A 57671-nucleotide genomic window follows, 5' to 3' on the forward strand; every position below is an offset into this window, starting at 1 on the left:
TGCAACTCAGAGGAGTAAAGGATAAATCTTTCTTTCTATTTAGATTATCAAAACTTTTTGCTTAGTCCCCAACTTTTGAGACTGAGCCCAGGTTTTGATACTGTTCCCTGATCCCTCAAAATATCTTTTAAATTTTAAACACAAAAAAACCACAATCAATGATTGCGGTTTAAAATTGTAGCGAAGACGGGAATTGAACCCGTGACCTCAGGGTTATGAATCCTGCGCTCTAACCAACTGAGCTACCTCGCCTTTTTGGTGGTGCAAATATAGAAAATATTTACTTACTACCAAAATTATTTTAACTTAAAATATTCTAAAACATCACCAACATGGCTGGGCTTACTGATAATCTTATTGTTAGCATCTAAAATAAAATACGTTGGTGTTGCATGAATATTATAAATTTCAGCAAAAGAACTGTTCCATCCTCTTAATTCAGAATCGTTGATCCAAGGAAATGCGGCAATCTTGGTTGTATAAGCATTTTTATCTGTATCTAAAGACATCCCGATTATCTGAATATTTTTCGCCTGCATCTCTTTATATTTAGTTAAAAGTTGCGGCAATTCGCTTTCACAATGTGAGCATGTTGAAGACCAAAAAACAATCACCTTTTTATCCGCTTTTACATCAGCTATCGACTTCGCATTAGTATTTACTGCCGAATGGAACTTATAGGCCGGAAAAACAGCCCCAATGTCTGTAGCAGCATTAGATTTCAAAGTAGAAGCCAAACGGTCATTAATGGTACATTTTAAATCTTTCGCTAGCGTAAGGTATTTCGTTTTAAATTCATTCATATCATACACATCAAAAATATCAATCAATTCCGAGAGTACGGTTTGTCCACGAGGTGTTTCAACATTTAATTTATTGATTAAAGTATCTACAGAAGTATTGACATTAGTATTACCTCCTACGTTAAGATAGGATACCAGAATTGGACGTAGAAGAGACGAGCTCTCCAACATATCATTTGATTTGTCTATAAAATTTACAATTTCCTCTTGTGTTACCTTTTTCTCAGGGTTATTTGAAAGGAATTTATTATAATTGGTATTATAATAATACACAAATGGGTGCTTTGACTGATCTATACTGCTTGTTCCAGACAACCTGCCCATCTCACTGTTTAGTGCTTTTCCAAAGTCTGTATTGTCTTTATAATATTCTTTAATTTGCACCAATGCAGGAAGAATCATTTCTTTTTTCTGAGAAGATTCCTGAATACTATTCATCAACTCATTTGATTCATCCTGATAAATTATATTCTGAATTTTATTTGCTTTTGTATCAAGCTTAATACTTATATTTTTATTTTCAGAAATAAAACTTACAGAATTGTTGGTATTAGGAAAGTACACTTTCATCATCCCAGAATAGTTCTTAGGATACTTAAAAGTCCAGACATTTCCTTTACTTTTTTCTTTGGTAACAATAATATCTTTTGAGCCGTTCAATGTATATAGAATAGCTTCTTGTTCATTAAAATCCGGTTGCGACTGGATATTCACAGAAAACTGTGCGTTTATTGAAAATGCCAGCAGCATTCCTGACAATACAAATATCTTTTTCATAATGTAAAAATAAAAAAACTCTCCGACTAATCAGAGAGTTTCAAATATTTTAATGTTATTTTTATATTTTTTGAGTTTTGTATCTTTTAGCGAAATAGGCAATCACCAGAATTGCTACTATCGCTAATACATAAACGTACATATCGATGGGAGAAGTAGCGACTGAACCAGGACCATCAGCTTCAGTTTGCGGATCAGGAGGAGCACCTGGACCTCCTGATATTGTCCCAGAATTCCCTTGAGCAAACAAAGATAGTTGAGATACAAACAATGCGAATAGAATAATTAATTTGTTTTTCATAAATACTTTTTATCTCATTATTTTTGTGTTATATACTTGTCCGTTATCAGCCTTTATTGTAACCAAATAACCATTATTTATTTGTTTAGGAATATTTAACGTATGATTAGATTTTGTATTAACTCCTTTTTCAGAATTAATTAGTTTACCACTCATATCAAAAATTGTAATATCAGCATTTTTCCAATTCTTGTCAAATATAGCTACAAAATTATCTGAAGATTTTTCATAAGTTACAATTGTAGCACTTTTTTTAGTTAAATCTGAAGTTCCTAAAACAGTTTCTGGCTGTGGCTCTCCATAATAAAGACCTGCCTGAGTAACTGACCCTGCACTTATAACCTGATTTTGAGATAACATAACGTTGGCTCCATTAATCTTTATCCAAAAACTTTCACCTGCGCTTAATGCAGATTGGTTTGCAGGAATTAAAGCAGCATCTTCTCTAATTTCAAATTTCAGCTTACTTATCGCAGGAGAGTTAAGTGTTAATGGTATTTTTTTATGTAAAAAGTTCACCTCATTAGCTTCATTAATATATAAATTATATTGAGAAGCATACGTAGGATCTATTCCACCGGTCATATACTCTTCATTGGTATAAATAGGTCCGTTTGTAGGTGTATTATCGCTATTATATCCTATATTAGCTTGTAAAGTTGCCACTGAGCTATATCCAGTCGTTGCATTATCACGAACTACATAATATGTTCTAGAAATTTCATTATCCTGACTATCTAAGGCAATAACACCTAATTGCTTCAAGGTTGATGAAGGGCTATTTTTTGCAGCAGTAACAGAATAAGATCCAGCAGCTCTTGCGGCTGTCGCAAAGCGTCTTGTCGTATTAAAATTTAACAATCTGTTTAAACTAGCAGCAGAATATGTAGTTATTAAAGTAGGATCAAGTTTAATATAAACAACTCCCAAAGGCTTGATTACTAAACTATTCACATCACCTGCAGGAATAGTACCACCTGTAGAAGTATTACGGCTAAATGTTACGGTTCTATTTGTAGTTGTTGTTGTCCCCCCTGAAGTAGAATAATTTACTCCTTCTTGTGAGAATCTTATCCCTTTAATCGGAAGTCGATTGCCATCTGTTGTTCCTGGCTCATCCACATCTGCACCAATCCAGCTTAAATCAACATTAGTTAAAAAAGGATTACCATACTGATAAAGTTCTTTTCCATAATTGGTAGTCCAGCTTGTATCAAACGGATCATTAATATAAGAGTAATATCTTTCACCAAAAACATTCAGATTTCCCCCTGTACTTCCATAGTTAACTCCTAAACCTCCATTTGCAAGATTAATGCTATTTGTAGCAGCTACAGCATCTGAATAAGGAACTCCTTTTAAAGTAAGTACATCTGAATTTGCAGGAGTAGGATTCCATCCACTAGTTCCTACTGCAAAATAAGTAGTTGGACCATACAATACAGTTGAATTTCCGGAATCTGTAGAGCTAGCAGGATTAACAATTCTCATTACCGTCTTGGTATTATCCCAATATGCTAAAGACGAAGTTGATCTATTACCTGTAAAATTAACTGCTTTTCCTAAATCAGTAGCAATACTTTGTACTGTTTTATTAGCAAAAGGGAAAGCCATTTGTTGAAAACTTCCTTGGTTAAGAGCTTTATACTCCTTATCTACAATACCTGTAATTTTATCTTGCGCTAAATTCGTTATGTACAATTGTCCATAGGTAGAAGTTGCATAAGTTGCTAGCGAAGGGGAATTTAATCGTAAAATAATATTGGTCCCAGTCGTTTTAGGGTTAGAACTTGCATCAATTGTCCTGAAAACGTCCGTCGCATTACTTCCTACAACCATCATATTACCATGAAGATCAATGTTACCATTACCTCTGGTCTGTACTCCTCCCCCATTGTAAACGAGGGCGCCATTACTTACATACATTTTAGCGGTGTCGTCTACGTGAAGTAGAATAGTCTGCGCCTGAACAGATAAACCGGTTGCTAAAATTCCGATAGTTAATAAACTTTTTTTCATTGTATACTGTTTTTCTTGTGTCAAAAAAAATATTCAGTGTAAAGGTATAACTTTTTTTTAAAAAAAAAACAAAATCACTTAACAATCAAAATATTATCTTTTGTAAGAATAATCTCATCATGCTCTCCCACGGTAAACATATAGTCTTCTAAGACTTTTTCAGTAGTTCCTCGTAAGCCTCTAGCACCCAAACCTTTCTCCATCGTCTCATCCACAATAATTTCAATAGCCTCATCTGTAAACACTAATTTTGTACCGTCCATTTTAAAAAGCTCCACAAACTGATTGACAATAGAGTTTTTAGGCTCTTTCATAATTCTAATCATCGTCTCTTTGGTCAACTTTTCTAGATAAGTAATGATTGGAAACCTTCCCAAAAGCTCAGGAATTAATCCAAATGAACGAAGGTCTATAGCATTAATATTTGTTAAAACATACTCATCTTCTTCTACTTTATTAATCTTTTCAGCACTGAAACCGATGGCTTGTTTATTCATCCTTCTTTCGATAATTTCTTTAATACCATCAAAAGCACCTCCCGCAATAAATAAAATATTCTGAGTATTTACCTGAATATATTTTTGGTCAGGATGCTTTCTGCCCCCTTGTGGCGGAACATTCACAATGCTTCCTTCCAAAAGTTTCAACAAACCCTGCTGTACACCTTCTCCTGAAACATCTCTTGTAAGACTCGGATTATCAGATTTTCTGGCAATTTTATCAATTTCGTCAATAAAAACAATCCCTTTTTCTGCTTTTTCTACATCGTAGTCGGCAACCATTAAAAGTCTTGAAAGAATACTTTCAACATCTTCCCCCACATAACCAGCTTCTGTTAAAATAGTAGCATCAACAATACAGAAAGGAACATTAAGTTCTTTAGCAATGGTTTTAGCTAAAAGCGTTTTTCCCGTTCCTGTTTCACCAATCATGATAATATTAGATTTCTCTAGCTCAACTTCACGGTTTTCATCCTTCGCATGCAGTAATCTTTTATAATGATTGTATACCGCAATTGAAAGTTGTTTTTTTGCCTGGTCTTGCCCGATGACATAATGATTAAGAAATTCTTTTATTTCCTTAGGCTTTTTAAGCTCGTCCATAGATTCAGCTGGTGAAAATCCTGCCGGCGAAACGGTATCCTTTACAATAGAATGTGCCTGCTCGATGCAGTTTTCACAAATAAAGCCATTTTGTCCTGAAATCAGCATTTGCACTTCATTTCTTTTCTTACCACAGAAAGAACATTGGTTTGAATTCATCTTGATTATTGATATATGATTAAAGAAAATCGTAAAAAATTTCTTTTTTACGATTTTCTGTATTGTTAAGAATTAATTATTAAATTTTGAATTTCTGAATATTCTTCCGCAGAAAGTTTCAGTCTTTCGTTTTTAAAGTTCATTTCTTCCACTTTATTTAGCGGAATCAGATGAATATGAGCGTGAGGAACCTCTAGCCCTACCACAGCTACTCCTACTCTTACACAAGGTATTGCATTTTTCACTTTTCGAGCAACTTCCTGAGCAAAAGCCCAAAGATTTTTGTACTCTTCGGTTTCCAAATCAAAAATAAGGTCTACTTCTTTTTTGGGAACAACAAGTGTATGACCTTTTACCAAAGGCATAGCATCTAAGAATGCTACAAAATTTTCGTTTTCCGCAATTTTATAAGCAGGAATTTCTCCATTGATTATTTTTGTGAAAATTGAGCTCATTTTTATAAAAGTTTAAAAATTTTATTTTTTTTAAAGTGTAATTTCTAAAACTTCAAATGATAATTTGTTACCGTTTGGAAGGACAATCTCAGCAGTCTCGCCCACTACTTTTCCTAATAATCCTTTTGCAATAGGAGTATTTACCGAAATCTTCCCTGTTTTCAAGTCACTTTCGTTATCCGGCACCAATTTAAAAGTCTGTTCTTTCTTTGTATCATTATTCATTAATCTTACTGTAGTAAGAATCGAAACTTTTGAAGTATCAAGTAGCGTTTCATCAATCACTTTTGAAGTAGTAACAACATCTTTTAGTTTAGAGATTCTCATTTCCAACATTCCTTGCGCCTCTTTTGCTGCATCATATTCTGCATTTTCCGACAAATCTCCTTTATCTCTTGCCTCAGCAATCTGTTGAGTAATTTTTGGTCTTTCTATTTTTTCCAATTGCTCCAGCTCAGCTTTCATTTTATCTAATCCGACCTTAGTTACATAGCTCGCCATAATTTTAAAATTTAGTTTTGGTATAAAAAAAATTATCCGACATTTGCCGGACAATGTTTTTGTTTGTTAATCGTTATTGTTTTACAAATATATAAAAATTTATATAGTAATGAAAAAAACTTTCTCAATCATATCAATCTTCACCGTACTGACATTCAGTTTTTTAAATATCAACTCATGCAGTAACCGTGATGATACTGTGAGCTGTTTTCCTAACTCAACAATTAATGTAATTCTTCCTTTAAATTCAATGCCACTCCAAAATTCGAATCTACAAAATCAACAATGGACATATATTGACATGGATGGAGCTGGAACAAGAGGTTTAATAATTTTTAAAGTAAGTAATAATGGGTATGCTGCATACGACAGAAACGCACCACATATTTGCCCAGATAACAATACTACTTTAACAGTAGATTTTCCAAAAGTAATTTGTCCAAAAGACAATGCTAAATGGTTTATAACAACTGGAGAACCGATTGAAGTATCATCTCTTCCTCTTAAAAGATATTTTTGCAATTTTGATCAATCCACAAACACAATTACAGTTTATAATAATTAATGAAAGCAGTTATTCAAAGAGTTTCTGAAGCTTCTGTAAAAGTAGATGGAAAAATAGTTGGTGAAATAAACACAGGCTTTATGCTCCTGGTTGGGATTGATGAAAACGATGAAAAGACAGATGCCGACTGGCTAGTACAGAAAATTTTAAACCTGAGAGTTTTTAGTGATGAAAATGACAAACTCAATTTATCTATTAAAGATATTAATGGAGAGATTTTGTGCATCAGTCAATTTACTTTGATTGCAGATTACAAAAAAGGCAATCGACCATCTTTTATAAAAGCAGCAAAACCCGACAAAGCGATTCCTCTTTTTGAATATTTTAAAGAAGAGCTTTTAAAATCATGTTTAAAAGTTGAAAGTGGTATTTTTGGAGCAAATATGAAAGTATCACTCACAAATGACGGACCTGTCACTATCGTAATGGACACGATTACAAAACAATAGCAATCCCTAACTATACAATAATTGTCTCTTTCTAATGAATTACTTCCACTCAATAGCTTAAATCTATATCATTCGTAATAAAACCTATTAAAAAACATAGAAAACACCGTATAAATACGGCAAAACAACAAAATTCACATTAAATGTTGTTTATTTTTGGAATTATAATATATTTTTTATATATCTTTATAACACCAAAAACTAAATAACCATGAAAAACTACTACCTTATTGTAGTCCTATTTATAATGGGTTACAACGTCAATGCACAAGTGGGTATCAACACCAATAATCCTAAATCTACTCTGCATGTTCAAAAGAGACCAGAACTTACTTTTGCAGACGGAATTATTCCTCCAAGAATTTCTGGAGATTCACTTAGATTAAAGGCACCGGCTTATAATCTTGCTCAAAACGGAGCTATTGTTTATGTAACAAGCCCTGTAACCAGCCCTCTAATAAATGAGCTCAAAACCCAGGATGTAGCAAGCACAGGTTTCTTTATGTTTGATGCTTATTACACCCATCCTAATTCCACTCAGGGAATATGGAATAAAATTGCCGTTAATGATTTAGGAATGGATACCGGAACTTACGCAGCAAATTTTAAGGGAAATCTTTCATTGCTGAATATCAGTCTTGGTCTATTTACCAGCAGTTTTAATTATCTCCCATTGAGTACATCAGGCGGGACAGTTACTACTGAAATAGCATCTTCTCAAATTGTAAGCAACGAATATATCGTACCCTCTACGGGCCTTTATCATATTGATTATAGTTTTAGAACCGGACAGGGAGTTTCTGCTCAGCTTTTAGCCAGCAACCCTCCAGGAATTGCTATTGTGAAAACGGTGGGAGTTGGAGTAGCAACTGTACATACACTTTTAGATTACAGAGTGTTCGGAGGCGTTAATTTATTAGATTTATCTAGTATACTTGGGCTAAATCTTGTTGTAATTAATATAACCCTTACTCAGGGGCAGATAAGCCACATTTACAAACTCACTGCAGGAGATAGGTTGCGGTTTGGTTTAGTACAAGGTGGACTTAATTTGGGAGTGATTACAGATAAGTCTGCAGAACTTTCGATTTACAAAATTAGATAACCAAAATTTTTTATACAACAAAAGCTTTCTTACAAAATAAGAAAGCTTTTGATGTTTATGTTAAAAACTTTTATCTTACCGGAACGCTGCTAAAGTTTAGCGCAACTTTAATATTCATATCAGAGGTTGTTTGATTTTTAAGTTCGTAAACCGTTCTTACTGTTAAACCCGAGCTTTTCACTACAGAATCCAGAAAACCAGTGTCATTGTTTAAATCTAAATTTAAACTTGAGAAATTGGTATCAATCGCAGACCTCGATGCTACTAGCTTTTCGCCAGTTCCGTTTGATGAAATATAGATTTTTACCGATTTTAAAGCACTTAAATTACCTCCGCTTGGTGAAACTACAGAAATTTTAGCATCTGAAATTCTAACATCTTTTATCTGCGCATTATTGTTTCCCCCTACCCAAGTCTGCACGTTTGATGCTGTGGCAGTAGAAGAAACTTCTTTATCTGCAGGTACTCCCGTAGAGATTAAAACATTGGTTGTGTACGGAAATGTATTTTGTACAATCGACTGTACCGCTCCACAACTCGTTAAAATCATTGTAGAAGCTATTGCTAATGAAAATATATTTTTCATATTATTAAAATTTGAAAATTACATTTGCACAAACTATACCAAATTACTCTATTCTTACAGAAAAATGTCCTGAATTTTCACCTTCAGCCATTAGATTTTTCCCAATGATAAGCCATACTTCTCCTTTACTCGAAATCTTATAAGAAATATCTCTTCCAAAGGGACCGTCATATTTTCCGTCGGGTGTTTTAATTTGGTTGAAACGAATATTCATCTTATTGTTTTCAGGGATAATTGTCGCTTTTAATTCACCTTTATTATAGTTTGTTATTCTAATTACAAGTTTTTGAATTTTATCGGTAAATTCACATTCTAGTGTACTTGGAAATTTTTCTCCATCAATTAATTTGGTAATTTCTCCATCTTTCACTTCACTTTTACTATTGATAGGAGCTTTTAAAGTATCCTTATTAATTTTAATATTTTGAGAATCTACTTGAGAAGTGTTTGCAGACTGTTCAGAAACAATAATTGAATCTGTCTTTTTATCCGTTGCCAGCGTCTCTTTTTTACAGGAAATTATTAACAACGGAATAATTATAAGAGCATATTTTTTCATATTATTTAGTTTTAATAGTTTCATAATAAAGGATTTTCGATAAAGCTGTTGATGATTTTTTAACTTTTATCCTTTCTAAAACCTCTTTTTCCAGTTTTGAATTTTTCTTTTCTTCAGCATATTTTAAAAGATATTTTTCGCTGAAACTAATTGTATTTAAATGATAATTTATGGCAAAATCTGAACGTTTCATATTTTGAGAGGTAATGATCCCACCCCAATTGATAAAACTGCATACTAAAACCATTCCATAAAAACACCAGCTCATTGAGTTGAAAAGAAATGCATTCTTCTTTTTAAACTGAATTTTGTAAAAGGTAAGGATCAAACCGATCAATGATAAAAGCAGAAAAGCGTAAACACCAAGTCTTTTGTACGTAAAACCGTAGCTTGTAATATATTCTGTATTTTTTAACATTGCGGAAAAGACTAAAACAGCATTCAGAAAGATCCAGATCTTTGCGAAGATTTTAAGCCAACCAGCCTTAGGATCGAAATTAAAATTAGATTTAAAATAAAACATGATCACCAAAATTGCCATTGCAATCGACATAATGACGGCATTTACTCTTTCATGAGTTTCTTCAGAAAGTTGATTTGGAGATTTGACCGCTTCATAAAACTGCTCATAATTATAGGTTACAATAAAGAAAATCAATAATATATTTAACGAGATCAATGAAATGACACCACTTGTTCTTTCAGAATCCAAATCAAGAAAAGAATAAGTAGGTTTCTGAATTTTATCTTTTTCTTTAAAATCATTATCTAAAAAATGATTCTGCTTGTAAAACTGTTTCTCAACTACAAAATTGAAGAAATTGAAAGCAATGAAAAAGCCTAAAGCTCCGAGACCAAAAACCTGAAAAAGATTAATGTCTAATTCGTAATTGGTAAAAAGATTTGCAAAATGATCGCTTCCCATTGCATAAATTCCGAAAAATGTAGCCACGAAAACAAAAGGAATAAAAACAAAAGCAAATATTTTCTTCCAAAAACCAGATTTTTCGCTTTTCGGAAACCATTCATTAAAGCTAAAAACTCTGCAGATAAATGTAAAAAAATTGACCACAAAGACCGGAACGAGAAAAAGACTCTTCAGCCTCTTGTTTTTAGACCGGAAAGAAAGCAGCAAAAGTGAAACTACCAATGCCAGAAACGAACTAAAATCGCCAAACCAAGCAAAAGCCATGCTTGACAGAATACTTGTTGTAAAAAGCATAAAAAACGTTTTGCTGCGGTTTCTTACCGGGGGTTTAATAAGCGTTAAAAGTGAATATAGAACGCCTAAAATACCAAGATTTAAGCCTACATTTTCGTTATAAAATAAAACGATGAATGCGATGGTGCTGAAAAATATATAGTGATGTGTTTTCATGAGGTTAAGGTTGAAGTTGAGATTAAGGTTAATAAAAAACAGGGGTTTCTTTTTGTCGGAAAAAATCTTGGATATTTTCAAAATTCTGCCACAATAAAGATTCAAAATCGATGTGGTGAAATGATCTCATATTTCTTCCTTTCTGATAAGCATTACGATACATTTAATAATATTCCGGAAGGATAATGCTTCCTAAAACCACCGCTGCCAAAAGATGAGCATTAAGCTTTCCGTTTCCAAGAAGCAAAAACTGCATTGCGATTTCGTCTTCGAAATTGGTTCCGCAACCAGTTAATAAATGATGTACGTCGTGGTTTTCCATTTTAGGAATCATTGTAAAACCGTGTTTTTTATAAAATTCACCGAGCTTTCTGCCTAAAGAATCTTTGTGAAATTCCAGCAATTGTTTTTCATTAAACTGCCATTGTCTTTTTTTCTTTTTGAAATATTTTCTGTAGAGTTTTTGTGTTTTGTCGTACACGAAAAGGAGGAATTTGACGCGTATTTTTTTCATAGTTTATTTTTTTTTAATTTGAAATTAAAAATCCATAGAGAAGTAAAATGGGTAAGTTTAAAAGAATAATGAATGATGATTTTAGGCAAATTTTAAACTGAGCATTATTAAATGAGCCATATATAAGCAATACCAAAAAGATTGTTATATTAATCATAGTTCCAAGAAAAATAAAATAGCTTCCAAATATTGCAAACCCAATTATATTTGTTAAAAAGAAACCCCAAAAGCAAATATTACCTAATAAGAATGTAATTGCAAAAGTTAGTTTTCCTATATTAATAATCGTTGAATCTTTCATAGGTTATATATTAAAAGTATGTAAAGTACAATCAGTATAGGGAAGTTGAAAAACAGCATAACTGCTGAATTTTTAAATTCCGTTTTATTCTCTGGAAATACATAATATAAAACGAAGAGTAGCAGTATTGAAAAGAGATTGATAATTAAATTGAATGCCGACAAAAACAATAAACCAAGCGCAAGTTCGTCCTGTGTTTCAAGAATCATCAATAAAATAATTATAATTCCAATCAACCAACTAATGCCGAAATAAACTAATGCGACATTATTTAGTTTAAACTTCTTCATCACGTTCAAGCTTAAAAACCGTTATTTCCGGACGCACCATAAAACGTACCTGATAAGAATGTCCTAAAGCCCGGTTGATATACAACATTCTTCCGTCTTTCAAATCAATTTCTCCGGAAACATACTTTCTGTTTTCTACCGGAAGAATTGGCGTAATCACTCCCGGAATTCGGCATTGTCCACCGTGAGTATGACCACTTAAAATCCAGCCTTGATAACCATTCCAGACATCTTTGTCGCAAACATCAGGATTATGACAAAGTACAAGATTTGCTTTTTCAGGATCATAATCTTTCATCACTTTCATCGGATCAAAATTGGGTGACCACAAATCATCGAAACCGATAATATTTAAGCCATGAGATCCTGTTTGCTCGTTTTTAAGCATGGTAACGCCATTATTTTGAAGAATGCGATAGATCTCTTCTGAAGAACCCAAATCTTTCCAGTTTTTACCGTAGTCGTGATTTCCGAGAATTCCGAAAGTTCCCAGTTTCCCATAAACCGCTTTTGCCATAACTTTTTCTAAGTTTTCATGATCTTCTTCCGTACCGTGATTCACATAATCTCCGGTGTACACAACAAAATCAGGGTTGAAATCTTGTGCTTTTTCGAAAGATTCAATCAGAAAATTCCAGTCGAATCTGTTTCCGACATGTAGATCTGAAATTTGCATCAAAATCTTTCCTTCTAATTCTTCAGGTAAATTTTTAATAGGAAGCTTTCGCTCTACAAACTCTACCCAAAACGGCTCAATTTGCCAAGAGTAGAGAAATGGCAAAGCTCCAACTGCTGAAAGCTGCAAAAGTCTTTTTAGAAATTTTTTCCTAGTCATTATTTCAAAAAATCAAAATTAGCTTCCGGCAAAAGGTGTCCCGAAAAGTCCCACCGCAAGTTCAACCCAAGTAAGGATGAGAACAAACAAAACCACGACGCACAAAAGAATTTTGTAAGTTTTGTTTTTTACGATCCGACAAATCAAATCGATAATAAGAGCTGTACCGAATAAAAGAATTCCTGCAATAAGAAAATCGGAGGAAGACCAATTGAACTCTTTAGAAAATAGATTTCCAAGTACCGCAACTCCCATTATTAGAGCAGGTACAGAATAAATCATTGCTGTTTTTTGTTTTTGTATCATCATATTATTTTAATTTTTAAAATTAAAAGTACTTTGTATTTCAAAGTTAATTTTCAAAAAAATATAGACTTTATCTGCCTATTAATTTTTCTAATGCATCAAGATGTTCGGTAAATGCAATTCTTCCCGACTGTGTTACACGGTATGAAGTTTTAGGTTTTTTACCAACAAATTCTTTTTTTACTTCAATATAATTAGCCTTTTCTAAGGCATTGCTGTGACTTGCCATATTTCCATCTGTGATTTCAAGAAGGTTTTTCATTTCAGAAAAATCAACCCAGTCGTTCACCATAAGAACGGACATAATGCCCAATCTTACACGGCTTTCGAATTCTTTGTTGAGTTGACTGATGTTAATCATAATTTTTTAATTCTTATCTGGAAAACACTGAGCTCCTATTGCTCCCCCTCCGTATTGAAGAGCTAAATATCTATTAACTAAAATATATTCACATTGGTTATTATATTCAGTTCTATCGGTTTGAATGCTTTGAAAAATATTAAACGAATACATTCCTAAACCACTTCTTTTAAATCCGATTTTTATTGGCTCTCCATCTTCTACAGATATACAGTTTGCTTTATCTAGTTTAACTTTTAATTCTGTAACAACATCTACTTCCCAATTCAGAATATTTTTCAGACTATCATTCTGTAAATCAGCAACCCTAACATCCCACCCTTGATAAATTACATTAAAAGCAGAGTCTTTACTAGTAGTGATTTCTAATCTCTCTAATATTTCGTCATCTTTAAACTCGATATCTATAGAGTAATTTTTAGGTTTTATTTTATTATAATAACTTACTAACTCTTTGATTTCAATTTCTTTTGAAAAGTATTCTTCTTTTAGCTCAGAGGTTGAATAAATTTTGTCAAAACTCCCAAATGCATAGCCAATCATTAAAGCCATTGCAAGAAAATATATTAAACATATTCCTCCTGTAACACCTAGAATAATGAGTAAATATTTAAGAAGTTTTTCCATTCTATTTATACTTCTTATGCATAATCAAACCATACACAATATGCAAAACGCCAAAGCCAAATGTCCATGCAATCAATCCCCACCCTAAAAAAAACAAAGAAATAAGTCCTAAACCAATTTGGCAAAATCCTAAATATTTCACATCAGTTAAAGTATATCGCTCTGCATTTACCAACGCCAATCCATAAAAGATCAAAGTGGCGGGAGCAACTAAGGTAAAAAGGTGATGGTACAATAAACCCAAACATACAAATCCACCCGTCACTAAAGGGATTGCAAAGGTAAATAAAAGTCTTTTGGTGGTCGCATCCCAGATTTTCAAACCTTTCTTTTTACTTTTGTTGGCTGTAAAAAAATATCCACTTAAAACGGCAACTACCAAAATCACAGTTCCTGTAATGACCAATTCATTAACAATTTTCGAACTGGAAATTCCTCTTTCTCCATCAAAATAATTAAGACCTTCCCTATCAAAAACATAAAATACATATCCCGCACCGATAATTGCTGCTAAACCTGCAACTACTCCGGATAATCCGCTTAATGAGATAAATCTTGAAGATCGTTCCATCATAGAACGAATGTGCGATAAGTCTTCGTGATAGTTTTTTGACTCCATATAAAAGAACTTTGAATTACAAAGTTATATTTAATTTTCAAATAACAAAACTTTTATTGAAATATTTTGTTCAAATTCTTAACTTTAAAAAAATGTATTGTATGGACAAAGAAACTTTGCGCTCAGAAATATTCAGACATTTGGATGGCGTCGTTACAGCCCCCATCGTTGCTTCGTTGATGAAAAAAGAGATTATTGCTTTCATTATCGAGCGACAAAAAATGTCTTTGAGCGAACTTTCTGAAGAGTTTAAAGCCAATGAAGGGTACTTGAATGTTGCAATTCGGGCTTTGGCATCGCAAGGCTTTTTAGATCATGAGGTCGATAACCAGACTGATCAAATATCATTTTCAGCTAATAGCAAAACTCAGTTTCTGCAAAAATACAGTTTGCTTTACCTTAAAGTCATTTCTTTTTTAAAACATTCTACTGATATTAAAGATCAGATCAACGAAAATTCATTTATTGAAGAATTTACACGATTGAGTGATTCTGTGAAAGATCATTTTGGAATTCAGCTTTCTGATGATAACGAAGAAAAAGAAATTCAGAAACAGATCTTAAAACATATTGAAGGATGCATCATCGGGCCTGTGATCGTCTATCTCGGAATGACAGGAATGTTTCATAAATATTTTATGGAGACTTCATTTCAGGCGGCAGAATTTCATAAAAATTCAGAAAATTTTGAAGTGATTCTAGACTTCCTGGCTTATTTAGGTTGGTTTAAAAAAACTGGTGGCAATTATAAATTTACCGAAACCGGAATTTATTTTGCCAAAAGAGCGCCATCTTATGGGGTTACGGTTTCTTATCTTCCGTTGCTGAATAAAATGGATAATCTTTTGTTTGGTGATGCGTCAAAAATAAGAGAAATTGCAGATGGTGAAGACGAAATTCATGTTGACCGAGCAATGAATGTTTGGGGAAGTGGCGGTTCGCATTCCAATTATTTTAAGGTCGCCAATGATTTTATTATTCAAATTTTTAATCAGCCTATTCATCTCCAGCCGAAAGGTGTTTTAGACATGGGTTGCGGAAACGGCGCTTTTATTCAACATATATTTGAAACCATAGAAAGGTATACCATTCGTGGGAAAATGCTCGAAGAACATCCTTTGTTTTTGGTCGGTGCAGATTACAACCAAGCTGCATTGAAAGTAACCAGGGCCAACCTCATCAACAACGATATTTGGGCAAAAGTAATTTGGGGCGACATTGGAGATCCGAAACAATTAGCCGATGATTTAAAAGAAAATTATGAGATCGACCTTTCAGACTTATTGAATATCAGAACTTTTCTGGATCATAACAGAGTTTGGAAAACTCCGGAAAACGATCATCCTACAAGGGTCAGCACGTCAACCGGAGCGTTTGCTTACCGAGGAAAAAGGCTTCCGAATAATTTGGTAGAAGAAAGCCTGAAAGAACATTTAGAACTTTGGCTTCCGTACATCAGAAAAAACGGACTTTTAATTATTGAACTTCATGCTTTAGACTCTAAACTGACCAGCGAGAATTTAGGAAAAACTCCGGCTACAGCGTATGAAGCGACGCATGGTTTTTCTGATCAATATATCTTGGAAGTTGATGTTTTTAAGAAGATTTGTCTGGAAACAGGCTTGCAAATTGATAAAGAATTATTCAGAAAATTCCCTAATTCTGAGTTGGCAACGGTGTCGATTAATTTATTGAAAAACTAAATTTCAATATATCTCACGCAGATTTATATTATCTAATTTTTTTTTTTGCTAAATCTGTTTAATCAGCGAGAATTAAAAAATTATATAAATCAATATCAAGAATTTAAATTGGTAAAATTAGACGGGAAAAAATGACATTTGAAACAATAGAAACAGAACGTCTCCTGATTCAAAAACTAGATTCAGAAACGATGAATCAAATTTTTGAATTGAATAATGATGACGAAATCACGAAAATATTAGGTCTTACTGATGAGGAGTTTATTCGACAGAAAAAAATCTATCAACAAGGTTATGAGTCCTACAATCGAAAAATGTTGAACTTTCAGATTGTAGAAAAGCAAAGCTCAGTAATTATCGGAAACTGCGGTTTTCATACCTGGAACCCTCAACATCATCGAGCAGAAATTGGTTACGCTTTGAATGCTGATGAATTTAAAAACAAGGGTTATATGAAAGAAGCTGTTGAAAAAGTGCTTGAGTTTGGCTTTGAAGAAATGCAACTCAATAGAATTGAAGCTTTGATCGATGAAAACAATACCCCTTCAAAAAAATTGTTAGAGCATTTTGGTTTTAGCCGAGAAGGAAATCTTCGTGGGCATTATTTGGTGGATGGAATTTTTGAAGATTCAGTATTATATTCTTTACTGCAATCTGAATATAAAAAATAAAGCGTTGAAAATCTCAACGCTTATTTTTTTATTTTGCTCTTAATCTTTCTTTAATTACCTCAATATTTTTCTTCGCAGAATCTTCGAGAATTAAACTTGCACTCATGTGAATTCTTGCGGGCATTAATTCATTGAAATGTTCTGTTCCTTCCCATGAAACTTTTTTAATTAAAGCTAAAGCGTCTTCGCTTCTTGTTGCCAGTGTATTTAAGAATTTTTCTAGTTTAGCATCCATTTCTGCAATATTTTCTGAAACTGAATGATAAATATTGTGTTGCTCTGCCCAATCTGCCGATCTGAAATCTGCATCAATTGCCATTGCCGAAAACTGAGATTTTCCGATTTTTCTTTCTACATAAGGTCCGATAACGAAAGGTCCGATCCCCAAATTGATTTCGGTTAAAGCTAAAGCAGAATCTTTGGTTGCAAAACAGTAATCTGCACCACAAGCCAATCCTACTCCACCACCGGTAGTTTTCCCCTGAACTCTTACCACTACGATTTTTCCGCAATTTCTCATTGCATTTAAAACTTTGGCAAAACCTCCGAAAAATTTGGTAGATGCTTCCAGTTCTTCAATTGCCAAAAGCTCATCAAAACTTGCACCAGCGCAGAAAGCTTTTTCGCCTTCACTTTTTACAAGAATTGCTTTTACTTCTTTTTTAGCTCCTTCTTCTAAAATTGTTTCTGCTAATTTTTCAAGAATCGCTCCGGGAAGAGCATTACTTTTTGCTGTTCCGAAAGTAATTTCGGCAATATTATTTTTAATTTCTGATGTTACAAAATCACTCATTTCTAGTCTATATTCGATTTATACAAAAGTACTAAATAAAGGACTTTTGAGAAAACTAATATCTTAGTTTTTAGCTTTAAAAACAGAAAAATTAAAACTACATCAGTATAAATACTGATTTTTAAAATACGGTATTTGTACTCTATTCTACTCTATTTGAAATCTGTTAATTTGTGATACGAAAAAACTATAAAACTAATGACCATGAAAGCTTTTACTCAATGCTAAAAGTTTTCGATCAACGATTCTAGGCATAAATGAAAAATTCTCCGTTCCTCGGAGAATTTATTTTTTTTATTGGAAAACATTTATTTTCTTCCGTACAGTAATATTCTTTTAAATGCATAGATAGCAGGAAACGAATCAAAATTTTCCTCAATACGCTTTTTATATTCATTAATAAATTTCGCTTCGTTCACTTCATCCAATCTTTCCAAATAGGGAATCAGAGCCGAGCCAGAAATAAACTTAAAGAGTTTTTCAGCATCTTCAGCAATGATTGGATAGACTTTTACAGAAATATTGAGGTCTTTCAAACCTGAGTCAAACATTATTTTAGCATATTCATCCAAACTTAAGACCGGAGAAACCCTGTTCCAATCCTCAAGCTGAGTTTTAAAAGGTTCTTCCGAAGCGAGTTGAAAAAGGATTTGGTTGAGCCTATTTTCAGATTGCACAGGCATTTGAACTGCAAATTGTCCTTTTTCACTTAATAAAGAAAGCAATTTGGGAAACAGTTTTTCATGATCATCCGACCATTGCAAAGCCGCATTGCTAAAAATAAAATCCCATTTTTCGTCGGAATCATATAACTCTTCAACTGTTTTTTGTTTAAAATGTAAACGGTCATTCTGAAATAAATTAGATCCTGCAAGCATTTCAGCAGAAGAATCAATTCCTAAAAACTCTGTATTTGAAAATTTTTCTGAAAGAATTTTCGTTTGCTCGCCCGTTCCGCAACCTATATCGATGGCTTTTTTTAGATTTTCCTGTGAAATTAAATTCATCAAATCGAAAAAAGGTTGATAACGGATATCTTTAAATTGGTTGTAAACTTCAGGATCCCAAGGCATATTTATATTTTTTAGGTTGAGTAAAGGAGGGATTCCGTAGGAACCTTATCTGTGTAGAAAATAGATGGTCTGATGAGGGCGCGTTCCGTAGGAACGCTATCTCTAATTCTAATCGTAAAATTCAAACAAATACTGTTCCTGAAATTCAATTTCAAAAGCATTTAAAAATTCTATATATTCTTCTTTAAAAGTTTTCTTTTTATGATGTAATTCTTGATTTAAAATATAATTTACAACTTGCTCTTTCTGACTTTTTGCGTAAGAAAATGCGCCATAACCTTGTTGCCATCCAAAGTGATTTAAACATAACTTTTTTTCATTGATAAAATTTGTTGATTCTGTTTTGACAGTTTTTACCAAATCTGAGATGGTAATTTGCAAATTTTTATAACTAAAAAAAATGTGAATATGATCAGGATTCGCATAAATAGCCAAAACTTTTTGACCTTTATTATTGAAAATACCACAAATATATTTTTCAATTTCATCACGAACAGAGTTTATAATTTTATTGTCTCTACATTTTGTGGCAAAGACGAGTTGAATATAAAGTTGTGTGTATGTGTTTGGCATTTTACATTTTTTTAGATAGCGTTCCTACGGAACGCCGAATTACTAATCATTATCTTTTCTACACAGATTGCATTCCTACGGAATGCACCATTCTACGATAAATTTCATAGAGAACAATACTCACTTCAAAGAAAATTTCAGAATTTTTAAATCCAATAATTTATTTGTCCTTTAAAGCTAAAATATACTTATCAATATACAGATCTTTTTCTTTGGATTTATATTGCTGAATATATCTCGGATGTTCCAAAACAGTCATTTTTTTAAACAAATCAGCTTCCTGATTTAGTTTTGAAATAAAATCGGCATTCTTTTTTCCTAAAATAAAAACTTCTGAAATATCGAGATTCAAACTGATATGCTTTTTTAAAGTATCAATCATAAAATCTTTCACCTCATTGAAAAGTGCTTTATCATCATAATAATTCGCATTAACCCAGTTCCCTTTTGATTTCCTTACAATCGCCAACGGAAACGGAGAGTTGATATAAATATCTCTGTAAAATTCATCCGCTCCGCCATAAGCTGCAATCATATCATAAATAAAAACCGAAGAAACTTCATGCGTATAAGGAGATTCCATTTTAATTCTGCAAACACTTTCCAATCGTTTTGTATCGGTGAATGGAACTCCGGTAACTCCCGCTCCATGACGACTCGGATTAATTCCAATCAAAAATTTTCTTTGGTTTGAGTCATCATAATATTTATGATAAAACTTTTTCATGACAACCATTGTTTCAATATTATCTAAATACGGATTCAGAACCTGAAAATCTTTCGGTAACTTTCCGGAATACTGTAAATTCCGATTAAATTCTATGACTTTATCCGCAAAAGTTGCATTCATTAGTTCAGAGAAACAAAATTTTGTGGCTGATCATTTTCGCCTTCCTCATCGTCATCATCACTTAAAGCCAATTCGATATCAATAAACTGAATGTACAAGCCACAGATTTCTCCATTTGCATCGTAAGCAAAATACACAGGATAAGATCCGTCACCAAAACCGCTTGCAAACATAGGAATTTGAAATACTGTATTTGGAATCGTCCAGTTAATCCAATCTCCTGCATCTCTTTGATTGGTGGGGTTTTCTTTATAACTCTGAGCAAACAATTCTGCAAAATAATCGTCATAAATGTTATCCACATTCAAGTCAGCTATAAATTTATCAAATTCAGGAAGCGCTTCTGCATCTGCAATGCAACCTAATCCGGCATCAACATGAAAACCAAAAAAATCATCTTCTTTTACTCCATCCAAATTTTCATTTCCAATTAAAGCTTCCTGATAAAGGATTGGTTTTTCATTAGTAAATTTCACCTTTACTGCAGCGTATCTATCACCCCAATCTTCAGATTTTACAACAGCAATTGTAACAGGAAAATTTCCTTTGGGGGTTTCAATAAAATACGGTTTTTGTTTTGAATTCAGAAAAACCAAAGGATCTCTCACCACAACTTTTCCGGAAAGCAAAGAAACATTTCCTATTTCCATAACTTCCATTTTTTCACCTGCAATTTCTTCTGAAGTGAAGTATGATTCCAAATCTGTAGGGCAAGTAAGAATATGTTTTACTTCTGCATATTTCTGCATCCAGTTTTCTTCCATGATAAAATATTTTTTGAATTGATTTTAAGTTTGAAAATAATGAATAAAAATTAAGGCATGAAATCTGGAATGTGTTTTAACAAAAGATTATAAAAAAACAGTGTAACAAAAATTGCTACACTGTTAAATTGTTTTATTGTTAAATTTAAAATATTAAATCAATCCAAACTGCTCAAAATGATGTGTAAAATGTTTCTTATGCATTAGCTCCCACATTTCTTTATTCAATTTTCCGAACACAAAATTCATATGTTCAGCCTGTGGATTTTCTTTGTAGTAAATAGAAAATCTCTTTAAATTATCTAAGAAAGACTGTTTTGCAGCATCAAGATTTTTATGTTTTAATTCTAATAAAGTTCCATCTTCAGCCAAGAAAGGTGCAGGGAAATCTTTTGGCATTTTTCTGTGATTATACAGAGAATCTTGCCATTTTTCTAGCTGTTCTTCAGGAGTGAAACATTTGTCAGCTTCCGGTTCACCTAAACTTACCAAAACGCCATGTTCCAAATGCTCGATCATTTGCTGAGGAGACATTTTCCCCCAAGCTGGCTGAGTATTTTCAGATAATCCGTTTACAATTTTCTGAACATTTTTAAGGTCGATAAAAGGTGAATGTTTAGCCACTAAAGTTAAAATTGTCGCTACGCAAACTACCTCTTCTCTTTGGTTCACTACTTCAACCAACCATTTTACAACACCAGAAGGAATATTTCTTCCTTTTACTCCACGGTTGATCTTTTCTTTTGCCGTTAAATAAACCGTAATCGTATCTCCTGCATAAACAGGTTTAAAGAACGAACAGTTTTCTAATCCGTAATTCGCAATAACCGGTCCTTTTTTCCCTGAAACAAATAGTCCTGCTGCTGCAGAAAGGATGAAATATCCATGAGCAACGGTTTTATCGAAAATAGTTCCCGTTAAGCTTGTAGCATCCGTGTGTGCATAAAAATGATCCCAAGAAACATTAGAGAAATTAACAATATCCGCATCAGTAACTGTTCTTCCTGCAGTTTCCAAAGAATCTCCAACCTCAACATCTTCAAAATATTTCTGGAAAGGATGTTTGTCAGAATATTTTTTCTCAGCACCTTGCTGATAAACCTTTGTGATTGCAGTCAAAATATCGGGAGAACCTTGAATTGCTGTTTTCTGAAGGAAGAAATGAAGACCGTTCAATCCGCCCATTTCCTCTCCACCACCTGCTCTTCCAGGACCTCCATGCATTAAAGTAGGAAGCGGAGAACCGTGACCTGTACTTTCTTTCGCATTGTCTCTGTTCAATACGAAAATTCTACCGTGCTGAGAAGCCATTTTCCACGAAGTTTCGGCAACAAATTTTTCATCATGAGAAATGATAGAACCTACCAAACTTCCTTTTCCTCTTTTTGCCAACGCAGCCGCTTCTTCCGCATCTTTGTAAGGCATCAATGTAGAAACCGGACCGAAAGCTTCTACATCGTGAGAAATATTTTTAGTGAATGGAGAATCGTTTAAGAATAATTTTGGACTCATAAATGCACCATTTTCATAGTTGGCATCTATCAATTCGTGTTTTCCTTCGTAAACAAGCTCGTTCTCAGTTTTTAAAATATCAACTTTTCTTAAAACCTCATCATACTGCTGTTTTCCAACCAAAGAACCCATTCTTGTTTCTCTGCTTAATGGATTTCCTATTTTTGTCTGATCTAAAGCTTTTGATAAAGCATTTTGAACGTCACCAATTAAATTTTCAGGAACAATAATTCTTCTGATTGCTGTACATTTCTGCCCAGCTTTTGTAGTCATTTCTGTACGAACTTCTTTGATGAATAAATCAAATTCAGGAGTTCCCGGTTTTGCATCCAAACCAAGAATTGAACAGTTCAAAGAATCGGCTTCCATATTGAAACGAACTGCATTTCCAGCTACAGAAGGTAAAGATTTTAATTTTCTACCTGTATTTGCAGAACCTGTAAATAATACAGAATCTCCGTCCTGAACATAGTCTAAAATATTTCCCGGTTCACCACAAACCAATTGAAGTGCCCCTTCAGGAAGAACACCACTTTCGATCATATCCTGAAAAACCGCATTCGTTAAATAAGAACCAAATGGCGAAGGTTTCACAATACTTGGAACACCTGCCAATAAAGATGTGGATAACTTTTCTAACATTCCCCAAACCGGAAAGTTATAAGCGTTTATCTGTACAGAAACCCCTTCACTCGGCGTTAAAATGTGAGCTCCCAAGAAAGTTCCGTTCGCAGAAATTTTCTGAGTTTCACCATCTACCCAAAAAGGAGTATTCGGAAGCATTCTCTTTGCCAAACCTGAATAGGTGAAGAAAGTACCAAAACCACCTTCGATATCTACCCAAGAATCTGCGTGTGTTGCTCCTGTTTTATATGATAATTCGTAATATTTTTTCTTTCTTTCTAAAAGGTAAAGCGCCACTTTTTTCAACATTTCTCCACGATCGTAGAACGTCATGGATGAAAGGTTTTTGTAACCTACTGTTCTTCCATAATCGAGAGCTTGCTCAAAATTCAGACCTTCTGTATCAGAAATGGCAACCTGCTCTCCTGTCACAGCGTTGTACAAAGGAATTCCGTTTCCATTTCCTTCGACCCATTCGCCGTAGATATAGTTTTTTAATTTTTCCATAAAATATTTTATATTTTAATTTAACGATGTATCAATCTAGCAGTTTACCAATCAGATGATTCGAAAATCTCAGTATGACATTATGTAATTGTTAGATTTTTACATTGGTATATTGTTACATTTATTTTGGTTCTTGATACGGAAACAATTTCACCAAACCTTCATACAAACTTCTGTGAAGAATGGTTGCGTGATTGTCTGTTTCCATCATTTTATATTCTACCGTCCAGTTTTTCTTGTTTGATTTTTTCAGAACATCGTAGAAAGCTTCAGCATCTTTTACCATTACCGGGTGTTCCCCTTTTCCAACAGAAACATAAACGAATTTTTTAGTATCTGGAATTTTAGCTAACAATTGAGGAGCCTGTTTCAAGAGACTTTGATCATCCCACCATAAACTCGGACTGATGATAAAATAATTATTAAACATTTCTGGCTTTTTCAACAAAATTTCCGTTGCTAAAAGTCCACCCAGCGATTGTCCGAATAAATATTTATCAGTTGTCTTAAACTGACTTTCGATATAAGGTTTTAATTCCTTTTCAAGAAAACTAATGAATTTATCAGAATGTCCTGTTGTAGGATAATCTTTCTGTAAATCTTTTAAATCCGTATGAAAAGTAAAATCTTTCTTTCGGTCAATATTCGCAATTCCCACCACGATAGTTTCCGGCATCGAATACATTTGATTAAAGAATTGAATCAATCCTGTAACGTGAATGAAATCTTCGTTCATACTTCCATCCAGAAGATAGATGATTGGGTAAGATTTTGTTTTGTCGAAATTTTGCGGAAGATAAATGTTCAGAACTCTATCTTCATTTAAAATCTTAGACTTTATGGTTCTAATTTCTCCAATAGTCAATGGTTTTACATTTTTAGTCTGAGCGAAGATCAGAGATTGAAATGCAAGCAGAATACTGCAGAAAATGAGAAGTTTTTTTAACATATTTAAATTTAAAGTGGGTTATTTCACATCATCCCAAATACTGTAATCAACAATTTTTGTTGGAATCTGTTGAATATATTCTGTAAAAGGTTCACAAGGTAAAATCGCATCTTTTCCTTCTCTTGCCAATTCCTGATATAGTTTTGTTCCTTCTGTTTTCCATTTAATCATCTCATCAGAAACATCACGGATAATTTTCGCAGGACTTCCAACGATTAATTTTCGTGCATCACATTTGAAGTTTGCAGGAACAAAAGCCAAAGCACCGATAATACATTCATCACCGATAACCGCTTTATCCATTACGACAGCATTCATTCCAACCAAACAGTTTCTTCCGATATGTCCGGAATGAATAATCGCACCGTGACCGATGTGTGCAGATTCTTCCAAGATTGTTTCAATACCCGGAAAAACGTGAAGCGTGCAGTTTTCCTGAACATTTGCACCGTCTTTAATGATAATTTTCCCCCAATCCCCACGAATAACCGCATTGGGACCGATATAAACTTCTTCACCGATCTCTACATTTCCGATAATCACCGCTTGTGGATGAACGTATGCAGAAGGTTTGATGATGGGGCGAATGCCGTGATATGAGTAAATGTTCATAGTTTTAATTTGAAAATTTGAGAATGAGTTAATTTGAAAATTATTTTTAACGCAAAGTCTGCAAAGTTTTTTTGAAAATTTTCATGCATATTTTTCGTTCGCAAAGGCGTTTGACTTCGTCGAATCTTTGATTTCATTCAGCCAAGGCTAAACTTTAAATTTAACGAGCTAATCTGAAAATTGACTATGCATTCTAAATAACATTTTCAAATTCTCAAATTAGCACATTTTCAAATTAAACTCTTTCTATTACCATTGCATAACCCTGTCCGACACCGATACAAAGGGTACATAATGCATATTTTTTATCTTGTTTTTGAAGTTCCATAGCAGCAGAACCAACGATTCTTGCTCCGGAAACTCCCAGTGGATGACCAATTGCAATCGCTCCTCCATTCGGATTGATTCTTGAATCGTTATCTTTTAAACCTAAACTTCTTGTCACTGCTAAAGATTGAGCTGCAAACGCTTCGTTTAACTCAATGATGTCCATATCGTCTAATGAAAGATTCAGTCTTTTTAATAATTTCTGAGTGGCTTCAACAGGACCGATTCCCATGATTCTTGGTTCAACACCAGCAACAGATGAACCTAAAATCTTAGCTTTTGGTTTTAAACCATATTTTTTCACGGCTTCTTCACTTGCAAGAATTAAAGCAGCAGCTCCGTCGTTCATTCCAGAAGCATTTCCGGCTGTTACCGTTCCTTCTTTTCTAAAAGCCGGACGCAGTTTTCCTAAACCTTCCATTGAAGAAGTTGGCTTAATAAACTCGTCAGTATTAAAAATTTTTGGTTCTCCTTTTCTTTGAGGAATTTCAACTTTCACAATTTCTTCCGCCAATCTTCCGCTTTCCTGAGCTTTAGTCGCTTTTTGTTGAGACCAAAGCGCAAATTTGTCCTGGTCTTCACGGCTGATGTTATGCATTTCTGCTAAATTTTCAGCAGTGTCGCCCATCGCATCTACGCCATACATTTCCTTCATTTTAGGATTGACAAATCTCCATCCGAAAGTGGTATCAAACATCTGACTATCTCTACCAAAAGCAGTACTAGGTTTTGACATCACATAAGGTGAACGTGTCATGTGCTCTACTCCACCTGCAATATAAATTTCACCTTCTCCAGAAGCAATCGAACGGAAAGCATTGGCAACTGCAGACATTCCTGAAGCGCACAATCTGTTTACTGTTTCACCTCCGATTTTGTAAGGAAGACCAGCTAATAAAAGTCCCATCCTTGCTACGTTTCTGTTATCTTCACCGGCTTGATTGGCGCATCCGAAAATAACGTCCTCAATTTCCTCAACAGGAACGTCAGGGTTTCTTGAAACAATTTCTTTAAGAACGATTGCTGCCAAATCATCGGCTCTAACTTCTGAAAGACCTCCACTTAGTTTTGAAATAGGAGTTCTGATGTAATCTATGATGTATACGTTATTCATTTTATTTAATTTGAAAATGTGTTAATTTGAGAATTTGAAAATGAAATAAAGCATTAAAAATAATTTTCAAATTGCCTCATTTCCAAATTTTCAAATTTATAGTTCTGTTACTTTTTTTCCGATTTTATAGACTGTCCCCACAAATTTTGCAACCAATTCTTTGTTCTGATTGGTGATGCTAATATCGTAGATTGCCGTTTTTCTGGTGTTATTTACCAAAATACTTTCGGCTCTGAAAATATCACCTTCTCTCCCCGCTTTGGTAAAATTGATGGTTACACTTAAAGCCACTGCTGCATTTCCGTCATTATTTGAGGAAAAAGCAAATGCTGAATCTGCAAAAGCAAAGGTTACTCCACCATGAACAGTTCCCAATCCATTAAGCATTTGTTTGGTAATCTGCATTTCAATTAAAGCATAATTTTCTTTAATATCAATGATTTTAATTCCTAAAAATTGGGAGAAATAATCCTTCTCCATCATATAATCTACAACCTGTCTTGGATTCATTTTTAATATTTACTTGTTAATTTTTCATATAATTCATCAGCCAATTTGTCGTAAACGCTCATGGTTTTGCCAAGAATTATCTGTTCGTACGAAAGATTTTCTGAATTTGATGAATTTTCTGTTGGATAAGAAGCACTTAAATCGATACCGTCTTCATTGGCGATTCTTTTAATCAGCTCTTTATATTTTTCATTAAATCTTCCTAACAAATCAAGCTTTTCCTTATCATCCTTTATCGAAGAAAGTTCCTGAATTAAATATTCTTTTTCAATGAGAAGCCTTGTTTCTAACTCAGCTCGAAATCCATCTATATCCATAATATTAATTTGAAAATTTAATTAATTTGAGAATTTGAAAATGAAAACTACTATCATTCATTTTCAAATTAGCACATTTTCAAATTGTCTAATTCAATTTGCGTAGTAACGGGCTTTGTCTGTATCTTTCTTCCTGATATTCTTCGTAAAGACTTTGTAGAGTCTCTGAGATTTTTGCATATCCAATCTCTTTTCCCCAAGCCAATAATCCTTTTGGATAATTTACACCTTTCTGCATTGCCAATTCTAAATCTTCATCATTCGCAACACCTAATCTTTTTGCTTCAACCGCTTCATTAATCAACATAGAGATAATTCTCAAGAAAATTTGTTGATAAAGAGCATCATCTTTTTGGGCAGTAGGCTTTTCTGCTCCTTCAGCATAATCATAAAAACCTTTTCCTGTTTTTCTGCCGTGAAGTTTTGCTTCAGACATTCTTTGTTGAAGAAGAGATGGTTTGTATTTCGGGTCGTAGAAATACTCGTTGTAAACTGTTTTGGTTACAGAGAAATTGACATCAACGCCAATTAGATCCATTAATTCAAAAGGTCCCATTTTGAAGTTTCCGATTGTTTTCATGGCATCATCAACTTGTTCTATCGTTGCTATATTTTCTTCAACAATCCTCAAACCTTCCCCATAGTAAGGGCGGGCAATTCTATTCACGATAAATCCTGGAATATCTTTAGCAATAACCGGAGTTTTCCCCCAATCTTTCATCAGATTATAGATTTTTTCCGCCAAAGATTTTTCTGTTAATAAAGATGGAATAACCTCAACTAAAGGCATTAAAGGAGCTGGATTGAAAAAGTGAATCCCGATGAAACGCTCCGGTTTTTGTAGTTCTGCACCGAGAGAGGTGATGGAAATAGATGATGTGTTGGAACCAATTACACAGCTTTCTGAAACATGTTTCTCTAATTCTGTGAAAACTTTGGTTTTAATTTCTTTGTTCTCGATAATCGCTTCGATCACTAATTCGCAATCTTTGAAGTCTTTCAATTCTGTAGCAATGGAAATATTCGCTAAAATTTCAGTCATTTTCTCTGCCGAAATTTTTTGTTTATCAACCAATTTGGTCAATGTTTTTTCCAAACCTACAGTTGCCGTTTCTACTTGTTTTGCATTGGCGTCATAGACCCAAACTTTGCATCCGTTCGTTGCGGCTACTTGTGCGATGCCGATCCCCATCGTTCCGGCACCGATAATTCCTACGTTCATATTTTAAATTTGAAAATTTGAAAATGAGCTAATTTGAAAATTATTTAAGTTTGGAACTTGAAATAATTTTAGACAGAATTAATAATATCTCTTTTAAATCGGAAATTAATTTTTCGTTTGGAGATTTGAGATGTGGAGATTTTAAACACAGTAAAAGCCAATATTCCGTTTCATCAGCTTCTTTCGCAGCGATTTTTAATTTATGAATAAAATCTGCCTTACTTTCTGCATTTTGAGCTTCTCTCACATTTGCTCCAATCGAAGTTCCTGATTTAAAAATCTGATTTGCTAAAGGAAATCTTTTAGCCTCATATAAATCTTCCGAAAATTCAATGATGTTCAATGCAAAGTCGAAAGTCTTATTTACAATAATATTTTCTTTGTCATTTCTCATTTTCAAATTCTCAAATTAATTCATTTTCAAATTGATTATCTTCCTTTATAATTAGGTTTTCTTTTTTCTAAAAAGGCTTGTACTCCTTCTTTGAAGTCTTCTGTTTCTGCAGCTTCCTGCTGTAAATCGCCTTCCAGTTCCAATTGTTCTTTCAATGTGTTATCGTAAGAATTGGCGAATGCTTTTTTGGTTAATTTTAAACCAACAGTCGGCATATTGGATACTTTCTCCAAAATTTCCATTGATTTTGAGTTGAATTCTTCTTCAGTGAAAACCTCAGCTACCAAACCATAAGATTTTGATTCTTCAGCAGATAATTTTTTTCCTGTAAATGCTAAATAATTTGCCAATTGTCTTCCCAATAATTTAGGCAAGAAATAGGTTCCTCCTGTATCAGGAATTAATCCAATATTTGAAAATGCCTGAGAGAAATACGCTTTATTACTTGCTAAAACGAAGTCACAAATTAAGGCTAACATTGCTCCTGCTCCTACAGCCGGACCATTTACCAAAGCCACAACCGGTTTTTTACAACGTGTAATCTCAAGTACCAAAGGATTGTAATAATCTGTTACAATTCTTCTGATAATATCGTTATCATGATGCTCGCTACCTTGAACAAATGCATCATCTAAGTTCTGACCAGAACAAAATGCTCTTCCTCTCCCCGAAATGGCTACACATCTTACCGTAGGATCATTACTACATTCTTTAATAAAATCTTTTAAATCTCCCAAAGATGGCTTTGTGAGCGCATTCATCGTTTCTGGCTGATTGAGGTAAGCAATTTTTAACTTCCCTTCAAAATGCGATTCAATATCAAGTTGTGTGTACATAGTTTATAATTTTTAAATTTGAAAATTAGAGAATTTGAAAATGTTTTTAAAGTAATTTTTTATTAATTAGCTCATTCTCAAATTTACACATTTTCAAATTATTTAATGACATTTAAAATAGTCAAATGGCTCTAAACAGTCTAAACATTGATACGAAGCCTTACATAAAGTAGACCCGAATCGGCTAATCTGTTTTGAATTCATAGAACCACAACGTGGACATTTTTTCGGTTTCCCAATGTGATGTTCGTCAGCTCCTTTTTCGGGAGGTGAAATTCCGTAAACACGAAGTTTTTCTCTCGCTTCATCTGTCAACCAATCCGTCGTCCAAATCGGAAACATTTTGGTGACTACTTTCGCATCCCAACCGTTTTCTTTCATGATTTTCATGATGTCTTCCTCAATGGTAAACATAGCGGGACAGGCAGAATAAGTCGGCGTAATGGTTACTTCACAAGAATTTTCGCTCGTAATTTTCGCTTCTCTCACAATGCCCAATTCCACAATATTGATTACCGGAATTTCCGGATCGGGAACGAGTTCTAATATTTCTAAAGGATTTTTCATTTATTAATTTGAAAATTTGAAAATTTGGGTAATTTGAAAATTTAGAATAGTCCGAAATTTTCAAATTAGCACATTTTCAAATTAATTCATTGACTTTTACCACGTACATCCAGGATATGCTCTCTGCATATACTGCAATTCACAAAGCATAAATCCAAAGTATTCTGTGTGATATCCTGTTCTTGATTTTGGTTGCATGAAAGGGTTTTCAGGATATTCTAAACCGAAATCTGCAAAATCTTTTTGTGTAATGGCAAGAAAATCTTCGTAAAGAGCATCTGTATTCGGAGCAATATTTAAAGCTACCAAATCATCTTCTCCTTCTGTTTTTGCAAATAAACCTTTGGTATACTCCCAAATATTTTCTATAGATTTTACCAAACGGGCTTTACTTTCTTCTGTTCCTTGAGCAAAGATTTTCATCCATGAAGCAGCATGCGTATAATGATATCTTACTTCTTTTAATGATTTCTGAGCAAGGGCAGAAAGCTCTTCATTCGCAGAATTTGATAATGCTTCGTACATCAATTTTTGATACACCGAAAAAACGTAAACTTTTAAAATCGTCTGAGCATAATCTTCGTTTGGAAGTTCTGTCCAGTGCGCATTTACATATTCGTGTTCGTATCTTAGGAAAGCCAAATCATCTTCACTTTTTCCGTTATCTATCACTCTTGAAGCATACACGTAAAAGTTATTTGCCTGACCAAGTTCATCCAACGCAATGTTCGTTAATGCAATATCTTCCTCTAAATAAGGACCTTCACCGCACCATGCAGACAAACGCTGTCCCATAATGAAACTGTCGTCCGCTAGTTTTAATAAATAATTATATAATGGGTTCATTATTTTTTAATTTGAAAATTTGAGAATTAGTTAATTTGAAAATTGAAAATTGATTGATTGTATTAATTGAAATTTTGAGAATAATTAACGTCGTTAAGGTCATTACCAAATTTTCAAATTAGCACATTTTCAAATTATTAATCTACATATTTTTTACATCATTTGGAATATCGTAGAACGTCGGGTGACGGTACAATTTGTCATCAGCCGGATCAAAGAAAGCTTCTTTATCAATTCCTTCTGAAGTCACGATATATTTACTTGGAACAACCCAAACAGAAGTTCCTTCTTTTCTTCTTGTATAAACGTCTCTTGCATTCTGCAAAGCCATTTCTGCTGTTGGAGCCTGTACAATTCCAACGTGTTTGTGAGATAATCCCGGTTTAGTCTGAATAAACACTTCCCACATATCTAAATTTGCCATAATTAATTTGAAAATTTGAAAATTGGTTAATTTGAAAATTGATAAATCGTGTTCATTGAAAATTTGAGCATAAATAACGTGGTTAAGGTCATTGTCAAATTTTCAAATTAGCACATTTTCAAATTATATTACTTCTTTTTGTTGTTTTTCTGCAAAAGCTATCGCCGCTTCTTTTACCCATAGGTTTTCTTGCTGTGCTTTTACTTTTGTCTGTAATCTTTTCTTATTACAAGGTCCGTTTCCTTTTAAAATCTCCATGAACTCATCCCAAGGAAGTTCTCCGAAATCGTAATGTTGTCTTTCCTCGTTCCATTTTAAATCTTTATCCGGAACTGTTAATCCTAAGAATTCAGCCTGAGAAACGGTAACGTCGATAAATCTCTGACGAAGACTGTCGTTACTTTCTCTTTTCACTCTGTAATTCATAGAGATTTTAGAGTTTGGTGAGCTGTCATCATTCGGTCCAAACATCATTAAAGCTGGCCACCAGAAACGGTTTAACGAAGCCTGAGCCATTTCTTTCTGCTGTTTTGTTCCACGGCAAAGTGCCATTAAAATCTCATAACCTTGTCTTTGGTGGAAAGATTCCTCTTTACAGATTTTCACCATTGCTCTTGAATAAGGGCCATAAGAATTCCCCATCAACATTACCTGGTTCATAATCGCAGCTCCATCAACCAACCAACCGATTGCACCGATATCTGCCCAACTCAACGTAGGATAATTGAATATACTTGAATATTTTGCTTTTCCTTCCAACATATCGTCGTAAGTAGCGTCTCTATCAGCTCTGATGGTTCCGTTTCCTAAAGTTTCAGTTGCAGAATACAAGTATAAACCGTGACCTGCTTCATCCTGAACTTTAGCTAAAAGAGCCATTTTTCTTCTTAATGAAGGAGCTCTGGAAATCCAGTTGGCTTCCGGCAACATTCCTACAATTTCAGAATGTGCATGCTGTGAAATCTGACGAACCAATAGTTTTCTGTAATCATCGGGCATTACATCTTTTGGTTCCACTTTATTTTCGTCGTGTACGTATTGTACAAATTTTTCTAAATCCATTTTTTTTAATTTGAAAATTAATTAATTTGAAAATTTGAGAATTAGGCAATTTGAAAATTAAAACACAATCATGGCATTTTCAAATTAGCACATTGACTCATTTTCAAATTATCCTAAACATCATAATTAAGCATCACCACATTCGTTGTCGGGTGACATTGACAGGTAAGAACGAAACCTCTGGCTACTTCTTCTTCGGTAAGCGCATAATTTTTTTCCATGAAGACTTCACCTTCCAAAACTTCGGCTTTACACGTACAACAAACTCCTCCTTTGCAAGCAAAAGGTACAGGAAGATTGTCTTTCAATGCTTTATCTAAGATACTCTCTTTTTTAGAATTCAAATGGAACGAATATTCATCATCGTCGATGATTACCGTTACCATACTTTCGATATTGGCAATCGCTTTGAATTCATCGCTCATTTCCTCCGTATTTTCCTCATCAGGAGCAGTGAAATATTCAAATAAAACCTGAATTGCCGGTACTTTTTTATCTTTCTTTAAATAATCTGCGATTCCTTTTATCATTTCTGAAGGTCCACAAATAAAGAAAGTTGATTCTTTTACGTCGATATCTGAATATCTTTCAAAAAGGTGGTCAAGTTTTTCAGGAGAAATTCTTCCTTCAAAAATCGGGTCTGCATGTGCTTCACGACTTACCAAATAAACAACTTTCAGTCTTCCGTTAAAAGTTTCCACCAATTTATCAATCTCAGCCTTTTTCATCACCTGGCTCATGCTTCTGTTGCTATAGAAAAGATATGCATTAGAATTAGGCTCCTGATAAAGACTTTCTTTAATATTTGATAATACTGGAGAAATTCCGCTTCCTGCCGCCAAACCAACGTAAGTTTTCACGTTTGTCGGGTGATAAGACGTATTGAAACCTCCCATTGGAGGCATTACTTCAAGAATTTCATCCATATGAAGATGTTCGTTGAAATAACCTGAAACTTTTCCGTTTTCTAAAAGCTTTACCAAAACTTCCAGCGTGTTGCTTTTTTCACTTGGAGCATTACAGATTGAATATGAACGACGTTCTTCATTACCGTCAATCGTCATTTTAAAGTTAAGATACTGACCTTGCTTGAATCTGAATTTATCTTTCAGCTCATCAGGAATTTCAACCGCTACATTTACTGCATCTGTTGTATCTTTCTGAACTCTAACTGTTTTTAATTTATAAAATGAATTCATTTTGTTTTTAGTATTCTATTAATTTTTCCACCTTCGCATTTCGGAAGACTGTCTTGAGCATGAATTTTCACTTTCGTGGTGATTCCTACTCGTTTTTTTATTTCGTTTTCTATACTTTTTCCAAAGTTTCCGACAAAAATAGTATAATCATCGGTATTTTGATTTAATTTTTTTGAAGCGACTAATTCATCCTCAATTTCAACATCAATATCCAACGCCACACACATTTGTTCTTTCTCAATCGGTGTTAAATAATAATTTGGAACTACGCCTTCCACATGAGAAAACGCTTCTTCGATTTGACTTGGATATACATTTACACCTCTTACAATCAACATATCGTCGGCTCTGCCAAGAATAGGTTTCATTTTCACCATTGCTCTTTTAGAGTTTTCGTCATAAAAAAGACTGGTGATATCATTTGTCCAATATCTTAAAAGCGGCATTGCTTTTTTCGTCAACGTTGTAATTACCAAAACCCCTTCTTCCCCAAATGGAACAGGTTCTTTTGTAATAGGATCTAAAATTTCAGGGTAAAAATGATCTTCCCAAATATACGCTCCTCCTTTTTCTTCGAAATCTTCCATCGAAACTCCAGGACCAATAATTTCACTTAATCCATAAATGTTGGTTGCATGAACGCCCAATCTTTCTTCGATATGATGTCTTATAATTTCTGTCCAAGGTTCTGAACCTAAAACGGCATATTTTAAACTGATTTCCTCTGCCGAGATTCCTCTTTTGGCAAATTCATCAGCAATTGTTAATGCGTAAGATGGCGAACAACAAATCACTTCAGGCTTGAAATCTAGAATTAAATCGACCTGTCTTGCCGTCATTCCTCCAGAAATTGGAAGAACGCTCATTCCTAATTTTTCTGCTCCGTAATGAAGTCCAAGTCCGCCTGTGAAAATTCCGTAACCGTAAGCGTTATGTAACTGCATACCAGGTTTTGCTCCGGCTGCATTTAAAGATCTTGCTACAACTTCACTGAATAAATCAACGTCTTCTTTTGTATATCCTACAACCGTTGGTTTTCCTGTTGTACCGCTTGAACAGTGAATTCTTTGTAATTCATCCTTTGGAACGGTAAATAACCCGAACGGATAATTATCTCTTAAATCTTGTTTGTAGGTGATTGGTAGTTTTGAAATATCTTCAATTGTCCTTATTTCTTGTGGTGATATTCCTAATTCATCAAATTTTCTTTTATAAAAATCTGACTTCTCTTCAAGATACCCCACCAAACTCACCAATCTTTCCGATTGTAGCTGTCTTAATTGGTCGAGTTTTAAATATTCAACTGAAAAATCCATACCTATAACTAACTAACATTTGTTAGGTGTAAATTTAAAAAGATTTTGGAACGTGACAAAATTTTTATGACTTTTATCATATTTTGAATGATTCTAAATAGGTAAAGCTAAGATTGAGGTTGAGTTTAAAACAAATTATTGTGACAAGCTTCTCATTCTGAATCATTTCTTCTTAAAATAGAATGATGTTTTTTCTCGCTGATTTAGGAGACTAAGCAGATATTTTAATGAGAATTTGCTTTGCTTGTGAGATATTTAAGCAAGCTTCAATGAGTTTCAAACTTTAAAAACTTCTAGTATTTCCGGTCTCTCAGAATCATCTGATATTTTTCCGGTATTGGCAAATTCAGTCCAGAGTTTTCTTAATTTTTTTCCATTCTCATCCATGTATTTCCATGGAATATTTTTTAAAATTCCTGCATTTTTCCAGGCAGATTCATTCCCAAAAATAAAAGGCAGATCAATAGCATGAGCTCCTAAAAAATAATTTGAAACCCTAAAACGCGGATAAATTCTAAACAAATAAATATTTCCATCAGCACTAGCAAAATCTTTCGCAAAATCTTCTGCCGGTTTCCCATAAATAATTTCTGTGGTCGTACGAATTGCTCTATTTAAAACTTTTACAGGAAAATATTTATTGATCGTATCTGAAGTTTTCAGGTAAAAAGAAGTTTCTTCATCATTCAAACCTATTAAAACATCTATTTTCTTTGCTTTTTCTTTCCATTTTTCTTCGGCTTCCCATTCATTACACAAAGGAGGGAAACCATATTGAGTACCGAAAGGCATTGCTGCTTTTAACCCATATTTCAAAAAAGAAGGGGTAAAATTTTTATAGTTCTCAATAATTTCTAAAATATCCGATTTATCATTAAATATCTGAGTATTTTTCAAAAATTCGGCAACCATTTTTTGTCGGTTTTTCCTTAAACCTAAAGGAGCACTGTGAATAATCACTCTTTTGAATAGGTTTTCGATTCCCTCAGAAAGAAGAAGATGAGCAATTAAATCTCCACCTGAAGACTGTCCAAAAAGGGTAATATTTTCTGAGTCTCCACCAAAAGAGGTTATATTATTTTTGATCCATTTTAGAGCTTCAATCAGATCAAACAGACCTAAGTTGGCTGGTTTTTTTTCGTTTCCACCTAAAAATCCAAAAATCCCTAAGCGATAAGAAACGGTTACTACGATAACATTTTGCTCTTTGACCCAATCGGTAGGATCAGCTGTAGGAATATCACCGCAGCCAATTTCGTAAGAGCCACCATGAATCCAAACGATGACAGATAAATTTTCGTTTTCCACACAATTTTCTGGTCTGACAACTGAAATAAATTGTGGTGATTCATCCACTTCAAAATTATCTAAATTGGTCTTACCAATCATTTTTTCTAAAAGCGGACTTATATTTTGCGGACAAGCAGGTGTTTTCTCAGGAAACATAATTTCACCAAGCGATGGCTGTACTGCAATCGGTTTTTTAAATCTTTCAGAATATGCATACCGGATATTTTTAGCTTTTAAAATTCCGTTTTCTCTGAAAGCTGTAATTCTTCCGAAAGGAGTCTGAAAAATATGAATATGATTATTTGCAGTCATTGGCTTCAGACATAAACTTTAAGTTTATTTATGAATACAATTTACAAATTTTGTTTTTTATATTTAAAATTAATTCAGAGATTTAAACTCGCTTGGAGAAACGCCGACTTTACTTTTGAACAATCTTGTAAAATGCTGTGGATATTTAAAACCAAGATCGTAAGAAATTTGGCTGATCGATCTTGAAGCTTCAAAGATCTGTTCTTTCGCCACATCAATTAGTTTATTATGGATAAATTCCTGAGCAGAAATTCCAATTTCTTTTTTGATCAGATCACCAAAATAATTCGCTGAAAGATCAAGCTGTTCTGCGAAATAATTGACCATCGGAAATCCCAGATCTTTAGGTTTATCAGACCTTAAATAATCATCTAAAGATCTCTCAAACTTACCTATAAAATTCTGATTAACGTGGTCTCGTGTAATAAACTGACGATCGTAAAAACGCATGCAATAATTCAGAAATAATTCAATATTATTAACAATCAATGATTTGCTATGTTTATCAATCGCCTGTTCGAGTTCTAATTTTATATTTTTAAAGCATTCTAAAATAATTTCTCTTTCTTTTTCTGAAAGATGTAAAGCTTCATGAACATCGTAAGAAAAGAAATTGTAGTCTCGGATATTTCTTCCCAAGTTGGTTCCTTTCAATAAATCGGGATGAAAAATTAAGGCAAAACCGGCAGGCTGAATATAAGTTCCTGCATTGTAAATTCCGTAAGTCTGGCCAGGAGCGATGAAAACCAGAGTTCCTTCCTGATAATCATAGCTGTGCTTTCCGTATTGCATATCACCACACATTACATCTTTCAGAAAAACGGTATAAAAACCAAACTGTCTTATATGCTGACAAATAGGATCAGATTTAGAAAAATCTACCACACTTACCATCGGGTGCAATGTTTCGTGCTTCAGCATTTTATTGTATTCTGAAACGCTGTTGTATATTTCAACTTGCTGATTTTCCATGAAGTAAATTTTTAATTTTAATTCAAAATTACCAATTTCCGACCTACAATATTGGGTGTAAGTAAAATTGGTAAATGATTCTGTAATTTATATAAGTATTTTTACATTTAAAGTATCGACTTTTGTATCAGAAAATTGATGATCTGTTCTTTAAATTATGATATTTGATTTTAACGCAAAGAGCGCAAAGTTTTTTTAAATGTTTGAAAATATTTTTCGTTCGCAAAGGCGTTTGACTTCGTCGAATCTTCGATTTCACTCAGCAAAGAACACGAACATCTCAAATTATGACTGATTGAAGGTAATCAGTTTAGAAAAAATAGAAATAGTATAATCAAACTAAATTAAAAAATATGGACACATTCACCGTAAAAGCTTTTGGAGCAGAATCTAAAACTGCAGATTTAGCAGAAATGAGCATCGAAAGAAGAGAGACAACATCAAAAGATGTAGAAATTGAAATTTTGTACTGCGGAGTTTGCCACTCTGATCTTCACACCGCAAGAAACGATTGGGGAGGATCGAAATACCCTTCTGTTCCCGGACATGAAATTATCGGAAAAATTACAAAAGTAGGAAGTGAAGTTTCTAAATTCAAAGTTGGCGATCTTGCAGGAGTTGGCTGTATCGTAGATTCTTGCGGACATTGTAACAGCTGTAAACATGATTTGGAACAATATTGTGAAAACGGATTTACAGGAACTTATAATGGAAATGACAAGCATTTGGGAGGCCATACTTTTGGAGGATATTCTCAGAAAGTAGTTGTGGACGCAGGTCACGTTTTAAAAATCCCGGCAAATCTAGATCTGGCTGCAGTTGCACCTTTGCTTTGTGCAGGTATCACAACATGGTCACCATTAAAACACTGGAATGTTGGTTCTGATTCTAAAGTTGCCGTTGTTGGTTTAGGCGGATTGGGACATATGGCAATTAAGCTTGCGAAAGGTTTAGGAGCAGAGGTAACTTTATTTTCAAGAACTCCGGGAAAAACTGAAGATGCTAAAAAACTAGGCGCAGATCACGTCATTATTTCGACTGATGAAGAGCAGATGAATTCTGTAAAAGGAAAGTTTGATTTAATTATCGACACTGTACCTTACGATCATGATGTAAATCCTTACATTACCACTTTAACGATTAACGGAACTCATGTTTTGGTAGGATTTATCGGTAAAATGGAAGACAGCTTGTTTACTCCGCCAATGATCATGGGAAGAAAATCTGTTGCAGGATCTGTGATCGGAGGTATTGCCGAAACTCAGGAAATGCTTGATTTCTGTGGCGAACATAATATTGTATCTGAAATTGAAATCATCAAAATGCAAGACATCAACGAAGCGTACGAAAGAATGCTGAAAAGCGATGTGAGATACCGTTTTGTGATTGATATGCAGTCTTTATAATATCAAATTTAATTATAAAAGAGACTCTTCATTTTTGGAGAGTCTCTTTTTGTTTTATGAGGATAATTGACTTTGTTAGTTTTAAATAGAAAAATTTAGCTACCCGTCTTTTTGCTTATGCAAAAATCCATTCCTTCAGAGAAGGGAAATTTTATTTGTATTCACCTTCCATTTCTTTGAAAGCCCATTCTGCCATTGCTTGAATAACGGGAATTAACCCTTTTCCGGATTGGCTTAAATTGTAGGTAACGTGTGGCGGAACAACAGGTTTTGCCGTTCTGATCACTAATCCGTCGTTTTCGAGTTGCTTTAAATGCTGAATCAGCATTTTTTCTGTAACCGCAGGAATTGCTCGTTTCAGTTCGCTGTATCTTTTATCACTTGTTGAAAGATGATATAAAATAATTGGTTTCCAATAGCCTCCAATCTTTTCCATCACATAGGTTACCGGACAAAGATCTAATGCAATTTTTTTATTCTGCTGAATAGTAGAACTTTCTTTAATAGCTGCCATAATACATACTTTAGGGTAAGTACTTGTATAAAAGTATGTACAAATATAACTTTGTTCTCAGAAATAAAAAAATATTTATTATGAAAATAATCATCACAGGTTCATTAGGAAATGTAGCGAAACCACTTGCACAACAATTAATTTCAGAAGGTCATGATATTACTGTAATCAGCAGTAACGAAACTAAGAAAGACGAAATAGAAGCTTTAGGCGCAAAAGCAGCAATCGGTTCTATTGCAGATTTAGATTTTTTAGTTAAAACTTTTGAAGGAGCAGATGCTGCATTTTTAATGACTCCTCCGAATATGGGTGGGGTTAATATTGTTGAAAATACCATTAATGCTGGAAAAAATTATGTTGAAGCTATTAAACAAACCGGAATAAAGAGAGTTGTCATGTTAAGCAGTATCGGTGCTGAGTCACCTGTGGAAAACGGACCGATTAAAGGGTTACACTTTATCGAAAAATTCTACAATGAACTGGACAATACTTCTGTTACATTTTTAAGAGCCGGATATTTTTATTTGAACTTCTTTAATGATATCCCTTTGATTAAAAACGCAGGAATTATCGGAGCTAATTTCCCTCAGGATGTGAAAGTTCCGTTAGTTCACCCTATTGATATCGCCAAAGCAGCAGCTGAAGAATTGGTTAAGAACTTTGAAGGTAAAAATGTAAAATATATTGTAAGTGATGAGCGTAAAGCTTCTGAATTCGCTCAAGTTTTTGGAAACGCCATCGGTAAACCCGACCTTCCTTGGATTGAATTTAAAGATGAAGATTCTTTAAACGGAATGCTTCAAGCCGGACTTCCTCAGGAAATGGCTGAGTTATATACCGAAATGGGAAGAGGAATCAGAACGGGTGTTGTACAAAAAGATTTTATTGAGCATGGTTCTGTTGTTGGTGGAGAGATTAAATTAGAAGAATTTGCAAAGGAATTTGCTGAAAAATTTAATGCTTAATTTCTTTTGGTTAATTTAAAATTTTCGGCGAGCCTTTGGTTCGCCGAAAATTTATTGTAATTGTTTTTTGATAGGGTTTTACCCTATCCTTTGATAAGTCGTCCTTTCAGGACTTCAATTTTATTTCTTTAATGTTTCTTTTAAAACCTTCAATTTTCCATCAATGGGCTGTATGATTTTTAAACCTAAAATTTCAGCAACCAAAGGATAAACATTGATGTTTTCAAATTCATCAATTTCTAAGTTGTTATTAAAATTAGATCCCCAAGCGAAGAATGTGGCTTTCATTTCAGGGACGATTTTCGGGTTGTAACCGTGTTTCCCTACCGAAGTTCTTTTATCTCTTTCTAAAAATATTTTTGGTGCTTTTGGAATGAGTAAAATTTGCCCTATTCTATTGTATCGGTCATCTTTTGTAGCGAAGTGCAAATATTTAGGCAATTTTTTATCCAGATAAACTTCATAATCATCAGTTTTATTGGCTTTTAATTCTTTATAAACACTTTTTACCTCATCAGGATTTTTCACATAAACTCTTAATAAAGTCTGAGAATTATAATAATCGAATCTGTTTTTATCAAAAAGTATTTGAGGGATTTCAAGTGGATTTCCGCCATCAACTTTTATCATTCCATGATCGGAAACGAAGATAAAATTGACATTTTTTAAGCCTAATTGATTGACTTTCTGAACCAACTCCCCTATCGCATGATCAACTAAATGAACAGCCACTTCTGTCTCTTTTGTATCGGGACCAAAACGATGTCCCGCACCGTCAACTTCCGGAAAGTATAATGAAATAAAGTGTGGTCTTTTATCTTCAGGAAGTTTCAGCCAATTAATTACTTTATCCACTTTTTCTGAAGGCGTAAATTTTTCGTGATAGGGATAATAATACGTTGGCCTCATTCCACCTGCATCACTTGCAGAACCTACCCATTGCAAAGAAGCACTGATTGTTCCTTGTTTTTCTGCCAAACTCCAAAGCGGAGTTCCACCGTACCAAGTTCCGTCTTCAGCGTTCTGGCGATTGCTCATTGCGTAAGCTTCTTTACGTTGATAATCGTAGAAAAAATTGTCTATTAAACCGTGATGAGAAGGGTATAATCCTGTAATTAATGTCCAGTGATTTGGGAAAGTAATGCTCGGATAACTCGGGATCATTGCTTTTGCCTGAATGCCTTCATTTGAATATTTCAAAAGGTTCTGGGCATTGTATTTTTTAGCATAATCATATCTGAAACCATCTGCAGAAATCATGATAACATATGGTTTTTGCATTGCTTCTGCGTTATTTATTCGGTCTGAAACGACAATCTGAGCCGTATCAACAGGAGCGTTCTGAGCATAGATCATTAAAGAAAAAAACAGCAGTACAATTTGTATTCCTCGCTTCATTAGTAAATTTTTTGCAAAGTTACAGTCTACCATTCTCTCATAAAAATTTATACGATGAAAAGTATATTAAATCTCTTTATTCATTTCAAACTGAGAGAGCCAGTTTTTAAGTCCAACTCCTTTTTCTAAGAAAGCTGAAGTATTTTCTGAAGCATCATCTACATTATTAACAGATACAGACTGTCCACCACTCAATTTTTCAATAATTCTGAAAAGTTCTGTTCCGATGCCCTGTCTTCTGTAATTTTTATCAACAGCAATCTGAGACACTTTCCTCGCAATAGGATTGTAAACAGCATATCCTACAAGTTGTTGATTTTTGTAAGCTCCCAGGATTTTGTATCTCTTTTCCCTATCAATAAGTATCGCGTTAGAATTCTGCCACGACGGCGTAATATCCCAAAAAGATTGAAATACTTCCCATTGAAAGTTATCCATTTCTTCTATAGACACTTCTGTATTCTTTTCTTTAAGCTCAATAATTCCGTTGAAACAAAGGAGTTTTCTAGCGATTTGAAAGCCTAGATTTTCATAAGCTCTAATGGCAGGATCATTTTTTTCGATGACCTCAAGAGTAAGTACATCTGCATTTTTTTCTTTTAAAACAGGAAGTATGAAATCGTACATTTTTCTGACAAGTCCTTTTCCTCTGTATTCCGTATTAATTCCAGTTCCTGCATTATAAATGATATGTTGCCCGTTTTCTTCTTTCCAGGCTTGAAGGATAAATCCCTGTAGCTTATTAGATTCAAAAACACCGACAGACAAATTCAAATCGATTTTCTCTAATGCTATTTTTAATTCTAATTGCTCTAATGACAAATGAAAAGGAACCACGTAGTCAGAAAAAGAAGTATTAAATACTGATAAAAGCTCTTCTACATCAACAAGTTCAAGATTTTTAAATTCCATGTATATAATTTTATAAAGTAATAAAGTTATTGACTTAAAAAAACATCAATAAAGTTTGAATTTTCACTCCATAAAAATACCTCTAAAAAATTTAGAGGTATTCAAAAAAATATAATCTTTTCTATTTATTCTTTAATTAGTTTCTGATAAGCAGTAGACCCATCTTTTAAGGTAATTTCAAAATAATAATTACCCGATTTTAAATCTGAGACATTGATATTATCGCCGTCAATTTTTACGGTTTTTACCTTTCTACCTGTAGATTCATAAATATCAACTGATTTTATTTTATCCGCATTTTTGAAAGATACAGTTTCCTTTGCCGGATTAGGATAGAGAAGAACTTTTTTATTTTCAGCAAAAACATCGTTCACTCCTAAAGTTCCCGCTTTTGTTAACACTGCATATCCTCTGTTTCCTGTTCCTCCGCCATGATAAGCTAAAGTTGTAGAAGAACCTTTTGCAAAAAAGATATTCATAGTTCCTGCTGCATTGGTAAAGGCTGTATCTCCTGCTCCACCGGAAAGAGAGCGTGTTGCTACAATTGTTCTCGTTCCTGAAGCAACAGTATTAGAGGTTATCGTCCAATCTTGTACTGCATCGGGATTTGGTGTATTTCCTACACCAGCAAAAGTATAATCTAAGTTTGTATTTGTAGTTGAATTTACATTATAAATAAATCCATCTACACCGCTTACCATACCACCGCTTGTTCCTGTTCCGCCAAAACCAACTCCTAAATAAGAGGTGTCCGGACCTGTAAGCGTTAAGGTGGCTAAAGTGGCAGAAGTATCTAATTTTACAGTCATTCCTGTAGAAAGAGTAACTGTACCTGTCGTAAACTGTGCCCAAGCAAAATTGGCAAGAGCAATGCTAAATACTAGTAAAATTTTTTTCATTTTAATTTTTTAATAAATTGATGAGGTCTTTGTTTGTTGTTTGTAAAGCATATTCAAAAGGAGTCATTCCCTGTGAATCTTTTAGAGATTTATTGGCATTGTGCCTCAGCAGCAATTCTGCCAATTCTTTATTTCCGAATTTTACTGCCCAAAATAAAGGAGTTGCCCCTGTGGAATCAGCAATATTAGGATCAGCGTTTTTCTTCAATAAATATTCTACCAGTTCTTTATTATATTTCACCGAAAGTCCTGCAAGCGCAGTTCCTTCCTGGCTTTTATAATTAACATCTTTCACATGGTCAATAAGAAATTTTGCCACTTCTATATTACCTCTGTAACAAGCCAAAATTAATGGTGAAAAGCCATTTTCATTGGTTTGATTGATTACATCGGGATTCTTAGCCATCAGTTCTTTTACTTCAGCTACCGATCCGCTCCTTGCAATATCAAAAATAGATCTTGCTTTTTCCTGAGCCGACATTACCGTAAAGCTCAGAATGAAACTTAGTATAAAAAATATTTTCTTCATCATTTTGATAATATATAGTTATATTCAACATTTACATTTTCTGCAACTTTCTTCATGACCATTTTGGGAATAGTCACTTTAAAATCAGCCGGTCTTGCCACAAAAGTTCCTTGCATACAAATTTTTCCGTCTTTAGCATAAATTGTAGCCGTAGAATTTACTGCCTTATCAACTCCATGAAAATTTAATGTTCCCTGAACTGTATATTTCTGAGGAGATGCCGTCAATTTCGTTTTATCAAAATTTGCAATCTTTCCCTTAAAAGTAGTCTTTGGATATTGTGCCGTTTCTGCGTAATTTTCATTAAAATGCTCTTCCATTAATTTCACTTTAAATTGGAAATTTTTAACAGTAGAAACAGATGCAAAATCTCCATTATCAGCATTGATGATAGCAATATTGCTGTTATCTTGCGCAAAAACATCTTCAAATAAAGGTACGGACGCTTCGAATGTTACTTTACCTGTTTTCGTTGAATATTTCTGAGCCGAAACAATGTTGACAAAACCTAATGTGACGATTAATAATACTAGATTTTTCATATTAATTGTTTTAATTTTCAGTAAGCCCATCGGCTTTCCATTTTATGATAATTTCAATTTGAGAGGGCGACAAACTTCCGCCTTGAGGCATTTTCTGAGGGTCGCCGATTGGTCTATTAATTCTGTTGATAATATTATCTATATTATTTTTCACCTGATTATAGCTCGTCCATGGTTGAAACGAAGCTGAGCCTCCAGCTGCATGACAACTGATACAATTGGCATCAATAATCGGTTTAACATCTTTATTATAGGTTACCAATTCTGCAAGAGGAGTTTTATCTGAAATTTCTTCGTAGGTTCTGCTTTCACAGGCAATAGATACCAATGCCAGTGAAATAATACACATCATTTTTTTCATACCTAAAAAACTCTATAAAGATTAAACCCAAAGAAAATCTGCCCTTTCTCCCATTTTCCGGAAGCATTTGTGAGATAGCCAATATCTGAATTCAACTGGGAATTACTAAACAAAAGCTGGAACACGTGTCCCCCAGTTTCTAGATCCATCCCAATTGATAAAGGATTTTTATAAAAACTGTGATTATCAAAATTCACAAAATACTCAGCGTTGATGGATATTCTTTTCGAAATCTTATAACGACCGCCTAAACCTGCCAAGAACTGATTTTTATCTTCAATCATCGGTTCATAAAGGTTTTTGTGAACATAAGAAGGTGTTAACTGTAAAGAAAAATTTTCATTAAACCTTCTTGAAATTAATGCCTGGGTAAGATAAGAAAGTCGGTCTCCGAACTTCAGATGTGGATAATTATCTTTACTAAGGTCTGTATTTACCGCCATGACATTGTATCCCACAATATCAACCGGGAAATTTTCGTTTTGCTTAATTAATCTATATTTCGCTCCGCCTTCAAAAGTTTTTAAATTGGTTTCTCTCGAAAGGCTCAATGAAATATTATCGGTAACACCATAAATGACACCCAGTTTTGTAGAAGCATCATCTAATCCGAAGAAATCTTTGAAACCCTTGCTTACATCACCAAATCGATGGGCTACAACAATGTACCATTCGTTTTTTGCAGTAAGCTTAGTAGATTGCCCCGTAACAATCTGAAGTGCCTTGAAAGCAGGCGGTGAAATTTCGGTATTTTTTGTTTGAATGGTATCAATATCTTTCAAGAGGTCTTCCTGAGCAAAAGCAAAACCTGAAGCAAATATTGACAAAAAAAGGAAAGTTTTTGTCATACACATAATTGTTTATTATTCGTATGACAAACTTATACACTTATAATTCTAAAAACAGGTGACAAAAGTCACCGAGTGAATTGTTTTTATCAATCGGATTGTTAAAAATATTAAATAATATTTATTAGTTCAATCTAACATTCTCATTAATAGGGATTTTTATACCTTCTTTTGTTTGAATAATTTCGCCTTCATTCTCTACTTTTTTCAAAACTCTGCTCACAACTTCTCTGGAAGTTCCTAAATGATTGGCAATTTCTTTATGAGTAATCTTAATAGGATTGTTTCCGGTGATAGAAATTTGTTGTCTTATATAATTTAAAACTCTTTTATCTAGTTTATGAAAAACCGCATCGTTCACCATATTCATAATATCTGTAAAACGAAGATCAAATTCGTAATAAAAAAGCTTATTAATTTGGGGGTATTTGATGAGCCAATCTAATAAAACAGGAGCCGGTATTATTAATGCCTCAGTCTCTTCTTCTGAAACCACATATACCCTGCTTACAAAGTCATTAAAAATGGTTGAAAAACTCATTAAACAAGTTTCTCCGGATCTTATATAGTTGTAAATGAGTTCTCTTCCGTCATTTAGTGCATATACTTTTAAGCTTCCGCTTATTACAAAAGGAATAGTTTTTATTTTGCTTCCTTCTGCAAGAATTTCAGTTTTTCCTTTTATTTTAACCCTAGAGGCATGCTTCTGAATTTCTTCTAGAAAATCATTTCCTAAAAATCCGAATTTTTCGAAGATAAATTGTTCATCTTTCATATTTTTTCAACTTTGCCTAGCAAATATAATTTAAAATGATCAAGGACTATATATAATTTATTGTTTAAGTTAATATGTTATAAAAAAAAGAGTGCCCCAACTTTCGTTGAGGCACTCTTATATGATAAGAAAAAATCTTAAGCGTTAACGTTGTTTCCTCCTAATACGAAAGGCTCAACTTCTTTGATTTCTCCAAATTGTTGCTCGTAGTTTGTGATGTTTTGCTGAAGTGCAGCTAAAACTCTCTTAGCATGAAGTGGAGCCAAGATTACTCTTGATCTCACGTTAGCCTGCTGTACACCTGGCATAAGCTGGATAAAATCTACTACAAACTCAGATGGAGAGTGGTTTACTAAAGCAAGGTTACAGTAAACCCCTGAAGCTACCATCTCGTTAAGTTGGATGTTGATGTTGTTTGGATCGTTGTTTTGATTTTGATTGTCCATTGTATAAGTTATATTTTTAAAAATGAAATTTGAGATTGTGAAAATATAAAAATAATTTCAAACCTCAAATTTCAAATCATTAATTTTAGTTAAGGTCTTCGAATTCTTTCTTAGAACCTACAATTACATTTTGATATTCTTTAAGACCTGTACCTGCAGGGATTCTGTGACCTACAATTACATTTTCTTTAAGACCATTCAAGCTATCTACTTTACCAGCAACTGCTGCTTCGTTTAGAACTTTAGTTGTCTCCTGGAACGATGCTGCAGACATGAATGACTTAGTTTGTAGAGCAGCTCTTGTAATACCTTGCAATACTGGTGTTGCAGTAGCAGGTAAAGCTTCTCTTACTTCAACTAAAGCCTGATCTTCACGCTTCAACTTAGAGTTTTCGTCTCTTAGTTCTCTTGCAGTAATCATCTGTCCTGGTTTGAATTCTTTAGAATCACCAGCTTCTGTCACTACTTTAAGACCAAATACTCTGTTGTTTTCCATTAAGAAATCGTATTTGTGCTCAAGAGCAGCTTCAAGGAATTGAGTATCACCTCCATCAACAATTGATACTTTTGTCATCATCTGTCTTACGATGATTTCGAAGTGCTTGTCGTCGATTTTTACCCCTTGTAGTCGGTAAACTTCCTGAATTTCGTTTACTAAATATTCCTGAACCGCAGTTGGCCCTTTGATCTTCAAGATATCGTCTGGAGTAACTGAACCGTCAGAAAGTGGCGAACCAGCTCTCACGAAGTCATTCTCCTGTACTAAGATTTGGTTTGATAATTTAACTAAATAAATTTTTCTCTCACCAGTTTTAGCTTCAACGATTAATTCACGGTTACCTCTTTTGATTTTTCCGTAAGAAACTACCCCATCGATTTCTGTAACAACCGCCGGGTTTGAAGGGTTTCTTGCTTCGAATAATTCGGTAACTCTTGGAAGACCTCCAGTAATATCCCCTGTCTTAGCAGCTTTTCTTGGAATCTTGATTAAGACTTTACCAGCCTTAATTTTTTCACCATCGTTTACCATTAAGTGGGCTCCTACCGGTAAGTTGTAACCTTTTTGTTCAACACCTTTAGAATCTACTACTTTTAATGTAGGTACAGCTTTCTTATTTCTAGATTCAGAAATTACTTTCTCTTCAAATCCTGTAGCTTCGTCAATTTCCAACTGGAATGAAATACCCTGAATAATATCCTCGTATTCTACTTTACCAGCAGTTTCTGCAATAATTACCGCGTTATAAGGATCCCATTTTGCAATGATATCTCCTTTTTTCACTTTATCTCCAGATTTAACTAATAATTGAGAACCGTAAGGTACGTTAGCTACCATTAGTGGAGTTCTAGTTTCGTTATCAGCAACTAATCTAAATTCTGTTGTACGAGATACTACTACTGCAGTAGTATTACCGTTTTCGTCTTCAGAAGTAATTGTTCTTACCTCATCCAATTCTACGATACCGTCTCTTCTTGCAGAAATTGAAGGATTTTCTGATACGTTTGTAGATACCCCCCCTTGGTGGAAAGTTCTCAATGTTAACTGAGTTCCCGGTTCCCCAATTGATTGTGCAGCAATAACCCCTACAGCTTCACCCATATGAATAGGTTTACCTGTAGCTAAGTTTCTACCGTAACATTTAGCACAGATTCCTTTTTTAGTTTCACAAGTCAGTGGTGAACGAACCTCAACCGCTTCAATACCGAGTTCTTCGATCTTTTTAGCTAAAGATTCATTAATAATCTGATCTGCGTTAGCGATTAACTCATCTGTTTCAGGATCGTAAATATTATGTAAAGAAACTCTACCTAAGATTCTTTCAGAGATCTTTTCAACAATCTCGTCATTTTTCTTAAGCGCAGTAACTTCTGTTCCTCTCAATGTTCCACAATCGTCTTCTGTAACGATAACGTCTTGTGCAACGTCTACCAATCTTCTCGTTAAGTACCCCGCATCGGCAGTCTTAAGAGCGGTATCCGCAAGACCTTTACGAGCACCGTGAGTAGAGATAAAGTATTCTAAGATGGAAAGACCTTCCTTAAAGTTTGCAAGAATCGGGTTTTCGATAATTTCCGCACCGGTAGAACCAGCTTTTTGCGGTTTTGCCATCAAACCTCTCATCCCTGATAACTGACGGATCTGTTCCTTGGAACCCCTTGCTCCAGAGTCAAGCATCATATATACAGAGTTGAAACCACCTTGGTCAGTTTTCATTCTGCTCATGATCATTTCAGTTAATCCTGCGTTGGTGTTTGTCCAAACGTCGATTACCTGGTTATATCTTTCCGTATCTGTAATTAGACCCATGTTATAGTTGGCTCTAATTTCGTCTACCGTTTCAATAGAAGTAGCAATCATTTGCTTTTTCTCAACAGGAACTACAATATCCCCTAATGAGAACGAAAGACCGCCTTTGAATGCATTTGAATACCCTAAGTCTTTCATTGCATCCAAGAACTTCACCGTTGTAGGGAAGTCTGTATCAGCAAGTACTTTACCAATAACATTTCTTAATGATTTCTTCGTAAGAAGCTCATTAATATATCCTGACTGCTTAGGAACGATTTGGTTAAATAAGATTCTACCAACAGAAGTTTCAGTTAATTTCGTAGTGATTTCACCGTTTTCTTTGATTGGTAATCTACATCTTACTTTAGCGTTCAATGAAACTCTACCTTCTGCATAAGCGATTTCCGCTTCTTCAGGAGAGTAGAATGCCAAACCTTCACCCAATACTTTTTTCTCTTCTGTAGAGCTTAATTCTTTGGTCATGAAATAAAGACCAAGAACCATGTCTTGAGAAGGTACCGTAATAGGAGAACCGTTTGCAGGGTTCAAGATGTTTTGAGAACCTAACATCAATAACTGAGCTTCAAGGATCGCTTCTGGTCCTAACGGTAAGTGTACCGCCATCTGGTCACCATCGAAATCGGCGTTGAATGCTGTTGTTACTAACGGGTGTAGTTGGATAGCTTTACCTTCGATCATCTTAGGTTGGAAAGCCTGAATACCCAATCTGTGAAGGGTAGGTGCTCTGTTCAATAGAACAGGGTGACCTTTCATCACGTTTTCTAGGATATCATATACTACTGGTTCTTTTCTATCAATAATTCTCTTTGCAGATTTTACTGTTTTTACAATTCCTCTTTCAATTAGTTTTCTAATGATAAACGGTTTGTAAAGTTCAGCTGCCATATCTTTAGGAATACCACATTCGTGAAGCTGCAAGTTTGGACCTACAACAATTACCGAACGTGCAGAGTAATCTACCCTTTTCCCTAGTAAGTTCTGACGGAAACGACCTTGCTTACCTTTCAATGAATCTGAAAGTGATTTCAATGGTCTGTTTGATTCAGATTTTACTGCAGAAGATTTTCTTGTATTATCGAATAATGAATCTACTGATTCCTGAAGCATACGCTTCTCGTTTCTCAAGATTACTTCAGGAGCTTTAATCTCCAATAGTCTCTTCAAACGGTTGTTTCTGATAATAACTCTTCTATAAAGGTCATTTAAGTCAGAAGTAGCGAAACGTCCTCCATCCAATGGAACTAATGGTCTTAATTCTGGTGGAATAACAGGAAGCACACGCATAATCATCCACTCTGGTCTGTTGATCATTCTAGTATTAGCACCTCTCAATGCTTCTACTACGTTCAATCTTTTTAGAGCTTCAGTTCTTCTTTGCTTAGAACCTTCGTTGTGAGCTTTGTGTCTTAAGTCGAAAGATAATGAATCAAGATCAATTCTTTTTAGCAATTCTTCAACAGCTTCAGCACCCATTTTGGCGATGAATTTGTTTGGATCTGCATCATCAAGATATTGATTTTCTACAGGAAGAGTATCCATGATATCAAGGTATTCTTCTTCTGTAAGGAATTCTTTATCGTCAAAATCAGAACCATCTAATTTTTTAGCGATACCTTGCTGAATAACAACATATCTCTCGTAGTAGATGATCATATCTAATTTCTTAGAAGGAATACCCAAAAGGTAACCGATTTTGTTTGGTAAAGAACGGAAATACCAAATGTGCGCAATAGGAACAACCAAACCAATGTGTCCGATTCTTTCTCTACGTACTTTTTTCTCCGTAACCTCTACACCACAACGGTCACAAACAATCCCTTTGTAACGAATTCTCTTGTATTTACCACAAGCACATTCGTAATCTTTGATAGGACCGAAGATTTTTTCACAGAACAAACCGTCTCTTTCAGGTTTGTGCGTTCTGTAATTAATAGTTTCCGGCTTAAGCACCTCCCCTCTTGAGTCTTGTAAAATAGACTCTGGAGAAGCTAAACCGATGGTTATTTTATTAAAACTACTTGTTTTATTTTTATTTGATGACATAATTTAATTTTTGATTAAAAGATTAAAAGTTTGAGAGATTTAAAATTCTCCCCCACTTATTATCTCTGAGTTTAATTAATGCTTTAATTTTTTAATAATTAAATCTTAATTTACTCTTCCAATCTTACGTCTAATCCAAGACCTTGTAGCTCATGAAGTAATACGTTGAAAGATTCAGGAATACCCGGTTCAGGCATTGCTTCTCCTTTCGCAATCGCTTCATAAGTTTTTGCTCTACCAATCACGTCATCTGACTTCACAGTAAGGATCTCTCTCAAGATATTTGATGCTCCAAATGCTTCAAGAGCCCAAACCTCCATCTCTCCGAATCTCTGACCACCAAACTGAGCTTTACCTCCTAATGGCTGTTGAGTAATCAATGAGTAAGGTCCGATAGAACGTGCGTGCATTTTGTCATCTACCATGTGTCCTAATTTCAACATGTAGATAATACCTACCGTTGCAGCCTGAGTAAATCTCTCTCCGGTACCACCATCATAAAGGTGAGTGTGACCAAATTTAGGAACTCCTGCTTTTTCAGTATACTCAGTAATCTGATCAAGAGTAGCACCATCAAAGATAGGCGTAGCGAACTTCAATCCTAATGTTCTACCAGCCCATCCTAAAACGGTTTCGTAGATCTGACCAATGTTCATACGAGAAGGTACCCCAAGTGGATTCAATACGATATCTACTGGTGTTCCGTCTTCAAGGAATGGCATATCTTCTTCACGAACGATTCTCGAAACGATACCTTTGTTACCGTGACGACCCGCCATTTTATCTCCAACGTTTAGTTTACGTTTTTTAGCGATATATACTTTAGCCAACTTCATAATACCAGCTGGTAATTCGTCTCCGATTGAAATTGCGAATTTCTCACGGTTTTTAACTCCTTGAATATCGTTAAATTTGATCTTGTAGTTGTGAATCAACTGCTTGATTAATTCGTTTTTATCGTTGTCAACAGTCCAATCTGCACCGCTTACGTTAACGTAATCTTCAACTGAAGTTAATAATTTATGAGTAAATTTCATACCCTTACCGATGATTTCCTCATCTAAGTCGTTGGTAACTCCCTGAGAAGTTTTACCGCTAACCAAAGTATTTAATTTTTCAATTAAACTATTTCTCAACTCGTCAAACTTAGCCTTGTAAGTGTTTTCAATCTCTTCAAGTTTAAGTTTTTCTTCAGTTCTTTTCTTTTTATCTTTAATGTTTCTAGAGAACAATTTTTTGTTGATAACAACACCTCTTAATGAAGAATCTGCTTTCAATGAAGCATCTTTTACATCACCAGCTTTGTCACCAAAGATTGCTCTAAGAAGTTTTTCTTCAGGAGTTGGGTCAGATTCACCTTTTGGAGTAATCTTACCAATCATGATATCACCAGGCTTTACTTCAGCACCAATTCTGATCATTCCGTTCTCATCAAGATCTTTTGTAGCTTCTTCAGAAACGTTAGGAATATCTGCTGTCAGTTCTTCCATACCTAATTTGGTATCACGAACTTCAAGAGAATACTCATCTACGTGGATAGAAGTAAACCAGTCTTCACGTACAACTTTTTCGTTGATTACGATTGCATCCTCAAAGTTGTAACCCTTCCAAGGCATGAACGCAACCACTAAGTTTCTACCAAGAGCTAATTCTCCTTTTTCAGTAGCATAACCGTCGCAAAGCACTTGTCCTTTTTCCACTACATCACCTACTCTTACGTTTGGTCTTAGGGTAATTGTTGTACTCTGGTTAGTTTTTCTAAACTTCGTAAGGTTATATGTTTTAGTAGCAGATTCGAATGATACTAAATCTTCGTCTTCACTTCTTTCATATTTAATGGTAATCTTATCAGCATCTACATACTCTACAGTACCTTTACCTTCAGCATTGATCAAGATTCTAGAATCTTTCGCAACTTGTTGTTCCAGACCTGTACCTACAATTGGAGCTTGTGGCTTCAACAAAGGAACTGCCTGACGCATCATGTTTGATCCCATCAATGCTCTGTTCGCATCATCATGTTCCAAGAAAGGAATTAATGAAGCCGAAATACCAGAAATCTGGTTTGGAGCAACGTCGATCAAGTTAACTTCAGAAGGCTCTACTACAGGATAATCACCATCTAGACGAGCAATAATTCTGTCTGTAATAAATGTACCATTGTCATTCAACTCAACGTTTGCCTGAGCAATTACTTTATCTTCTTCGTCTTCTGCATTTAAGTAAATAGGATCTGCATTTAGATCTACAGTACCTTCGTTTACTTTTCTATATGGAGTTTCGATGAAACCTAAAGTATTGATTTTAGCATAAATACCTAAAGATGAAATCAAACCAATGTTTGGTCCTTCAGGGGTTTCGATAGGACAAATTCTACCATAGTGAGTATGGTGAACGTCACGTACCTCGAAACCTGCTCTTTCTCTTGATAAACCACCAGGTCCTAGAGCAGAAAGTCTACGCTTGTGCGTGATTTCTGATAGAGGGTTGGTCTGGTCCATAAACTGAGAAAGCTGGTTGGTACCAAAGAATGAGTTAATAACTGATGTTAAAGTTTTAGCATTAACAAGATCAAGCGGAGTAAAGATTTCGTTATCTCTAACGTTCATTCTCTCCTTAATCGTTCTTGCAATTCTCGAAAGACCTACACCGAACTGTCCTGCTAATTGCTCACCAACAGTTTTAATTCTTCTGTTTGAAAGGTGATCAATATCATCAACATCCGTTTTTGAGTTAACCAATTCAATTAAGTGTCTTACAATCGCAATAATATCTTCTTTTGTAAGAACCTCAGTTGTAGTTGGGATGTTTAGACCTAACTTTTTGTTTAGTCTGTAACGTCCTACTTCACCTAATGAATATCTTTGCTCTGAGAAGAATAATTTTTCGATAATTCCTCTTGCAGTTTCCTCATCGGGTGGATCTGCATTTCTTAGCTGACGGTAAATATATTCTACTGCTTCTTTTTCAGAGTTAGTAGGATCTTTCTGTAACGTATTCTGAATGATAGAGAATTCGTTTGCATTTTCTTTGTGAATCAAGATAGATTTCACACCTGCATCTATGATAAGGTCTAAGTGCTCTTTTTCAAGAATTGTTTCTCTATCTAAGATGATTTCGTTTCTTTCGATAGAAACTACCTCACCAGTGTCTTCGTCTACGAAATCTTCGAACCAAGTGTTCAATACTCTCGCAGCCAAAGTTCTACCTTCTACTTTTTTAAGCGCAGCTTTAGAAACTTTCACTTCTTCAGCAAGATCGAAGATTTGAAGGATATCTTTATCAGATTCAAAACCGATTGCTCTTAATAATGTTGTTAAAGGTAATTTTTTCTTACGGTCGATATACGCGTACATTACGCTGTTGATATCAGTCGTAAATTCCATCCAAGATCCTTTGAAAGGAATAATTCTTGAATAGTATAATTTTGTTCCGTTTGCGTGGTAAGTCTGTCCGAAGAATACACCTGGAGACCTGTGTAACTGAGTTACAATAACACGTTCAGCACCATTAATAATGAAAGAACCACTGTCTGTCATGTACGGAACCGGACCTAAATATACATCTTGTACAACGGTCTGAAAATCTTCATGCTCAGGGTCTGTACAGTATAATTTAAGTCTAGCTTTTAGAGGCACGGAATACGTTAAACCTCTTTCCACACATTCGTTGATTGAATAACGTGGAGAATCTACCAAATAATCTAAGAATTCCAATACAAATTGGTTTCTAGAATCGGTAATAGGAAAGTTTTCTTGGAAGGTTTTGTGCAAACCTTCTTTCTTTCTGTCCTCAGGAAGTGTGTCTAGCTGGAAAAAATCTTTAAATGACTCTAACTGGATATCTAAGAAATCCGGAGTAATGATTTTTCCTTTAGCTGAAGAGAAATTAATTCTCTCAACTCCCCTAGTTGTTGATGTTGTTTTATTCATAAAACTTTTAAGAAAGGGTTAAAAAATATTTTGTTTTTATTCAAAAATATCAGAAAAAGATTGGTAGGTAAAAGAACTAAGAAAAAAAGACATTTGATGTTTGGCGCTATCAGAATGCGTCTTTTTTCTAAAATCTAGTTTCTAAAATCTAATTTCTAACTGCAACACTGGTATATCTTTTCACAGTGTAATGCAAAATATTTTTATTTTTATCTAACGACGAAAAATCGTAATTACAGTAAAAAACACAGAAGACCCTTTCAAATTAACGAAAGAGTTGATTTTCAGTATTTTACCGTAATATGTTTAATTTTTAGCGCCAAAAGAGAATGCAAATTTACAAAATTTAAACTTAATACACAACAAAAAAACCACTTCAAAATGAAGTGGTTAGGATTTTTAATTAATACAAAAGATTTGCTTTTTTAATAAAACTCAGCCTGCTCTCCAATACGACCAAACTGTACCATTGTACACACAAAATAATTTTCTTACCGGATCAAAAACCATCATTCCCGGTGCAGGGCTTTTAATATTTACTTCCGGATTCTCAACTAATGGAGGAATCATTGCCTTGTTGGTATCTTCTAAAACCAAAATCCCAGGAGTAACATCTGAAAGACTTCCTCCGATTTGAGATTTAGCTTCCGTTTTCTCGGGGTAAGAAGTATCTGTTTGTAAAGCAGCATCTACTGCGGCATTACCTCCTGTTGCCGGCAGCTCATTGGTATGAACCGTTAAATCAATCCAAGTACCGTTATTTTTAGAAAGCTTTACTTTTCTGTCGGCGCGATCAAAAACCAATGCACCTCCTTTCTGGTTTGCAGTGGGATGCTGACTAACAGCTCCCGCATTGGTTACCCATGGTAAAATCAACCCTTTAAAACCTGATCCAAATTCTAAAGAAATAGAAGGATTAGGCGTCGTTGTAGATGGAAGTACCGTTAAAGAAGATTTCCCAATCGCTACCTGTGCATAAAAAGTGACAAAAGAAGAGATTCCTAGAATTATTGAATATATAAATTTCATTTTTTTTAGATTTAAAATTAATTTTCAAGAGGGCAAGATTGTGCGTTAAAACATTTCCATCCTGATCTTGTACCATCGGTATTGATTTTTAAACAGTCACTTGTTATGTCGTAATACATCATTCCCATTACAGGTACCGTAATAGCAGGATTTCCTCCTGAAAGTGGCTCCCCCGAATTTGCTCCCGTGGTACTGCTCGGCATTCTATTCATCACGAAAGCTTTTGTATCTGCCTCAAGTGCTGTCCAGCCATTATTTCTCAACATCGGCCAGTTTGAATTATCGGCACCTGCTCTATTGAAAGCCGTGATTCCATGCTGTGTAGGATTATCGGTACCGGTTGTCGTATTTGGTTTATGGTAACATTTACAGTCATTAAGTGCTGAATTTTGAGAATTACCTATTCCCTGCCCAATATCACCCGTTCCATCGGTATTATCTGCAACACCTGCGGTATTGGTATGATTTCCGAAGGCACTATTGACCAAAAGAGGAACTCCATACCCTTCAGCTTTTGTACTGATAACCTGACTCGGAGTTCCAGAAGTTATTCCATCACCTAAAACCTTGATCTGACCTCTAAACTTATAATTTGGATCTGAAGAAGGAAGACTCAAAGAATGAACCTGGGTATATTTTACCTTTTCAGAACCTTCTATAGCATCAGGACATCCGTCACCATCTGAATCTACATCAAACTGATTAGAGATCCCATCATTATCAGGATCACAGAAACCATTTTTCACACCATATCCGTTACCGGTAATATAAGTAGCTCCCTTTACTAACTGACTTAGAATCACAGTATT

59 protein-coding genes and 1 tRNA gene (1 of these 60 running past the window's edge) are annotated in these 57671 nt (G+C 34.4%); 7 read left to right on the forward strand and 53 right to left on the reverse strand.

All coding sequences use genetic code 11. From position 1 onward, the window contains the following. Window positions 1-178: 178 nt before the first annotated feature. From AB671_RS06125 to greA, 7 genes are all read right to left on the reverse strand, one after another. A tRNA-Met gene (locus AB671_RS06125) sits at window positions 179-252 on the reverse strand. Between the two features lie 44 nt (window positions 253-296). After that, window positions 297-1580 (reverse strand): TlpA family protein disulfide reductase, encoded by a 1284-nt coding sequence (locus AB671_RS06130; RefSeq protein ID WP_066675969.1) that lies wholly within the window; start codon window positions 1578-1580, stop codon window positions 297-299. 61 nt (window positions 1581-1641) lie between these two features. Further along, a complete protein-coding gene (locus AB671_RS06135) occupies window positions 1642-1881 on the reverse strand; it encodes a hypothetical protein (protein WP_082987245.1) in 240 nt (79 codons plus the stop codon). 9 nt (window positions 1882-1890) lie between these two features. Then, window positions 1891-3900 (reverse strand): T9SS type A sorting domain-containing protein, encoded by a 2010-nt coding sequence (locus AB671_RS06140; RefSeq protein WP_066675974.1) that lies wholly within the window; start codon window positions 3898-3900, stop codon window positions 1891-1893. A gap of 74 nt (window positions 3901-3974) precedes the next feature. Continuing rightward, a complete protein-coding gene (gene clpX, locus AB671_RS06145; protein ID WP_066675976.1) occupies window positions 3975-5162 on the reverse strand; it encodes an ATP-dependent Clp protease ATP-binding subunit ClpX in 1188 nt (395 codons plus the stop codon). Between the two features lie 65 nt (window positions 5163-5227). After that, window positions 5228-5617, reverse strand: a complete 390-nt coding sequence (locus tag AB671_RS06150) for an HIT family protein (protein ID WP_066675978.1) — start codon at window positions 5615-5617, stop codon at window positions 5228-5230. 30 nt (window positions 5618-5647) lie between these two features. Then, entirely contained in the window at window positions 5648-6118 is a 471-nt protein-coding gene (gene greA, locus AB671_RS06155; RefSeq protein ID WP_066675979.1) for a transcription elongation factor GreA, read from the reverse strand. Between the two features lie 109 nt (window positions 6119-6227). On the opposite strand from greA, the gene AB671_RS06160 reads away from it, so the two are divergent. The 3 genes from AB671_RS06160 (at window position 6228) to AB671_RS06170 (ending at window position 8237) form a co-directional block, all read left to right on the forward strand. Next, window positions 6228-6683 carry a hypothetical protein gene (locus tag AB671_RS06160; RefSeq protein ID WP_066675980.1) on the forward strand — a complete coding sequence of 152 codons (456 nt, stop codon included), beginning with the start codon at window positions 6228-6230 and terminating at the stop codon, window positions 6681-6683. Then, window positions 6683-7132 (forward strand): D-aminoacyl-tRNA deacylase, encoded by a 450-nt coding sequence (gene dtd, locus AB671_RS06165; RefSeq protein ID WP_066675981.1) that lies wholly within the window; start codon window positions 6683-6685, stop codon window positions 7130-7132. The genes AB671_RS06160 and dtd overlap by 1 nt, the downstream gene beginning before the upstream one ends. A 211-nt stretch (window positions 7133-7343) precedes the next feature. Next, the gene (locus AB671_RS06170) at window positions 7344-8237 is read left to right on the forward strand and encodes a hypothetical protein (protein WP_157444149.1); all 894 of its coding nucleotides are present in this window, start codon (window positions 7344-7346) and stop codon (window positions 8235-8237) included. A gap of 70 nt (window positions 8238-8307) precedes the next feature. Here AB671_RS06170 and AB671_RS06175 read toward each other — a convergent pair whose 3' ends face one another. The 10 genes from AB671_RS06175 to AB671_RS06225 form a co-directional block, all read right to left on the reverse strand. Further along, entirely contained in the window at window positions 8308-8823 is a 516-nt protein-coding gene (locus tag AB671_RS06175) for a hypothetical protein (RefSeq protein ID WP_066675983.1), read from the reverse strand. Between the two features lie 43 nt (window positions 8824-8866). Then, window positions 8867-9382 carry a hypothetical protein gene (locus AB671_RS06180; RefSeq protein ID WP_066676071.1) on the reverse strand — a complete coding sequence of 172 codons (516 nt, stop codon included), beginning with the start codon at window positions 9380-9382 and terminating at the stop codon, window positions 8867-8869. Window position 9383: 1 nt separating this feature from the next. After that, complete coding sequence (locus AB671_RS06185) at window positions 9384-10760, reverse strand: DUF4153 domain-containing protein (RefSeq protein WP_066675984.1); 1377 nt, start codon at window positions 10758-10760, stop codon at window positions 9384-9386. Window positions 10761-10923: 163 nt separating this feature from the next. After that, window positions 10924-11274, reverse strand: coding sequence for a ubiquinone biosynthesis protein COQ4 (locus AB671_RS06190; RefSeq protein WP_228390890.1), 351 nt, complete (start codon window positions 11272-11274; stop codon window positions 10924-10926). Window positions 11275-11287: 13 nt separating this feature from the next. Next, window positions 11288-11575 carry a hypothetical protein gene (locus AB671_RS06195; protein ID WP_066675986.1) on the reverse strand — a complete coding sequence of 96 codons (288 nt, stop codon included), beginning with the start codon at window positions 11573-11575 and terminating at the stop codon, window positions 11288-11290. Between the two features lie 276 nt (window positions 11576-11851). Further along, entirely contained in the window at window positions 11852-12700 is an 849-nt protein-coding gene (locus tag AB671_RS06205; protein ID WP_066675989.1) for a metallophosphoesterase, read from the reverse strand. Between the two features lie 18 nt (window positions 12701-12718). Beyond that, on the reverse strand, window positions 12719-13009 hold the full coding sequence (locus AB671_RS06210; protein WP_228390891.1) for a hypothetical protein: 291 nt from the start codon (window positions 13007-13009) through the stop codon (window positions 12719-12721). Window positions 13010-13076: 67 nt separating this feature from the next. Further along, window positions 13077-13367, reverse strand: coding sequence for a winged helix-turn-helix domain-containing protein (locus AB671_RS06215; RefSeq protein ID WP_066675991.1), 291 nt, complete (start codon window positions 13365-13367; stop codon window positions 13077-13079). 6 nt (window positions 13368-13373) lie between these two features. Further along, window positions 13374-13994 carry a hypothetical protein gene (locus tag AB671_RS06220; RefSeq protein ID WP_066675993.1) on the reverse strand — a complete coding sequence of 207 codons (621 nt, stop codon included), beginning with the start codon at window positions 13992-13994 and terminating at the stop codon, window positions 13374-13376. Window position 13995: 1 nt separating this feature from the next. Continuing rightward, entirely contained in the window at window positions 13996-14613 is a 618-nt protein-coding gene (locus AB671_RS06225; RefSeq protein ID WP_066675995.1) for a hypothetical protein, read from the reverse strand. 101 nt (window positions 14614-14714) lie between these two features. Between AB671_RS06225 and AB671_RS06230 the strand changes: the two genes are divergently transcribed. Both AB671_RS06230 and AB671_RS06235 read left to right on the forward strand, forming a co-directional pair. Further along, window positions 14715-16316, forward strand: coding sequence for a class I SAM-dependent methyltransferase (locus tag AB671_RS06230; protein ID WP_066675997.1), 1602 nt, complete (start codon window positions 14715-14717; stop codon window positions 16314-16316). A 131-nt stretch (window positions 16317-16447) separates the two neighbouring features. Further along, window positions 16448-16987: a GNAT family N-acetyltransferase gene (locus AB671_RS06235; RefSeq protein WP_066675999.1), complete on the forward strand. Its 540-nt coding sequence runs from the start codon at window positions 16448-16450 to the stop codon at window positions 16985-16987. 28 nt (window positions 16988-17015) lie between these two features. Here the strand turns inward: AB671_RS06235 and AB671_RS06240 are convergent, their stop codons facing one another. The 22 genes from AB671_RS06240 to AB671_RS06345 form a co-directional block, all read right to left on the reverse strand. Then, entirely contained in the window at window positions 17016-17780 is a 765-nt protein-coding gene (locus tag AB671_RS06240) for an enoyl-CoA hydratase/isomerase family protein (RefSeq protein WP_066676001.1), read from the reverse strand. A gap of 308 nt (window positions 17781-18088) precedes the next feature. After that, window positions 18089-18853: a methyltransferase domain-containing protein gene (locus AB671_RS06245; protein WP_066676003.1), complete on the reverse strand. Its 765-nt coding sequence runs from the start codon at window positions 18851-18853 to the stop codon at window positions 18089-18091. Between the two features lie 108 nt (window positions 18854-18961). Continuing rightward, window positions 18962-19426, reverse strand: a complete 465-nt coding sequence (gene tnpA / locus AB671_RS06250) for an IS200/IS605 family transposase (RefSeq protein ID WP_066676007.1) — start codon at window positions 19424-19426, stop codon at window positions 18962-18964. Window positions 19427-19586: 160 nt separating this feature from the next. Then, window positions 19587-20276, reverse strand: a complete 690-nt coding sequence (locus AB671_RS06255) for an SMUG2 DNA glycosylase family protein (RefSeq protein ID WP_066676008.1) — start codon at window positions 20274-20276, stop codon at window positions 19587-19589. Next, entirely contained in the window at window positions 20276-21040 is a 765-nt protein-coding gene (locus AB671_RS06260) for a DUF4241 domain-containing protein (RefSeq protein WP_066676009.1), read from the reverse strand. The genes AB671_RS06255 and AB671_RS06260 overlap by 1 nt, the downstream gene beginning before the upstream one ends. A gap of 153 nt (window positions 21041-21193) precedes the next feature. Beyond that, complete coding sequence (gene paaZ, locus AB671_RS06265) at window positions 21194-23683, reverse strand: phenylacetic acid degradation bifunctional protein PaaZ (RefSeq protein ID WP_066676011.1); 2490 nt, start codon at window positions 23681-23683, stop codon at window positions 21194-21196. Between the two features lie 121 nt (window positions 23684-23804). Next, window positions 23805-24632, reverse strand: coding sequence for an alpha/beta hydrolase (locus tag AB671_RS06270; RefSeq protein WP_066676013.1), 828 nt, complete (start codon window positions 24630-24632; stop codon window positions 23805-23807). Between the two features lie 18 nt (window positions 24633-24650). Further along, window positions 24651-25244, reverse strand: coding sequence for a transferase hexapeptide repeat family protein (locus tag AB671_RS06275; RefSeq protein ID WP_066676016.1), 594 nt, complete (start codon window positions 25242-25244; stop codon window positions 24651-24653). A 235-nt stretch (window positions 25245-25479) separates the two neighbouring features. After that, complete coding sequence (gene pcaF / locus AB671_RS06280) at window positions 25480-26685, reverse strand: 3-oxoadipyl-CoA thiolase (RefSeq protein WP_066676018.1); 1206 nt, start codon at window positions 26683-26685, stop codon at window positions 25480-25482. A 96-nt stretch (window positions 26686-26781) separates the two neighbouring features. Then, window positions 26782-27195, reverse strand: coding sequence for a hydroxyphenylacetyl-CoA thioesterase PaaI (gene paaI / locus AB671_RS06285; RefSeq protein WP_066676020.1), 414 nt, complete (start codon window positions 27193-27195; stop codon window positions 26782-26784). Window positions 27196-27197: 2 nt separating this feature from the next. After that, entirely contained in the window at window positions 27198-27512 is a 315-nt protein-coding gene (locus tag AB671_RS06290) for a hypothetical protein (protein WP_066676022.1), read from the reverse strand. Window positions 27513-27600: 88 nt separating this feature from the next. Beyond that, window positions 27601-28734: a 3-hydroxyacyl-CoA dehydrogenase NAD-binding domain-containing protein gene (locus AB671_RS06295; protein WP_066676024.1), complete on the reverse strand. Its 1134-nt coding sequence runs from the start codon at window positions 28732-28734 to the stop codon at window positions 27601-27603. 40 nt (window positions 28735-28774) lie between these two features. Continuing rightward, window positions 28775-29128 (reverse strand): four helix bundle protein, encoded by a 354-nt coding sequence (locus AB671_RS06300; protein ID WP_066676026.1) that lies wholly within the window; start codon window positions 29126-29128, stop codon window positions 28775-28777. Window positions 29129-29163: 35 nt separating this feature from the next. Further along, the gene (locus AB671_RS06305; protein WP_066676029.1) at window positions 29164-29964 is read right to left on the reverse strand and encodes an enoyl-CoA hydratase/isomerase family protein; all 801 of its coding nucleotides are present in this window, start codon (window positions 29962-29964) and stop codon (window positions 29164-29166) included. Window positions 29965-30066: 102 nt separating this feature from the next. Next, window positions 30067-30531, reverse strand: a complete 465-nt coding sequence (paaD, locus tag AB671_RS06310; protein WP_066676031.1) for a 1,2-phenylacetyl-CoA epoxidase subunit PaaD — start codon at window positions 30529-30531, stop codon at window positions 30067-30069. Window positions 30532-30627: 96 nt separating this feature from the next. Continuing rightward, window positions 30628-31377: a 1,2-phenylacetyl-CoA epoxidase subunit PaaC gene (gene paaC, locus AB671_RS06315; RefSeq protein ID WP_066676032.1), complete on the reverse strand. Its 750-nt coding sequence runs from the start codon at window positions 31375-31377 to the stop codon at window positions 30628-30630. 142 nt (window positions 31378-31519) lie between these two features. Then, window positions 31520-31801, reverse strand: a complete 282-nt coding sequence (gene paaB / locus AB671_RS06320; protein ID WP_034679196.1) for a 1,2-phenylacetyl-CoA epoxidase subunit PaaB — start codon at window positions 31799-31801, stop codon at window positions 31520-31522. Window positions 31802-31924: 123 nt separating this feature from the next. After that, window positions 31925-32863, reverse strand: coding sequence for a 1,2-phenylacetyl-CoA epoxidase subunit PaaA (paaA, locus tag AB671_RS06325; protein ID WP_066676033.1), 939 nt, complete (start codon window positions 32861-32863; stop codon window positions 31925-31927). Window positions 32864-32976: 113 nt separating this feature from the next. Continuing rightward, window positions 32977-34062 carry a 2Fe-2S iron-sulfur cluster-binding protein gene (locus AB671_RS06330; RefSeq protein WP_066676035.1) on the reverse strand — a complete coding sequence of 362 codons (1086 nt, stop codon included), beginning with the start codon at window positions 34060-34062 and terminating at the stop codon, window positions 32977-32979. Next, window positions 34059-35378: a phenylacetate--CoA ligase family protein gene (locus AB671_RS06335; protein ID WP_066676037.1), complete on the reverse strand. Its 1320-nt coding sequence runs from the start codon at window positions 35376-35378 to the stop codon at window positions 34059-34061. Before AB671_RS06335 ends, AB671_RS06330 begins: the two co-directional genes overlap by 4 nt. A 276-nt stretch (window positions 35379-35654) precedes the next feature. Continuing rightward, complete coding sequence (locus AB671_RS06340; protein WP_082987247.1) at window positions 35655-36980, reverse strand: carboxylesterase family protein; 1326 nt, start codon at window positions 36978-36980, stop codon at window positions 35655-35657. Between the two features lie 69 nt (window positions 36981-37049). Continuing rightward, window positions 37050-37952, reverse strand: a complete 903-nt coding sequence (locus AB671_RS06345) for a helix-turn-helix domain-containing protein (RefSeq protein ID WP_066676039.1) — start codon at window positions 37950-37952, stop codon at window positions 37050-37052. Window positions 37953-38305: 353 nt separating this feature from the next. Here AB671_RS06345 and AB671_RS06350 point away from each other — a divergent pair, with 353 nt between their 5' ends. After that, window positions 38306-39358 (forward strand): NAD(P)-dependent alcohol dehydrogenase, encoded by a 1053-nt coding sequence (locus tag AB671_RS06350; RefSeq protein ID WP_066676041.1) that lies wholly within the window; start codon window positions 38306-38308, stop codon window positions 39356-39358. Window positions 39359-39509: 151 nt separating this feature from the next. Here the strand turns inward: AB671_RS06350 and AB671_RS06355 are convergent, their stop codons facing one another. Beyond that, the gene (locus AB671_RS06355; RefSeq protein ID WP_066676043.1) at window positions 39510-39872 is read right to left on the reverse strand and encodes a winged helix-turn-helix transcriptional regulator; all 363 of its coding nucleotides are present in this window, start codon (window positions 39870-39872) and stop codon (window positions 39510-39512) included. A gap of 80 nt (window positions 39873-39952) precedes the next feature. On the opposite strand from AB671_RS06355, the gene AB671_RS06360 reads away from it, so the two are divergent. Beyond that, window positions 39953-40837 (forward strand): NAD(P)H-binding protein, encoded by an 885-nt coding sequence (locus AB671_RS06360; protein ID WP_066676045.1) that lies wholly within the window; start codon window positions 39953-39955, stop codon window positions 40835-40837. 120 nt (window positions 40838-40957) lie between these two features. Here the strand turns inward: AB671_RS06360 and AB671_RS06365 are convergent, their stop codons facing one another. The 13 genes from AB671_RS06365 to AB671_RS06425 all read right to left on the reverse strand — a co-directional run. Continuing rightward, window positions 40958-42235, reverse strand: a complete 1278-nt coding sequence (locus tag AB671_RS06365; RefSeq protein ID WP_066676047.1) for an ectonucleotide pyrophosphatase/phosphodiesterase — start codon at window positions 42233-42235, stop codon at window positions 40958-40960. 66 nt (window positions 42236-42301) lie between these two features. Beyond that, the gene (locus AB671_RS06370) at window positions 42302-43147 is read right to left on the reverse strand and encodes a GNAT family N-acetyltransferase (protein WP_066676049.1); all 846 of its coding nucleotides are present in this window, start codon (window positions 43145-43147) and stop codon (window positions 42302-42304) included. A gap of 125 nt (window positions 43148-43272) precedes the next feature. After that, on the reverse strand, window positions 43273-44046 hold the full coding sequence (locus AB671_RS06375; protein WP_066676051.1) for a T9SS type A sorting domain-containing protein: 774 nt from the start codon (window positions 44044-44046) through the stop codon (window positions 43273-43275). Window position 44047: 1 nt separating this feature from the next. Further along, on the reverse strand, window positions 44048-44575 hold the full coding sequence (locus AB671_RS06380; protein ID WP_066676077.1) for an ankyrin repeat domain-containing protein: 528 nt from the start codon (window positions 44573-44575) through the stop codon (window positions 44048-44050). Next, on the reverse strand, window positions 44575-45117 hold the full coding sequence (locus AB671_RS06385; RefSeq protein WP_066676079.1) for a YceI family protein: 543 nt from the start codon (window positions 45115-45117) through the stop codon (window positions 44575-44577). Before AB671_RS06385 ends, AB671_RS06380 begins: the two co-directional genes overlap by 1 nt. 10 nt (window positions 45118-45127) lie before the next feature. After that, window positions 45128-45469 carry a hypothetical protein gene (locus AB671_RS06390; RefSeq protein WP_228390892.1) on the reverse strand — a complete coding sequence of 114 codons (342 nt, stop codon included), beginning with the start codon at window positions 45467-45469 and terminating at the stop codon, window positions 45128-45130. 11 nt (window positions 45470-45480) lie between these two features. Then, window positions 45481-46326 (reverse strand): DUF5777 family beta-barrel protein, encoded by an 846-nt coding sequence (locus AB671_RS06395; protein ID WP_066676055.1) that lies wholly within the window; start codon window positions 46324-46326, stop codon window positions 45481-45483. Window positions 46327-46450: 124 nt separating this feature from the next. Next, complete coding sequence (locus tag AB671_RS06400; RefSeq protein ID WP_066676057.1) at window positions 46451-47101, reverse strand: Crp/Fnr family transcriptional regulator; 651 nt, start codon at window positions 47099-47101, stop codon at window positions 46451-46453. Between the two features lie 137 nt (window positions 47102-47238). Further along, a complete protein-coding gene (locus AB671_RS06405) occupies window positions 47239-47547 on the reverse strand; it encodes a DUF3467 domain-containing protein (protein ID WP_066676059.1) in 309 nt (102 codons plus the stop codon). Between the two features lie 85 nt (window positions 47548-47632). Beyond that, a complete protein-coding gene (rpoC, locus tag AB671_RS06410) occupies window positions 47633-51901 on the reverse strand; it encodes a DNA-directed RNA polymerase subunit beta' (RefSeq protein ID WP_066676061.1) in 4269 nt (1422 codons plus the stop codon). A gap of 110 nt (window positions 51902-52011) precedes the next feature. Then, complete coding sequence (gene rpoB, locus AB671_RS06415; protein ID WP_066676063.1) at window positions 52012-55833, reverse strand: DNA-directed RNA polymerase subunit beta; 3822 nt, start codon at window positions 55831-55833, stop codon at window positions 52012-52014. Between the two features lie 435 nt (window positions 55834-56268). Further along, on the reverse strand, window positions 56269-56862 hold the full coding sequence (locus tag AB671_RS06420; RefSeq protein WP_066676065.1) for a hypothetical protein: 594 nt from the start codon (window positions 56860-56862) through the stop codon (window positions 56269-56271). Between the two features lie 17 nt (window positions 56863-56879). Beyond that, on the reverse strand, window positions 56880-57671 hold the end of the coding sequence (locus AB671_RS06425; RefSeq protein WP_066676068.1) for a thrombospondin type 3 repeat-containing protein. 1650 nt of this gene lie beyond the right edge of the window; only the last 792 of its 2442 coding nucleotides appear in the window; the start codon falls outside the window, past its right edge; the stop codon is at window positions 56880-56882.

It is taken from the genome of Chryseobacterium sp. BGARF1, from assembly GCF_001677955.1.
GTDB lineage: Bacteria > Bacteroidota > Bacteroidia > Flavobacteriales > Weeksellaceae > Chryseobacterium.

Coding starts and splice junctions, on each gene's coding strand:
- paaB (WP_034679196.1), bottom strand. CDS start 31,801: ATGGCAAATTTAGATATGTGGGAAGTGTTTATTCAGACTAAACCGGGA.
- paaA (WP_066676033.1), bottom strand. CDS start 32,863: ATGGATTTAGAAAAATTTGTACAATACGTACACGACGAAAATAAAGTG.
- AB671_RS06370 (WP_066676049.1), bottom strand. CDS start 43,147: ATGGAATTTAAAAATCTTGAACTTGTTGATGTAGAAGAGCTTTTATCA.
- greA (WP_066675979.1), bottom strand. CDS start 6,118: ATGGCGAGCTATGTAACTAAGGTCGGATTAGATAAAATGAAAGCTGAG.
- AB671_RS06420 (WP_066676065.1), bottom strand. CDS start 56,862: ATGAAATTTATATATTCAATAATTCTAGGAATCTCTTCTTTTGTCACT.
- AB671_RS06245 (WP_066676003.1), bottom strand. CDS start 18,853: ATGCCTTGGGATCCTGAAGTTTACAACCAATTTAAAGATATCCGTTAT.
- AB671_RS06380 (WP_066676077.1), bottom strand. CDS start 44,575: ATGAAGAAAATATTTTTTATACTAAGTTTCATTCTGAGCTTTACGGTA.
- AB671_RS06385 (WP_066676079.1), bottom strand. CDS start 45,117: ATGAAAAATCTAGTATTATTAATCGTCACATTAGGTTTTGTCAACATT.
- AB671_RS06135 (WP_082987245.1), bottom strand. CDS start 1,881: ATGAAAAACAAATTAATTATTCTATTCGCATTGTTTGTATCTCAACTA.
- AB671_RS06350 (WP_066676041.1), top strand. CDS start 38,306: ATGGACACATTCACCGTAAAAGCTTTTGGAGCAGAATCTAAAACTGCA.
- AB671_RS06295 (WP_066676024.1), bottom strand. CDS start 28,734: ATGAACGTAGGAATTATCGGTGCCGGAACGATGGGGATCGGCATCGCA.
- AB671_RS06230 (WP_066675997.1), top strand. CDS start 14,715: ATGGACAAAGAAACTTTGCGCTCAGAAATATTCAGACATTTGGATGGC.
- rpoB (WP_066676063.1), bottom strand. CDS start 55,833: ATGAATAAAACAACATCAACAACTAGGGGAGTTGAGAGAATTAATTTC.
- AB671_RS06375 (WP_066676051.1), bottom strand. CDS start 44,046: ATGAAAAAAATTTTACTAGTATTTAGCATTGCTCTTGCCAATTTTGCT.
- AB671_RS06290 (WP_066676022.1), bottom strand. CDS start 27,512: ATGGATATAGATGGATTTCGAGCTGAGTTAGAAACAAGGCTTCTCATT.
- AB671_RS06190 (WP_228390890.1), bottom strand. CDS start 11,274: ATGAAAAAAATACGCGTCAAATTCCTCCTTTTCGTGTACGACAAAACA.
- AB671_RS06130 (WP_066675969.1), bottom strand. CDS start 1,580: ATGAAAAAGATATTTGTATTGTCAGGAATGCTGCTGGCATTTTCAATA.
- clpX (WP_066675976.1), bottom strand. CDS start 5,162: ATGAATTCAAACCAATGTTCTTTCTGTGGTAAGAAAAGAAATGAAGTG.
- AB671_RS06270 (WP_066676013.1), bottom strand. CDS start 24,632: ATGTTAAAAAAACTTCTCATTTTCTGCAGTATTCTGCTTGCATTTCAA.
- AB671_RS06405 (WP_066676059.1), bottom strand. CDS start 47,547: ATGGACAATCAAAATCAAAACAACGATCCAAACAACATCAACATCCAA.
- AB671_RS06330 (WP_066676035.1), bottom strand. CDS start 34,062: ATGAATTCATTTTATAAATTAAAAACAGTTAGAGTTCAGAAAGATACA.
- AB671_RS06400 (WP_066676057.1), bottom strand. CDS start 47,101: ATGAAAGATGAACAATTTATCTTCGAAAAATTCGGATTTTTAGGAAAT.
- AB671_RS06170 (WP_157444149.1), top strand. CDS start 7,344: ATGAAAAACTACTACCTTATTGTAGTCCTATTTATAATGGGTTACAAC.
- AB671_RS06335 (WP_066676037.1), bottom strand. CDS start 35,378: ATGGATTTTTCAGTTGAATATTTAAAACTCGACCAATTAAGACAGCTA.
- AB671_RS06175 (WP_066675983.1), bottom strand. CDS start 8,823: ATGAAAAATATATTTTCATTAGCAATAGCTTCTACAATGATTTTAACG.
- AB671_RS06215 (WP_066675991.1), bottom strand. CDS start 13,367: ATGATTAACATCAGTCAACTCAACAAAGAATTCGAAAGCCGTGTAAGA.
- AB671_RS06275 (WP_066676016.1), bottom strand. CDS start 25,244: ATGAACATTTACTCATATCACGGCATTCGCCCCATCATCAAACCTTCT.
- paaD (WP_066676031.1), bottom strand. CDS start 30,531: ATGAAAAATCCTTTAGAAATATTAGAACTCGTTCCCGATCCGGAAATT.
- AB671_RS06390 (WP_228390892.1), bottom strand. CDS start 45,469: ATGATGTGTATTATTTCACTGGCATTGGTATCTATTGCCTGTGAAAGC.
- AB671_RS06260 (WP_066676009.1), bottom strand. CDS start 21,040: ATGGAAGAAAACTGGATGCAGAAATATGCAGAAGTAAAACATATTCTT.
- rpoC (WP_066676061.1), bottom strand. CDS start 51,901: ATGTCATCAAATAAAAATAAAACAAGTAGTTTTAATAAAATAACCATC.
- AB671_RS06195 (WP_066675986.1), bottom strand. CDS start 11,575: ATGAAAGATTCAACGATTATTAATATAGGAAAACTAACTTTTGCAATT.
- pcaF (WP_066676018.1), bottom strand. CDS start 26,685: ATGAATAACGTATACATCATAGATTACATCAGAACTCCTATTTCAAAA.
- AB671_RS06140 (WP_066675974.1), bottom strand. CDS start 3,900: ATGAAAAAAAGTTTATTAACTATCGGAATTTTAGCAACCGGTTTATCT.
- AB671_RS06185 (WP_066675984.1), bottom strand. CDS start 10,760: ATGAAAACACATCACTATATATTTTTCAGCACCATCGCATTCATCGTT.
- AB671_RS06345 (WP_066676039.1), bottom strand. CDS start 37,952: ATGGAAAATCAGCAAGTTGAAATATACAACAGCGTTTCAGAATACAAT.
- AB671_RS06365 (WP_066676047.1), bottom strand. CDS start 42,235: ATGAAGCGAGGAATACAAATTGTACTGCTGTTTTTTTCTTTAATGATC.
- AB671_RS06300 (WP_066676026.1), bottom strand. CDS start 29,128: ATGAGAAATGACAAAGAAAATATTATTGTAAATAAGACTTTCGACTTT.
- AB671_RS06340 (WP_082987247.1), bottom strand. CDS start 36,980: ATGACTGCAAATAATCATATTCATATTTTTCAGACTCCTTTCGGAAGA.
- paaI (WP_066676020.1), bottom strand. CDS start 27,195: ATGAATCCAAGACAGGTTGTAGATTATATGATGGAGAAGGATTATTTC.
- AB671_RS06160 (WP_066675980.1), top strand. CDS start 6,228: ATGAAAAAAACTTTCTCAATCATATCAATCTTCACCGTACTGACATTC.
- AB671_RS06220 (WP_066675993.1), bottom strand. CDS start 13,994: ATGGAAAAACTTCTTAAATATTTACTCATTATTCTAGGTGTTACAGGA.
- AB671_RS06235 (WP_066675999.1), top strand. CDS start 16,448: ATGACATTTGAAACAATAGAAACAGAACGTCTCCTGATTCAAAAACTA.
- AB671_RS06205 (WP_066675989.1), bottom strand. CDS start 12,700: ATGACTAGGAAAAAATTTCTAAAAAGACTTTTGCAGCTTTCAGCAGTT.
- AB671_RS06210 (WP_228390891.1), bottom strand. CDS start 13,009: ATGATGATACAAAAACAAAAAACAGCAATGATTTATTCTGTACCTGCT.
- dtd (WP_066675981.1), top strand. CDS start 6,683: ATGAAAGCAGTTATTCAAAGAGTTTCTGAAGCTTCTGTAAAAGTAGAT.
- AB671_RS06150 (WP_066675978.1), bottom strand. CDS start 5,617: ATGAGCTCAATTTTCACAAAAATAATCAATGGAGAAATTCCTGCTTAT.
- tnpA (WP_066676007.1), bottom strand. CDS start 19,426: ATGCCAAACACATACACACAACTTTATATTCAACTCGTCTTTGCCACA.
- AB671_RS06305 (WP_066676029.1), bottom strand. CDS start 29,964: ATGTACACACAACTTGATATTGAATCGCATTTTGAAGGGAAGTTAAAA.
- paaZ (WP_066676011.1), bottom strand. CDS start 23,683: ATGGAAAAATTAAAAAACTATATCTACGGCGAATGGGTCGAAGGAAAT.
- AB671_RS06225 (WP_066675995.1), bottom strand. CDS start 14,613: ATGGAGTCAAAAAACTATCACGAAGACTTATCGCACATTCGTTCTATG.
- AB671_RS06255 (WP_066676008.1), bottom strand. CDS start 20,276: ATGAATGCAACTTTTGCGGATAAAGTCATAGAATTTAATCGGAATTTA.
- AB671_RS06360 (WP_066676045.1), top strand. CDS start 39,953: ATGAAAATAATCATCACAGGTTCATTAGGAAATGTAGCGAAACCACTT.
- AB671_RS06180 (WP_066676071.1), bottom strand. CDS start 9,382: ATGAAAAAATATGCTCTTATAATTATTCCGTTGTTAATAATTTCCTGT.
- paaC (WP_066676032.1), bottom strand. CDS start 31,377: ATGAACCCATTATATAATTATTTATTAAAACTAGCGGACGACAGTTTC.
- AB671_RS06395 (WP_066676055.1), bottom strand. CDS start 46,326: ATGACAAAAACTTTCCTTTTTTTGTCAATATTTGCTTCAGGTTTTGCT.
- AB671_RS06355 (WP_066676043.1), bottom strand. CDS start 39,872: ATGGCAGCTATTAAAGAAAGTTCTACTATTCAGCAGAATAAAAAAATT.
- AB671_RS06240 (WP_066676001.1), bottom strand. CDS start 17,780: ATGAGTGATTTTGTAACATCAGAAATTAAAAATAATATTGCCGAAATT.